This window comes from Williamsia sp. z71 (genome assembly GCF_059553375.1).
The window spans coordinates 115,110-172,112 of sequence record NZ_JCANWX010000002.1; the positions used below are offsets into that span (position 1 = coordinate 115,110).

Genomic DNA, 57,003 nt, shown 5'->3' on the forward strand with positions numbered 1-57,003 from the left:
GCCCTTGGCGGTACGCGTTGCGTAGGTGCGGGTGTCGGCGGTGCCGTGCAGGGCCAGGACCCGGGCGTCGTCGTTGATGTGCCGCCAGTCGGCGTGCTGCCACCAGGGGGCCAGGGCCAGGACCCCGGCGACCCGCTTGTCGGCCGCCAACTGTGCGGCGACGCGTCCGCCCATGGAATGTCCGATCACGATCGTCGGGACGTCGGGGTGTGCGTCGAGGAGCTCGGAGAGTGCGACCTGGGCGTAGGGCATCGGACTGTTCTGTCCACCGTTCCAGCCGTAGACCCGGTACCGGGCCTGTCGCACGACCACGCCGGGCAGTGCGGCGAGTGACAACGTGAACGGGTACATCCGCAACGCAGCCGGCTGGGTGCGGCTGAAGGGTTTGTACGACAGATCGGTCCCGCCGGGGAGCACCAGTACCGAAGCGGACGGGGTACCACCGCGCCGGATCAGCACGAGCTGGGTGCGGGCGCGCCCGAGAGTCGATCGTTGATGTACGCCAACGCGAACGGCACGCCGGCTGCGATGGTGGACCCGTGGTCGCCGGGCACGATGAGTGTCTGTACCCGGGTGCCCTGACCGCACCACTTCGCGGCGGTGGCCAGCACACGCGAGGTGGGCGTGAGCTGGTCGTCGGCGCCTTGATAGAGCAGCACCGGAATCCTCGGTGCCTCGGGCGAGACCTCCAGGCTGTTTCGATTCAGGGCGGCGGTACCGGCCGGATCATCGGACAGGCGGCCGCCGGTCACGACGTCGGAGATCCGCAGGCCGGCGCCGGCGTCGATGATCGGCTGCGTGCAGGCGTTGCGGATCTGATTGGCCAACGCCACACCCCGTCCGTTCAGTTGTCGTGACAGGGGCAGTGCGGTCGGGTACTCGCGTTCCAGGCCGACCGATGCGGCGAATCCCAGACCGAACAACGGGTTGGCCGTGACGCCGAGGGTCCGGGCGATGGCGCCGAGGTTGACCGGGGTTCCACCGGCGGAGAGTCCGACGAGATTCAACTCGGGGGCGTAGGTCGGCGCCAGGGTCGCGGCGAACCCGCTGGCCATCGCGCCGCCGGAGTATCCGGCCAGAACCGTGGGGGTCCTGCCGATGCGGAACCCGGCGTCGGACTGCACGGCACGGATGGAATCGAGCGTGATGGTGCCGCCGAGTCGGGCCGCACCGTACGCGCTGGTGGGGCCCAGGTGATCGGGCACATTCACCGCCACGCCTCGGGCCAGGGCCAACGCGATCAGCTGCTGTTCCTGCAGTCCACCGGCGAACAGCTGGTGCGACGGCGCGCACTGCAGGCCGAGGGAGTTGGTGAACGGCTGGTAGGAGAGCAGGTCGTGGCGGGCTCCGCCATCGGGGACGAACACCGTGGTCACCGCGGCGATGGGTTCACCGGCGGAATCGGTGGTCCGGAACTGGACCTTCCGGGCGGTGGATCCCGGGAAGGGGCTGGCCCTGTTCTGCACCTTGAGCACCTGTCCGTTGGCCGCGGAATCCAGGTTGGCGGGTGCGGCATAGAACGGGTCGCTGTCGGGGGCGGGCATGAAGGGTGCCGCGCCGGCCGGGGCCGCGGTGAAGCCGATGACCGCCGTCGTGGTGAGTGCAAGGGCGGCAAGGCCTCGCAGGAATCGCCTTCTCATCGGTTTCCGAACACGCACGATGCTCCCTCCGTCCCCCAACCGAGGTTTCGTCGGTCCCGGGTTCTTCGGAGCGCGACATTTCTACGCTGGAGTGTAGCCCGCTCGCTGCGCCGCGTAGGACGATCGGTGGCAGAATTCGGGGCGTCCAGTCGAAGTCGCCAGGACGCAGCGAACGGTTCGCCGGCCCGCTGCAGCACAACCGGAAGGAAAGACCAATGGCTCATCCGCGTGCGGGAACCGTGGCGTTGCCGGAAGATCTGATCGATGTCTCGGCGGTGACCGATGCGTACTATTCCGGCAAGCCCGATCCTGAAAACCCTTTGCAGCAGGTCGTTTTCGGTACTTCCGGCCATCGGGGATCGAGTTTGGACAACGCGTTCAACGAAGATCACATCGTGGCGACCACGCAGGCGATCGTCGAGTACCGCTCCGGCGCAGGCATCACCGGGCCGCTGTTCATCGGCCGTGACACCCACGCGCTTTCGTTGCCCGCCTGGCAGACCGCGATCGAGGTCCTGGTCGCTGCCGGGGTGCAGGTGCTGGTCGACAGTCGCGACGGGTTCACCCCGACGCCCGCGCTGAGCCACGCGATCCTGACCCACAACCGCGGGGGCGGCGGCCCGCAGGCCGACGGCATCGTCGTCACCCCGTCGCACAATCCGCCCCGCGACGGCGGTTTCAAATACAACCCACCCAACGGCGGTCCGGCGGACACCGACATCACGGGCGTGGTCGCGGCCCGCGCCAACGAACTGCTCCGCAGCGGATTGTCCGGCGTGAAGCGCATGCCCTTCGAGCGCGCCCGGGAATCCGAGTTCTGCGGGACCTACGACTATCTCGCCGCGTACGTCGACGACCTGGCCTCGGTGATCGACATGGCGGCCATCCGCACGGCGGGCGTCCGAATCGGGGCCGATCCGCTCGGGGGCGCCTCGGTCGACTATTGGGGCGAGATCGGTGAGCGCTACGGGCTGACGAACCTGACGGTGGTCAATCCCTCTGTGGATCCGGCCTTTTCGTTCATGACGCTCGACACCGACGGCAAGATCCGGATGGATTGCAGTTCGCCGAACGCGATGGCCTCACTGATCGGTGCACGGGATCAGTACGACATCGCCACGGGCAACGATGCCGACTCCGATCGGCACGGCATCGTGACCCCGGACGGTGGTCTGATGAATCCGAACCACTTCCTGGCCGTTGCCATCGACTACCTGTTCACCCACCGAAACGGATGGTCGCCGGGTGCGGCGGTCGGCAAGACCCTGGTGTCGTCGTCGATGATCGACCGCGTGGTCGCCGGTATCGGGCGGAACCTGATCGAGGTGCCGGTCGGATTCAAGTGGTTCGTGCCCGGACTCCTCGACGGCTCGGTCGGTTTCGGTGGCGAGGAAAGTGCCGGGGCCTCGTTCCTGCGCACCGACGGAACCGTCTGGACGACAGACAAGGATGGCATCATCCTGGCCCTGCTGGCGTCGGAGATCCTGGCGGTGACCGGGAAGACGCCGTCGCAGCGCTATGGGCAATTGGCGGAGCAGCATGGTGGGTCGCCGTCGTATGCGCGCATCGATGCTCCGGCCGATCGGCAGCAGAAGGCCACGCTGGCGAAACTGTCGGCCGATCAGGTCACCGCGACCGAACTCGCCGGTGAGCCGATCACCGCGATCCTGACCGAGGCGCCGGGCAACGGAGCGAAGATCGGTGGGCTGAAGGTGACCACGAAGAACGCGTGGTTCGCCGCACGGCCGTCGGGTACCGAAGACGTGTACAAGATCTACGCCGAATCGTTCAACGGGCCAGAGCATTTGGCGCAGGTCCAGGCGCAGGCCCAGGAACTCGTCGATGGTGTCCTGGGCTGAGCTGTTGCCCGCAGATCAACCGGATGCCGGGACGCCGATCAGGTAGCCGACGAGATAGGTTGCCGCGGCGGCGATCACGCCGAAGGCGAGCTGTCGCAGTGCGCCCTTCCACACCGGCCGATTGGTGAACTGTGCGGCGATACCGCCTGCGACGAGTAGTCCGACCGCGCCGACCGCGAGGGCGGCGGTCAGTGATTCGAAGCCGAGCAGATAGGTGAGCAGCGGGATCACCGCGCCGATCGCGAACATCACGAACGAGGAGACGGCCGCGACGATCGGCGAGGGCCGACCGGCCGGATCGATGCCGAGTTCCTGGGTCAGATGCAGGTTCAGGGCCCGATCGGGATCGCGGTGGACCTCGCCCGCGGCGGCGGTTGCGGTTTCCCGGGTCATCCCGAGGTCGACGAACTCCTCGATCAGTTCGTTCAGTTCGGCGTCGGGATGCCTGGCCAGTTCACGGCGTTCGACCGCGACCTCGGCATCGAGTTGTTCGTTCTGTGTGGTCACCGAGGTGTATTCACCCAAGGCCATCGAGAATGCGCCGGCCGCCAGACCCGAGACGCCGCTGAGGATGATGGTGTGACCGGAGGTGCCGGAGGCGCCGACACCGGCGACCAGACTGATATTGGTGACCAGACCGTCCATCGCGCCGAAGGTCGCAGCGCGTAGCCGCCCGCCTGCGACATTGGCATGGGTGTGACTCGCCTCGTCTCTCCCGGACCGGGGAGGATGCGGTGCCTCATTCGGATATTCGCGCGGCGACACTTCGCGATCGTACGCCCGGCCACCGGCGGATCTGCTCAGATTGTTCTCAGGCGTTGCTCGATATCCTGGTAGGCGACGCGCGTGTGTCGCGCGATGAATTCAGTCGGGTGTGAATCGGTTCGGTGAGGACAAAGTGAGCAACAAGAAGAAGCAGTCGGTACCCAAGGTGTCGGGCGGCAAATACCAGCCCCGCGCACAGTCGAGCACGACGACGTACATTCTTGCCGGGCTGGCTGTGGTGGTCATCGCGGCCGTCGTCATCGGCGGGATCATCTGGAACAGCAACAGTGACAACGGAACTGCGGACACCAATGCCCTGGCCTCCAGTGCCACCTTCACCGCGGGCGACGCCGCGGCACCGGTGACCATCGACATGTTCGAGGATTTCCAGTGCCCGGCCTGTCGCAACCTCGAGGAGGCGTCGGGTCCGGCGCTGACCGATGCGATCAACAGCGGTCAGCTGCAGGTCCGCTATCACCTGCTGAATTTCCTGGACAAGCGATCGGGTTCGGGTGATTACAGCTCTCGCGCGGCAGGTGCGATGAAGTGCGTGGCCGCCGGTGAGGACCAAAACGTCCAGTTGGCCTTCCATTCGAAGCTCTTCCAGGAGCAGCCCACCGAAGGTGACGTCGACCACAGCAATCAAGCGCTGGCCGCGTACGCGAAGGACGTCGGCGCCGGTGATGCGACGCAGCAGTGCATTGCGGAGGGGGCGCAGGTGGCCGCTGCGCAGGATTCGGCCAAGCAGTCACAGGAAGAGCTGTCCACCGCACTCGGCGGCCAGGTGGGTACGCCCAGCGTCCTGCGCGACGGCAAGCAGGTCACGGTCACCAGCGGGCCGGAATGGGTCGAGCAGCTCATCAGCTCCGACAACGGCTGATCGGTGGGCCCGGCCGGGTCCGCCGACTAGCGGATTTGGTCGCGCTCCCGCGGATGGTGTAATTTCGGTCAAGCAAGCCGAGCGGAGAAATCAACCGCAAAGCTTGCGAAAACCGAATACGGGGCTATGGCGCAGCTGGTAGCGCACCACACTGGCAGTGTGGGGGTCAGGGGTTCGAATCCCCTTAGCTCCACCCATCGACGAAATCCTCTCCGGTCTTGACCGGAGGGGATTTCTTCGTTTTCGGCGACGGTTCATCCAGGGATTGCCTGACGTTCCTCGACGGTTTCGCCGATGCGACCTCAATCCGGTCACCGATATGCCCGTGTCCCGGAATACGTACACGTTCTCCGAGGAGGACGGCAAGACCGTCGCCACATATATCAACACCTACGACAGCGCAGCAGACCTCCAGAAGATGCTCGACATGGGCTTCATCGAAGGTGCCACGGTGTCGATCGACCAGATCGACGAGCTCATGACGAGCTGAGGTCACAGATCGGAATTCAGCGCAGGGAAGCCTCTCGTACCCCGGAGCGAACGACCGGGCTCGGCCGGAGCGGCATCGATGTCCGGTCTCCTAGAGTGTCTGGCATGGCCGAGGATCATTCTGACGACGAGGTGCGGGTGGGCAACCCGGAACGTGAGCGGGCCATCGCTTTGCTCAACAGCGCGTTTTCGGACGGGTATCTGGAAATTGGCGAGTTCGAGGACCGCGCGGGAGCGGTGTATCGGGCGAGAACTCGAGGTGACCTTCGTGCGGTACTCGAGCACCTGCCGGTCGCCGGACATCTGTTCCTCGACTCGCCGTCCGTCGCCGCCGTGGTACCCGTCGAAAAGCCTGTGGTCCCGGCCGGCCCGGTGGTCCTTGGTGCGGATTGGGAGACGGTGCGACGCAAGGGCGTATGGGCAGTTCCGCCGAACATCCTCATCACCGGCTCGATGGGCACCATCGACCTCGACTTCACCAACGCGACATTTCCCGAACCGCTGGTCAACGTGCAGTTGCAGGTGTCCACGAGCACGGTCAAGATCCGGATCGGGCCCGATCAGGAGATCCGCTACTCAGCACTCACCAAGTCCGGCTGGTCGAGCCTGAAGGACAAAGGTGGCCCGCCGATCCGCCCGGGAGGATCGGTCATCAACGTCAGCGGCTCCATATCGGCGATGTCAGGCCTGACGATCAAACGGGCGACCTGACGGCTTTGGCGGCCGGCTCCTGGGGGTCAGGTGGTCAGCACAACCTTCAGCGCTTTCGTCTCCGCTGCCCGGCCGAACACGTCATAGGCCTCGAGAATGTCGGTCAGCGCAAAGGTGTGGGAGACAAACGGTGTGGCGTCGAGCTTCTTCGACGCGACCATTTTCAGCAGCGTGTCGGTGGTATTGGTGTTGACCAGCCCCATGGAGATGTCGATGTTCGAGATCCACAGGGAGTCGAGCGGGAGGTTCACCCCGGTGCCGTGTACGCCGACGTTCGCGACGGTTCCCGCCGGACGCACGATGTCGAGGCACATGGTGAAGGTGGCGGGGATGCCGACGGCTTCGATCGCGACGTCGACCCCGAGTCCGTCCGTGAGCGCCAAAACCTGTTCTTTCCAGTCCGAGTCGCCGGCCACCACCCCGTCGGTGGCCCCGAACTTCTTCGCCTCGGTGACACGATTCGCGTCCAGATCGATGGCGATGATCCGGGAGGGGCCGTAGAGGCCTGCGGTGAGCATCGCCGCCAGACCGACCGGTCCGGCACCGACCACTGCCACCACATCACCCGGCTTCACCCGGCCGTATTGCACCCCGATCTCGTGTCCGGTGGGCAAGATGTCCGAGAGCAACACACCTTCGGCGTCGCTGACCCCGTCGGGCAGCTTGTACACCGAGGTCTCCGCGAACGGCACCCGGACGTACTCCGCCTGGGTTCCGTCGATGAGATGCCCGAAGATCCAGCCGATACCGGGGGCGCCCTCGTCGGCCTGGCAATGCGAGTACACGCCCTTCTTGCAGAAGCTGCATCGTCCGCAGGCGCTGACGCACGAGAGGATGACCCGATCCCCGGCGGCCAGCGTGGTGACCGCGCCCCCGACCTCGGTGATGGTGCCCACGCCCTCATGGCCGAGGATGCGCCCCTCGACAACCGCTGGGACGTCGCCCTTGAGGATGTGCAGATCCGTGCCGCAGATCGTGGTCGTGTCGATCTTCACGATCACATCGGTCGGCTGTTTGATTGTCGGGTCGGGGACGTCGTCCCACGACTTCTTGCCGGGTCCGTGATACACGAGTGCCTTCATCGGTGCCTCCTATGCGGTATCCGGTCCTCCCGTTGAGGGCTGGACACTTCCCATTGTTCGTCGCCGAAGTGTCGTTCGAAAGAGTCTTAGGAACTCTGACCATCTCCGGGCGCGAACGTCTACGGTGCAGCCCCCGCCGCCGCAGGTGGGGAACGTGACCCACCCCACTTCCATGCACTAGAGTTGAGTTCAGTTCAATTAGTGCATCGGCTGGGGTCGGCATGACCGCAGCCCTCAGTCATGATCGAAAGAGAGACCATGAGCAGCGAGTTCACGCATCTCTTCTCGCCTTTTGCGATCGGTGGGGTGACCCTGAAGAACCGTCTCGTCGCGCTCCCGGCCGGGACGAGCATGGCGCAGGACGGCGTTCCCACCCACGGTGACACCGAGCATTTCGGGCGGCTCGCCGCCGGTGGCGTCGGTCTGATCATCGGTGGTGCGACGGTGGTGCACCCCACGACGACCCTGCGGTCGAGGAAACTCGTCGAGGCCTACATCGACGAGTTCGTACCCGCTGCCGCCGCCAAGGCGGACATCATCCACCGACACGGTGCGCGATTCATCGGCCAGTTGTGTCATCTCGGACGGGAGTTCATCGGCGGGGAGTCCGATTCGCCGCCGTCCGCACCGTCGGCGATCAAGACCGTGCGCGACGCCTATCCGCCCCACGAACTGACGGTGCCGGAGATCGAGAGCATCATCGAGGGCTGGCGGATCTCGACCGAGAACCTGGTGAAGGCCGGGGCCGATGGTGTCGAGGTCCACGCCGCACACGGCTATCTCCCGGCCCAGTTCATGTCACCGCTGACCAATCGGCGGACCGATGGCTTCGGTGGATCCTTCGAGAACCGGATGCGGTTCCCGCGGCTGGTGATCGAGGCGATGCGGTCGGTGGTCCCGGACGGTTTCGTGTTCGGGGTACGGCTCAGTGGGGAAGAGGAGATCCCCGGTGGCATGGACATCGACGACTGCGTGCGCATCGCGGAGAACCTTGCCGAACTCGGGGTCGACTACTTCAGCATCACCCACGGCACCCGTGGCAAGTACGTCAAGGACTCGACCAATCCGGATGCCGTTGCGGTGCCGTCGGCGTCGCGGGTCCGGGCGGCGACGGGGCTGCCGACGTTGGTCGGCCAACGGATCCGGGATGCGGCCACCGCCGACCACATCATCAAATCCGGTCACGCCGACATGGTCGGGATGGCCCGCGCGCTGATCGCCGATCCCGATCTGCCGGTGAAGTCGGAAACCGGACGGCTGACCGAGATTCGCGGCTGCCTCGGAATCAACCAGGACTGCCGGGCATTCGACCCGCATCTGCACTGTGCGGTCAACGCGGAGGTCGGACGCGGGCGGGACCCTCGGGTGGGCGTACCGGCGCCAAAGGTCAAGGAGGTCTACGTGATCGGCGGTGGACCAGCCGGCCTCGAGGCGGCCCGTGTCGCCGCCGGCCGCGGTCATCGGGTCACCGTCTTCGAGAAGGAGCCGGCCCTGGGTGGTTCGGCGCGTATCGCTGCCGCCTCGCCACATCGGGCGACCTTCATCGATGCCATCGACTACCTGCAACTCGAACTCAAGCGTCTGAAGGTCGACGTCAACCTGGCCGCCGGTATCGACGCGGGCGATCTCGAAGAGATCCGGGCGATGGCCGATCACGTGGTGGTGGCCACCGGTTCGCGGGCGGCTGCGCCACCGGTTGTGCTCGGTGACCGTCCGTCGGCCACGGTGGATGAGGTCCTGCTGGGCCAACTCCCGGACGTGCCGGGTAAACGTGCGGTGGTCTACGACGAGGGTGACGGTTTCTGGCCTGCCTACAGCGCCGCCGAGGCGTTGGTGCAGCAGGGCTGGCATGTCACGTTGGCCACGCCGTTGACCGGACTGGCCACGAGGGTTCCGGCGGAAAGTGCCGGACCGCTGTTGACCCGATTGGGTGCAGCCGGCGTCGAGTTCCGGATCGGCCACACGTTGGTGGTGCCCGAAAACGCCTCGGAATCAGTGCTTTTGCGGCCGTTGTTCGGCGCCGGTGACATCGAGACCGGTCCGGCGCTGACGGTGTGGCATCAGCCGCGGGTGGCGGAATCGGCGTTCGGGCTCGTACCGGGGGAGAGCATCAGCATCATCGGCGACTGTGTCACTCCACGGCGGCTGAGTCACGCCATCGCCGAGGGCTACCGGGTGGGCGCACAGATCTGACCTGCCCTGCCCTGACCTGCCCCACCCGCCGCCGACCGTGCCGAAATACCCGTTCACCGTGCCGAAAATGGCTATCCGCCAGCAACTTTGGCACGCTTGACGGCGTTATCGGCACGCTCGACGGAGGGGCGCGGTCGGGTGTCCGCGGCGTCAGCGGGTGTCAGAGGGTATTGGCGGACCAGGGGAGGTCGGAGGCGTTGAGGGTCACCCAGTTCGGGTGCTTGGCGCAACGATTGTCGCCGGAGGAGCGTCCGCGTAGGCGTCGCACTGCCCACGGCGCCAGATGGCTGCGAACAAAACGCATGTTCTCGATGATTCGGCGTTTGTCGGCATCTGTGGGTCGGTCGGGGACCGGGATCGTGTGGACGCCGAGTGCGCGAAGAACATGGGCGGCGACCCGTTGATGTCCGATCGGGTTCAGGTGCAGGCGATCGTCGGACCAATAGACCGCTCGGCGGATCTCGCTGTCGTGGAACATGTCCACGAACGTGATGTCTTCGGCATGAGCGAGGGCGGCGACCTCTGTGGTCAGGTATTCGCCGCGTCCGCGGATCGTCTCGCGCATGGGCAGTCCGTCGGACGGATCCGCGCCGGCGAGCAGCACGACCTCGATCCCGGCATCGCGGCACCGCCGCACCGCGGTACGGGTCAGTTCGATGAGGCCCGGCAGGTCGCTGCCCCGGCGCAACATGTCGTTGCCGCCGCCGTTGAACGTGAGCAGCGTCGGGAGCGGGTCCATCGACAGCGCGGCGTCGATCTGCTCGGTCGCGATCGGCGCGAGCAGGCGACCCCTGATCGCGAGGTTCGCATAGTCGATACTGCCGTGTTCGGCAGCAAGACCGGCCGCGACGAGGTCTGCCCACCCGCGGGTGTTCACGCCATCGGGTTCGTCGCCGACTCCCTCGGTGAAGCTGTCGCCGACTGCAACGTAACGCATTGTGCTCCTGTAACTCTCGACTTCGCCGGTGGTGGTGGCGTCACCGGATTGACATCTGTGTTCTGTGTACCGACCGCCGGTGGTCAGAACCAGCCCGGCTGGGCATCGAGCGTGGTGCGGTCGAGTGAGGCGACCAGCGATAGCTGCGCGGCGGTCTTGGGCAACTCGTAGCGGAAGAAATATTGGGCCGCAGCGCGTTTGCCGTCGTAGAAGTCGCCGGTCTTGGCGTCGACCGCCAATAGCTGTTCGAGCCACATCCAGGCGATCACGATGTGGCCGGCGGCCTCGAGGTAGGCAGTTGCGTTGGCCAGGGCGAGCGCGGGATCACCCGCGGACCAGACGGTGGTGGTCGTGGTGACCAACTGGTCCAGAGCGGTTCGCAGATCGGCCGCGTAGCCGGTGGCGGCACCGTTGTCGGCGGCACGGTCGATGGTGTCACCGATGGTCTCGGCTAGCTGCGTGAGCCCGGCTCCGCCCTGCATGATGACCTTGCGGCCCAGGAGGTCGAGTCCGTGGATTCCGTGTGCGCCTTCGTGGATCGGGTTCAGGCGGTTGTCGCGGTAGTACTGCTCGACGTCGAATTCCTTGGTGTACCCGTAGCCGCCGAGGACCTGGATCGCGAGGCTGTTCGCCTCCAGGCACCACTGGGACGGCCAGCTCTTTGCGATGGGGGTGAGGACATCGAGAAGGAGGCCGGCGCGATCCCGGTCGTCGCCGGCGCTGGTGGTCTGCTCGTCGACCAGTTTGCTGCAGTAGAGACCGAGGGCGAGAGCGCCTTCGACATAGGACTTCTGGGCCAGCAGCATCCGCTTGACGTCGGCGTGCTCGATGATCGGGACGGGCCGCGACGCCGGGTCCTTCTGATCGACGGGACGGCCCTGTGCCCGCACCTTGGCGTATTCGAGCGAGGCGAGATATCCGGCGTAGCCCAGAGAGGTGGCCAGAAACCCCACTCCGATCCGGGCCTCGTTCATCATGTGGAACATGTACGACAGGCCACGATGCTCTTCACCGACGAGGTAGCCCACCGCTCCGGATTCGGTTGTCGGGGAGTGTGTTCCGTCGCCGAAGTTCAGCAGGGTGTTCGTGGTCGCGCGGTTGCCCATCTTGTGGTTGAGTCCGACGAGTGCGACATCGTTGCGGGTGCCGTCGGCCAGATACTTGGGCACGACGAACAGCGAGATCCCCTTGACCCCGGGTCCACCGCCGGGTGCCTTCGCCAGCACCAGGTGGACGATGTTCTCGGATAGTTCGTGATCACCTGCCGAGATCCACATCTTGTTGCCGGTGATCCGATAGGTGCCGTCGGAGATCGGTTCGGCCTTGGTGGTGATATCGGCGAGCGACGAACCGGCCTGTGGTTCGGACAGGCACATCGTGCCGAAGTAGCGGCCCTCGACCATGGGCCGGACCCAGGTGTCGATCTGTTCCGGGGAGCCGTACTCGGCAAGGAGGTTGGCGTTGCCGACGGTGAGGAACGTGTAGGACGACATCGCCGCGTTGGCCGCCTGGAACCACGCCATCGCCGCCCTGTTGACCACGGTCGGCAGTTGCATGCCGCCCAGGGATTCGTCGAACGAGCCCGTCAGCAGTCCGGCTTTGACGAACTCGTCGATGCCGTCCCCGATGCCGTCCGGCAGCACCACCTTGCCGTCGTCCCCGACAAACGGTTCGTTCTGGTCGCCGATCTTGTTGACCGGGGCAAATCGCTTGGTGGCGAGGTCTTCGCTCAGTTCCAGGATTGCGTCGAAGGTCTCCCGAGAGTGCTCTGCGAACCGGTCGCGAGTCGTCAGCTTCTCGACGTCGAGCCACTCGTAGAGCAGGAACTCGAGGTCGCGACGGGAGAGTGGGGCTGCCATGGGACTCCTTCGAAACCAAGCGGTCGCTTATTTTCTAAGCGTTCGCTTATGATGCCCTCGGTGGTGCGATCGGGTCAACCGGCCTGCGATCGCCGGGAGCGAGGGGGGCGCCACGTGGCTGTGACGAAGGCAAGCGGTTCGGCCGCGGCGGAACGGATCCGTCAGGCGGCGATCGCGTCGTTCGCCGAACAGGGCTACGCCGGCACCTCGACCCGGGAGATCGCCAAACGCCTCGGCCTGAGCCCGGCCGCGATGTATCCCCACTTCGGGTCGAAAGAAGAACTGCTGTACGCAATTTCACTGGAAGGGCACCGAGGTGTACTGACGGCGCTGCGTGCGGTGGACGATCCCGGGCGCTCCGACAGCGATCGGCTCCGAGCTGTGGTGCGGGAGTTTGCGCGATGGCAGGCCGAGCACCACCAATTGGCGAAGGTCGTGCAGTACGAACTGCACGAACTGACCCGGGAGCACTACCGGACGATCACCGCGATCCGCCGCGACACCTCCGAGGTTCTCGCGGCGATCGTCGGTCGGGGTGTCGACTCAGGAGAGTTCACCGTGGCTCCAGCGGACGACGTGGTGCTCGCGTTGTCGTCGCTCTGTGTCGACGTCTGCCGGTGGTTCCCGACCCGGACCCATCGCGATCCGGTGGCCTTGGGTGAGACCTACGGCGAACTGGCCGTGCGGATGGTCCGTTAGGGGCGGGCCAGACGTGCCATGGTCCGCATCATCAGCTCTCGGTCCGACCGGGGACCGCCTGGGGTGTCGGCGCCATATCGCCCGATCTCGGCGGCAAGGTCCAGGGGGCGGGTCGGTGCCACGCCCGGCACGAGCTCCTCATCGAGTCGGGAATCAGGCACCAGCCAGGTGACCTCGAACTCGAGTCCGTCGGGGTCCCGGCCGTACAGGGCCTTCGTTGCCGCGTGATTCGACGCCCCGCTCAGCGCGCCCGCCGCCTGGAGCCGGTCGCGGGCCCGCGCGAGTTCACGCAGGGTCTCCACTTCCCAGGCGAGGTGGTAGAGGCCCACCGAACCGTCGGCGGCCCGTGGACCGGAGGCCTGGAACAGGCCGAGATCGTGGTCGTTGGCCGATCCGCTGCCACGGAGGAACGCGCCGCCGGGGAAGTCGATGGGCAGCCGTTCGAATCCGAGTACGTCGCAATAGAACTCTGCGCTCCGCTTGACGTCGGAAACGAACAACACCGCGTGGTTCAGGCTTCGGATCGACATTGGGATTCCTTCGGTCGGCTCGGGGTGGCGGGCGGACTCGACGCGCGCGGACGATGGGACTTCAGACTATGTTCGGTGCGCTGGGGCCGCGCACCGGCACCCTGAGGGTTGCAGCAACCAGAACGTCGCGTGAGACTATCAGCATCGGATTATGTTGTGCAGAACTACATTTCGTGGTCAGGGCCGAGTCGAGGACGTCGTGGACCGATCTCATGTCGTTGTCTGTAGCGTTCCGGAACCGTAGGATCAGGTTCGTGCCAGAAACCTCGTACGCGGCCTGCGGCGAGCTGAGTCTGGCCTACCAGGTGTTCGGCGACGGGCCCGTCGACCTGGTCTTTGTCGGGCCATTCGTCAGCCATATCGAGCTGTTCTGGACCCTGCCCGAGTTCAAGTCCTTCTTCGACCAGCTCGCCACGTTCTGTCGCATCCTCTTGTTCGACAAGGCAGGGGTCGGGCTGTCGGACCCGGTGGCGAAAGTTCGCACACTGGATGATCGGGTGACCGAGATCGAAGCCGTCATGGACGCCGCCGGCTTCGGAGAGGCTTCCCTCTTCGGAATGAGCGAGGGTGGCACGGCCTCGATCGTGTTCGCGGCGAAACGACCGGAGCGAACGCGAGCGTTGATCCTCTACGGCACCTACCCGTTCATGGCAACCGGTTGGGACGACATCGATCGGGATCCGGCCGAGGTGAGAAAACGCCTCGTATCCGATGCCGGTGAGGATTTGTCCGGCACCGGCGCGGATTACCTGCCGTCGACCGAGCAGATCGTCCGCCTTCAGGAGCTCGGACGCGCGACGCGTTCGGAGTGGGGCACCGGTGCGGCGGCCAGGTGCATGTTCCCGTCAACCCGGTCGATACGCCAGCTCGCAATGTTCGAGCGGATGAGCGCAAGCCCCGGAATGGTACGGGCTACAGCGGAATCGGTGTTTCGGATGGACATACGGACCGTCTTGCCGACGATTGACTCACCTACCTTGGTCATTCACGCTCGTGACGACTGCATGCCCATGCAATGCGGTCGCTACATCGCCGACCACATCCTCGGCGCGCAGTGGCTCGAGGTCGACGGCATCGACCACGCTCCCTGGGTCACCGGTCCCGACCAGATCTTGGCGGCGATCGAGGAGTTTCTCACCGGTGGCCATGCCGCGCCTGCCCAATCCCATCGCGCGTTGCGCACCGTGTTGTTCACCGACATGGTTGCCTCCACCCGACATGCGGCGGCGGCGGGCGACGAGAGATGGCGCGCGGTGCTGACGCGGTTTGGTGAGATGACTGCCGCCGTCACGGAACGGTCCAGCGGCACGTTGGTCAAGAGCACCGGTGATGGGCACCTCGTGACGTTCGACGGTCCAACTCAGGCCATCAGATGTGCCGAGGCGTTGCGTTCTGATTCCGAGACGCTGGGGATCGAGATCCGCGCCGGAATCCACACCGGGGAATGCGAACTACTCGACAACGACATCGGGGGACTCGCCGTACACATCGCGGCGCGGATCCTCGGCCATGCCGGCCCCGGGGACATCCTGGTCTCCGGTACCGTTCGTGACCTGGTCGTCGGCTCGGGCACCAGCTTTGAGTTGCGTGGCAGCGTCGAGTTGCGCGGTGTGCCCGGCAGGTGGCAACTCCTGGCGGTCGATCGGCACGATGCGCGGCCGGGTTCTGCCGAGGCCGCACTGGCGTCCACCTCAACCCCCGGTCCTCGCGCTGCGATGCGCCGAACGGACCTCGCCGTGGGGATGATGGCGCGGCGGACGCCGTGGATCCTTCGCGGGATGGCACGCCTGACCCCAACCACCCGCCGCACCTGAAGGCCGGCGAAGTCAGCGCGATCGCAAAAGGATTCGGAGATCGACACCTCGGCGGAACCGCCGAAGCGACCAGCCATGACCTGTTTGCGTGGTAAGTAACAACCTCGCGCTGACAGCGGTTCCGAAAGAGAGTCTGGCACTTCCATGCGACTGAAAGACAACACCTTCCTCGTCACGGGCGGGGCCTCCGGTCTCGGTGCTGCGACCGCTGCTGCGATCGTCGAAGGCGGTGGGCGAGTGGTGATCACGGATCTGGCGACATCTGAGGGAGCGGCAACCGCCGACGGGCTCGGCGACGCGGCGCTGTTCGTGCCCGCAGACATCACGGACGAGGTGTCGTTCACCGAGGCGCTCGACGCAGCCGAAGTCCATGGGCCGCTACGTGGGGCTGTGCACTGCGCAGGCCGCGGCGGAGACCGGATGCGGATTCTCGACCGGGACAAGAACCCGGCCTCGCTCGAGAGCTTCCGAAATGTCATCGAGGTCAACCTCGTCGGCACCTACAACGTGCTGCGGTTGGCAGCGTCCCGCATCGCGCGCAACGAACCGATCGACGGGGAGCGGGGCGCTATCGTGCTGACCGCATCGGTCGCGGCCTTCGATGGACAGATCGGGCAAACGTCGTATACCGCATCCAAAGCGGCGGTCCACGGTATGACGCTCGTGTCGGCACGTGACCTCGCCAGTGTGGGTATCCGGGTCAACACCATCGCCCCAGGCATCTTCGACACACCGATGCTTGCCCGCCTGCGCGACGACATCCGCGAAGGGCTTGCCGCGGATGTCCCGTTCCCCAAGCGTCTCGGCGACCCCGGAGACTATGCGGGGATGGCACTGACGTTGCTGCAGAACGGGTATGTCAACGGCGAGACGATCCGCCTCGACGGCGCGATTCGGATGGCGCCGCGCTGAGCTTTCACGGCGAACGACACTACCGATCGCATCTGGGTTCGTGATCACACCGGTACCTCGATGTGATCGTTGTTCCAGGGGTGGGGTCTGACCTGTTGCTTGTCGCGAACCCCCGGAAACCGGACTACGCGCACTGCTACGTTGTTAACCGATGATTTGCCAGAGAAAACAAAGACTGATTTTGGTTTGACCCCGACAAAGCTTTCGGACAACAACCACTTGAGGACGCGCTATGGCCATTTTTACCGATAACCCGCAGAGTCCCGCTCCACCTGGCGGTTCGGACACATCGACCAAATCGCAACAGAAGGTCACGGTGAACTGGCCGGTCTTCATCGGTTCCAGTGTCGGGATCATCGGGATCATCGTCTGGGCGCTGATCGACCAGGAGGGCGCCGACGACGTCATCGGCACCGCAGTGAGCTGGGTCGCCACCAACCTCGGCTGGTTCTACATCCTCCTGGTGACCGTTGTCCTCGCCTTCGTGGTGTGGGCGGCGTTGTCATCGGTGGGCCGGGTGAAACTCGGGCCCGACCACTCGAAGCCGGTCTACAACCTGTTCTCCTGGACGGCCATGTTGTTTGCCGCCGGAATCGGTATCGACCTCATGTTCTTCTCGGTCGCCGAACCGGTCACGCAGTATCTCGCGCCACCGGTCGGTGACGGTGAGACAACAGAAGCGGCTCGACAGGCGTTGACGTGGACGCTGTTTCACTACGGCATCATCGGCTGGGCGCTCTATGCGCTGATCGGTATGGCGCTGGGCTATTTCGCCTACCGGCACAATCTCCCGTTGAGTATCCGCTCGGCCCTGTACCCAATCTTCGGGAAGCGGGTCGAGGGTGGACTCGGCAACTTCGTCGACATCGCCGCCCTGCTCGGTGCGATCTTCGGATTGGCGACCAGCCTGGGAATCGGTGTGGCACAACTCAATGTCGGCCTCGACGAACTATTCGGAATCGAACGAGGCACGTGGGCGCAGGCCGGACTGATCGCGATCGCCGTCCTGATCGCCACGGTGTCAGCGGTTTCCGGCATCGACAAGGGTGTGCGCCGGTTGTCCGAGCTCAATGTGATCGTCGCAGTGGGCCTGATGCTCTTCATTCTGATCGCGGGTTCCACCGCATACCTGTTCGACGGGATCGTGCAGAACACCGGCGACTTCATCAGCCGGTTCCCCGGCATGACCCTCGACACGTTCGCCTACGACCGGCCCGATGAATGGCTGTCGTCCTGGACCCTCTTCTTCTGGGCCTGGTGGATTGCCTGGGCCCCGTTTGTCGGTTTGTTCCTGGCCCGGATCTCCCGTGGACGGACGATCCGGCAGTTCGTGCTCGGCACGTTGACCGTTCCGTTCCTGTTCATCCTGCTGTGGATCTCGGTCTTCGGAAACAGTGCGATCGAACTGGTCCGCGGGGGCAACACCGAATTCGGTGAGACGGCGGTGAACGTGCCCGAGGAGGCGTTCTACGGTCTGCTCGAGGAATATCCGGCCGCACCCTTCCTGATCGTCGTCGCCACGTTGACCGGGTTGCTGTTCTACGTCACCAGTGCAGATTCCGGGGCCCTGGTGATGTCGCACTTCAGTTCGCGGATGCCGGACAACGAGTCCGACGGACCGGCCTGGGTGCGGATCTTCTGGGCCGCGGCCACCGGCCTGCTGACCTTTGCGATGTTGTTGATCGGCGGCATCACCACGTTGCAGAACGCCACGATCATCATGGGCGTCCCGTTTGCCGTCGTGATCGTTTTCATCATGCTGGGGTTGTTCAAAGCGCTTCAGGTGGAACAACACTGGGTGGAGTCGGCGCGGTTGTCGATCCCCAAGGTGCTGTCCAGCCGGACCGCGGGCGGAACCGCGCTGCACTGGCGGCAGCGCATAGCGCGGTCGGTGCGATATCCCGATGCTGCCGCGACCGAGCGGTACGTCAGCACCGTGGTCGGCCCGGCGCTGCAAGAGGTCGCTGACGAATTGACCGCTGCCGGAAGGGAAGCGACGTTTGGCGAGCAGCTGGTCGAATCGTGCGGCATCCACGCCTACCACCTCGATGTCGCATATGAGGGGGAGCGGGGCTTCCACTATCAGGTCTATCCGACCGAACACCTGATCCCGCAATATGGACGGCTACCGAAGAGCCCGAGCAAGTTCTTCCGGCTCGAGGTGTTCACGGCCTCCGGCAGCAGCGGGTTCGACGTCTTCGGATTCTCCAAGGATCAACTCATCAGCAATGTGCTCGATCACTATGAACGTCACCTCGAGTTCCTGCATCGCTCCGTCGGCGGCGATTCGACCACGGTCGACGTCGCACCGGTCCTCGATTGGTCGACCGACTTCGAGTCGATCCCGGCCGATGTCGTAGACGACACAGACGGAACAGCAGGCACCACACCGACCACCAAAGAGGAGTCATGACCGCACAAACCCTGTTCATCAACGGTAAGTGGGAATCCGCGGTCGACGGGGGCACCCGCGACATCGAATGTCCCGCGACGCGCGAGCTGGTCGGGACGGTCAGTGACGCCGGGCCGGCAGATACCGAGCGGGCGATTGCGGCAGCCCGGCAGGCATACGACGACGGCCGGTGGTCGCTCGTGCCCGCACCCGAACGCGGCGCCTTCGTGCTGCGCGTGGCGGCGGCACTGCGGGAACGCAAATCAGAGTTCGCCCGGGCCGAATCCCTCGACACCGGCAAGCGCCTGGTCGAGTCCGAAATCGACATGGACGACATCGCAGCCTGTTTCGAGTACTTCGGTCGCGCGGCGGCGCAGGATGCCGGTCGGCTGGTCGATGCCGGCAGTAATGACGTGGTCAGTCGCATCCAGTACGAACCGGTGGGTGTCTGCGGGATGATCACGCCGTGGAACTACCCATTGCTGCAAGCAGCGTGGAAGATGGCACCTGCCCTGGCGGCCGGCTGCACGTTCATCCTCAAACCTGCTGAACTGACACCACATACCGCGATCTTGATGATGCGGGTTTTCGACGATCTGGGGCTTCCCGCCGGGGTGGCCAATCTGGTCACGGGCACCGGACCGCGGGCCGGAGCGGCCCTGTCGGAACATCCGGACGTAGACATGGTGTCGTTCACCGGAGGGCTGGTCACCGGGCGTCTGATCGGTGCCGCGGCGGCGGCGACGGTGAAGAAGGTTGCCCTCGAGTTGGGTGGCAAGAATCCGAATGTGATCTTCGCCGACGCCGATTTCGATGCCGCCGTCGACAACGCACTCAACGGCGGGTTTGTGCATTCCGGGCAGGTTTGCTCTGCCGGGGCCCGAATCATCGTGCAGGACAGTATCGCCGAGAAATTCACCGATGCACTGGTAGCCCGGGCGAAGCAGATCCGGCTCGGTGGACCGTTCGACGACTCGGCCGAGACCGGCCCGTTGATCTCGGCAGCGCATCGGGAGAAGGTCGACGCCTACATACGCAAGGGTGTCGCCGAGGGCGCGCGGTTGCGGTGCGGTGGTGAGTTCGGCACCGGCACATCGGGCGAATCCGATCTCGATGCCGGTTACTACTACCTGCCGACGGTGCTGGATCAAGTACAGCGGGGCATGTCGGTGGTGGCCGACGAGGCATTCGGTCCGGTGGTCACCGTGGAGACCTTCACCGACGAAGACGACGCCGTGGCAATCGCCAACGACACCGTCTACGGGCTGGCCGGTGCGGTCTGGACTCAGGACGCCGGTAAGGCCCAACGGGTGGCGAACCGGTTACGGCACGGCACGATCTGGATCAACGACTATCACCCGTATCTCCCACAGGCGGAGTGGGGTGGCTTCGGTCAATCAGGCGTTGGACGCGAGCTGGGGCCCACGGGCCTGAGCGAGTATCGCGAAGCCAAACATGTGTATCAGAACATCGCACCGGCCGTGACCGGCTGGTTCGAGGACACGAGCACGGAGAGCAGCAAATGAGCACCGAGCGGGCTTTCGACTATGTCGTCGTCGGTGGCGGTTCGGCCGGTTGCGCCGTGGCGGCGCGACTCTCGGAAGATCCGTCGATCAGTGTTGCGCTGATCGAGGCCGGCCCCGACGATCACGGCATTCCCGAAGTGCTGCAACTGGACCGGTGGATGGAGCTCCTCGAGTCCGGTTACGACTGGGACTACGTCGTCGAGCCGCAGGAGAACGGCAACTCGTTCCTGCGTCACGCTCGCGCTCGGGTGATGGGCGGATGCTCGTCGCACAACTCCTGTATCGCGTTCTGGCCGCCCGCCGAGGACATCGACGAGTGGGAGTCGAAATACGGTGCGACGGGCTGGAACAAGGAGACGGTCTGGCCGCTGATCAAGCGGCTCGAGACCAACGAAGACGCCGGCCCGCAGTATCCGCACCACGGTGACAGCGGACCGGTTCACCTGATGAACGTTCCGCCCGCCGATCCCTGCGGTGTGGCATTGCTCGAAGCCGCCGCCGAGGCCGGGATCCCGACCGAGAAGTTCAACACCGGATCCACGGTCGTCCACGGCGCCAACTTCTTTCAGATCAACCGCCGCGCCGACGGAACGCGTGCGTCGTCGTCGGTGTCCTACATTCATCCGATCACCGATCGGCCCAACTTCACACTGCTGACCGGGCTGCGCGCCAAGAAACTCGTCTTCGACGGAACCCGCTGTGTGGGTGTCGATGTGGTCGACAACCAGTTCGGCCGCACCAAGACGATCCGGGCGAACGCCGAAGTGGTGTTGTCCGCCGGGGCGGTGGATTCACCGAAGCTGTTGATGCTGTCGGGAATCGGTCCGGCAGATCACCTGCGGGAGTTCGACATCGAGGTCCTGGTCGATTCGCCGGGAGTCGGGTCGCATCTGCAGGATCACCCCGAAGGCGTGATCTCGTGGGAAGCGAAGCAGCCCATGCCCACCGAGTCGACGCAATGGTGGGAGATCGGGATCTTCGACACCGTCGACGATGGTCTCGATCGTCCCGACCTGATGATGCACTACGGATCCGTGCCCTTTGACATGCACACGGTTCGGCAGGGGTATCCGACGTCGGAAAACGTCTTTGTCCTCACCCCGAACGTCACCCATGCGCACTCGCGTGGGTTCATCCGGCTGCGGACCCGGGACTTCCGCGACAAGCCGCTGGTCGACCCCCGCTACTTCACAGACCCCGACGGTTACGACATGCGGATCATGATCGCCGGTATTCGGCGTGCTCGCGAGATCGTCGCGCAACCGGCGATGCAGTCGTGGGCGGGAACCGAACTGTTCCCCGGTGTCGACGTCCAGTCGGACGAGGACCTCGCCGACTACATCCGGCGCACGCACAACACCGTCTATCACCTGGCGGGTAGCGTCCGGATGGGCGCCGTCGACGACGTCGACTCGCCGCTCGATCCCGAACTCCGGGTCAAAGGTGTGCAGGGACTCCGGGTGGCGGACGCCTCTGTGTTCCCCGAACACACCACCGTGAACCCCAACATCACCGTGATGATGGTCGGTGAACGTTGTGCGGACCTGATCCGCGCCGCCCGCACTTAGCCCACACCTGCAAACGAGCCGGAATTACGAGGACGAGCCACAAACTTGTGGCTCGTCCTCGTAATTCCGGCTCGTTTGCGCCAGGGCGCCCTCGATCAGGTCGAGGACTGGTGCTCGGAGCACTGCGGGTTCGTGCACACCGGATCTGATTTGGTCTTGTGGATATCGCCCCCGAACGTGCGGAATTCATGCACCTCGACCTCCATGTGTTGGCCGCACACGGGGCAGTTGTGGACGACCTGCTTCCTATACGTCTTGGTAGCCATACCCCACCGTAAAACTGTGACCCCCATCACGTCCAGTGTTGCGGTGTAGCGCTGCGAACCCGGTACCGAAAAGCGATGCCCGGCGACTTGCGACCAGGCGGGCCGCGCGGGGTCGCGATGGGTTTGTGACGGCTGCGGTGTGGGTACCGAAAAGTACATGGCACATGAACTCGACGGACAGCAGATCGCGTTTCTCGTGGCGCCGGAAGGTGTCGAACAGGTGGAGTTGACCCAGCCTTGGGAGGCGGTCCGCAGCGCCGGCGGCACTCCGCACCTGGTGTCGACGGAACCGGGCAAGATCCAGGCCTACAACCATCTCGACAAGGCCGACACCTTTGCGGTGGATGCCGTCGTCTCAGAGGTCCCCTCAGCCGACTTCGATGCGTTGGTGCTGCCGGGTGGCGTCGCCAACCCGGACTACCTGCGTACCGACTCCGATGCGGTTCAGTTCATCGCGTCGTTCTTCACCGAGGGCAAGCCGGTGGCAGCGATCTGCCACGCGCCCTGGACGCTGGTGGAGGCCGACGTCGTCGGCGGGCGGACCCTGACCTCGTACCCGAGCGTGCGCACAGATATCGCCAACGCCGGTGGCCAGTGGGTCGATGACGAGGTCGTGGTCTGCACGAAGGGACCCAACGTGCTGATCACCAGCCGCAACCCCGACGACCTTCCGGCGTTCGACGACGCGCTGGTGCGTGAGTTCGCGGCCGCCAAGTCCTGATCCCGGGCCGGCCTCGGCCCGATCTGCCGACGGTGTGTGTAAGGGTGGGCAGTCATGACGACAGCCCGGCGCCTCGGCGCGCATCTGGCCCGCTTCGGTTTGGCCCGTCCGCATTCACTCGGCGGCGCTCTCGGTTCGCCCGCGCCGATTCGTGGTCGCAAAATGATGATCACCGGAGCGTCGTCGGGCGTCGGTGAGGCGGCCGCGCTGGCTCTGGGCAGCCAGGGCGCCGAACTCATCCTGGTCGCTCGCGGTGCGGACGGCTTGAACGCGGTGCGGGACCGCGTTGTCGCCGGAGGCGGTGTTGCGCACTGTCATCCCGCGGATCTGGCCGACGAAGCGGACGTCCGCCGGCTCGTCGACGAGGTGCTCGCAGAACACGGCACACCAGATGTCCTGATCAACAACGCCGGCCGCTCCATCCGGCGTACCGCCATCGACTCGGTCGACCGGTTACACGACTATCGCCGCACCATGGCGGTCAACTACTTCGGGCCGGTGGGTTTGATGCTCGGGTTCCTGCCGGGTATGAAAACCCGTGGTGGCGGGCACATCATCAACATCTCGACGTGGGGCGTGCCGGCCGGATCGATGCCGAAGTTCTCGGCGTACGCCGGATCGAAAGCCGCGCTGAGCATCGTCGGCCGGAGCATCGGAACAGAACTGTCGGCCGACGGAATCGTGGTGAGCACGATCTATTTCCCGCTCATCCGGACACCGATGATCGCACCCACCGCCGAATACGACGGGCTGCCCGCACTGTCGGCGGACGAGGCGGCATCGTGGATCACCCATGCGGGCCGGCATCGTCCCGCGGAGGTGATGCCGCGGTATGCACGGGTTTTGCAGCGGGTGTCGGCGATCCGCGCCGCCGGAACCGATAGGTTGCTGAGTCGGGGCCTGACGTGAGGACATTGTGCCCTGATCGGCCGGTCCGACTGTTCCGGGCCGAGTTCGCCAGGCATGCTTGAACGATGACTGCACACCCGATGTTCCCGCTGGGAATGGCCTTGCTGCCCGGCGAGAAGCTGAGCCTGCAGGTCTTCGAGCACCGATACCGCCAGATGGTGGCCGACTGTACGGCCATCGACGGGACGAACAGCTTTGGTGTCGTGCTGATCTCGCGCGGCAGTGAGGTCGGCGGTGGCGAAGAACGCGTCGATGTCGGGACACTTGCGCAGATCGAAGAATGCATCGCTCGACCCGATGGGCGTTACCACCTGACGTGCGTGGGCACCGATCGCTTCCGGGTCAAGTCGTGGCTGCCCGACAACCCGTATCCGATGGCCGACATCACGATGTGGCCGAGCACCGACCCCATCGCGTACCCGGCAGATCTTGCGCCACTTCGGGAAAGACTCAACGGCCTGTCGTCGGTGTTGTCCCGGGTGCGCGGAATCGTCGTCGAAGACCGGCTGGTCGAACCGCTCGACAGCGACGGACCGGTCGACGCCAAGGTCTATGACACCGCGGTCAGGCTCGGTCTGGGGCCTGCGGACCGACTGAAGGTCCTGTCGGCGCCGGGCACCGCGGAGCGGATCATCGAGTTGTGTCAGGCCATCGACGACCTGATCGCGGTCATCGAATTCTCCGGCCTGCCAGATGATTAGTCACCGCAAACGGCGATAGGGGACAGCGACGTGGGTGTGGCGACTGGCGCGGTATTCGTGTGGATCGGCATGGTGTCCGCGATCTCGTTCATCGAGGCACCACTGAAGTTTCGGGCGCCGGAGGTGACGCTGCGTATCGGGCTCGGTATCGGACGACTTGTGTTCCGAGCGTTGAACATGGCCGAAGTGGTCTTGGCCGTGGCCGTGGTGGCCGGGCTGATCATCGGATCACCGACATCGGCTGCCGTGGTCGCCGCCGCGGTCGCCATCGGAGCGCTGATCATCCAGGTCGCCGCGGTCCGTCCGGCGTTGACCCGACGCTCGGACCGCGTGCTGGCGGGTGACGAGAGCGGCGCGGGTTCACGGGCGCACCTGGTCTACATCGGTTTCGAGGTGATCAAGTTCGTCGCACTGATCATCTGCGGTGCGCTGCTGCTGACCTGAGTCGGATCAGTTCGACGACGCCCCTGCCGCGATCAGCAGGATCACGAACAGGGCGATGCCGATCGCCCACAGCGCCACGGCGACCCAGCCGATGATCCGTCCGGCCTGGGCCATCCCGAGCCCGTCCTGGGTACCGCCCGACGCGTTGATTTCGTCGATTGCCTTGTTGCCGAAGATGATCGCCGGAATCGCGCCGAGCCCGCAGATCACAAAGGCGGCGATACCGCAGACGAGCGCAATGATGGCGTTGGAGTTCGTCTCCCGGTTCACCGGATAGCCGTAGCCGCCCGCCGCCGGGTAGCCGGGCTGCTGGTAGCCGGGCTGTTGATAGCCGTAACCGGGTTGTTCGTAGGGCTGCGTGTATCCGGGCTGCGGGTATCCCGGCGCCTGGTAGCCGGGTTGTTGGTAGCCGGGTTGCTGGTAGCCGGGTTGCTGGTAGCCGGGCTGCTGGTATTCCTCGCCCGGGGTCGGCGTGCCGCCGCCCTGGGCGTCGGGGTTGTCGTCGCGTTTGCGGAGCGGATCGTTGTTCGGGTCGTACGGCGGGGGATAGGTCATGACCTTCACCTTTCACGGACGTCAACTTCGCCTCCGGCCGAGGCCGCATGTGATTGCGATGAAGTCTATCGCCGTTCCTGGTTCAGCCGGTCGGGACGGCAGCCGGCTGAGCTGGGGCCGGGATCTCGGTCAGTGCCGCCGGTGCCGGGTCGGCGGCCGAGATCGCCCGATACGCCCCGTCCCGCACGGCAAAACCATTGTCTGACCTGGTATTTACGCAGTACAGGCCGGTGGGTGTGGCCAGGCACTGGAAGTTGCGGATCGAGATCGCCGAGCCGGACAACAACGGTTCGCTGCTGACCCAGACCCAGGGGGTGTCGGTGCAGGTGCCCTGCGTCGACGTCTCGGTGAGGACGACGTAGCCGCCCTGCCAGGTGCATCCCGCCGGCGTCGGGCCCGGTTCGGGCCGGGCGTCCCCGCCGGTCACATCACACGCCAGGGTGGCGGTGTCGCGCTCCACGGTGGAGCAGTGCACGCCACCGTCCGCGGTGCTGAAGTGGAATTGCGAGGTGTCCTGCATCGGTCCGCCCGCGGCGGGGGCCGCCTCGTGGAAATCGGTGTTGTCCACCCGTGGTGCGAGGCCGATCACCCCGCCGATCGTCTGCGCGTCTGATCGGGGGGTCGCGATGGTCGTCAAACCGCTGCTGGTGGTGGTTGTGGACGTCGGCCGCTCGGTGGACAACGTGTCGGTGGGTGGTAATTCCTTGGTGGTCGGCCCGTCCTCGGGAAAACACCCCCCGAGGGTGACGATCGCCGCGGCGCACGCCAGCACCATCCCGATCGCTGATTTCCCCATGTCCGTACCCTTACCTGTGTGTCGACACCCAAGATTGTGCTTTTTTATGTCTTCACGCCGATCGCCGACCCCGAGGCAATACGGCTTTGGCAGCACACATTATGCGAAGCGGTCGGGGTCACGGGCCGGATCATCATCTCCGAGCACGGGATCAACAGCACGGTCGGCGGCGACATCGCCGCGGTCAAACGCTATGTTCGCGGCACGCGGGCCTATCCGGCGTTCAAGAATGCCGACATCAAGTGGTCCGACGGACTCGGCGACGACTTTCCTCGGCTGAGCGTGAAGGTGCGCCCCGAGATCGTCACCTTCGGTGCCCCCGGTGAACTGCAGGTCGACGAATCCGGAGTGGTCGGTGGCGGCACCCACCTGAGCCCCGAGGGTGTGCACGACCTGGTCGCCGAGCGGGGTGGCGACGTGGTCTTCTTCGACGGCCGCAACCATCTCGAGGCCCAGATCGGCCGGTTCCGCGATGCCGTCGTACCGCCGACCGAAACGACCCGCGACTTCATCGACCTGATCGAGCGCGGCGAATACGACCACCTCAAGGACAAACCGGTGGTCACCTACTGCACCGGCGGGGTGCGCTGCGAAGTGTTGTCGGTGCTGATGCGCAATCGCGGTTTCAACGAGGTGTATCAACTCGACGGCGGCATCGTCCGATATGGCGAGAAGTTCGGCGACGACGGTCTCTGGGACGGCTCGCTGTACGTGTTCGACAAACGGATGAGCCTGGATTTCTCCGACCACGCGAAGGTCATCGGCGCCTGCACCCGCTGTGGCGCCCAGACCAAGAACGTCGCGAACTACCCGGATCCGGGAGGTCGCGAACTGGTGGTGGTCTGCCGGCAGTGTCAGGCCGGCGCGGAGGTATGAGCGGGGGCGTGAAGCGGATACCGGTTCTGCTCGTCGCCGGATTTCTCGGCGCCGGCAAGACGACACTCCTCAACAACCTGCTGCGTACCCGTTCGGGGTTGCGAATCGGTGTGGTGGTCAACGACTTCGGGTCCGTGAACATCGATGCGATGCTGGTGGCCGGTCAGGTCGACGGAGCTGTTTCGCTGGGCAATGGCTGCATGTGCTGCACGATCGACGATGACGGACTCGATGCCACATTCGAGGTGTTGACGGCGCCGAAGGCGGGACTGGACCTGATCGTCGTCGAGGCCAGTGGCCTTGCGGAGCCGCGCAACCTGATCCGAATGGTCGTGGGCAGCACCAATTCTCGTGTTGAATACGGGGGTCTGGTGTATCTGGTGGACACCGCGAATCACGCCGGCACCCGTGCCCGGCATGCCCGGATCGATCAGCATCTGGCACTGGCCGACCTGATCGTGCTCAACAAGGTCGATCTCGCCGGCCCCGAAGTGATCGCGGTAGCACGCGAGGTGGCCCGTAGCTGCAATCCGACCGCCCCGATCATCGAGACACGCGACTCCGCAGTCGATGTGGTGTTGCTGACCGGTATGGAACCGCGCCAGGTATCCGACGACGGTCCGCGCCAGCTGGGTCTGGACGAGCTGCTGATCGAGGACGACGCTCATTGCGGCCATCTCCATCATGACTATCAGGCCGTCACCTTCACCGAGCCGGGCCCGATGGACCCGCGGGCGTTGGCGGCGTTCCTGGAACAACCACCGGCCGGAGTGTTCCGGATCAAGGGTTTCGTGCACTTCGATGTCGTGGGCCATCGCCGCAAATACCTCGTCCACACCGTCGGCAACTACGTCAGCGTGCACGCGCAGAAGTGGGAGCCGGGGGAGTCGCGGCGCACCGAACTGGTCATCATCGGCGCGGGCATCGATGAGGCACAAACGCTTTCGGGGCTCGGTGGATGCCGTGCCGCAGGCGATGTCGACGAGCAGTCGATGCTCGGCATCACCCGCTACCAGCGCTAGGCCCGGGCGCGGCAGGGTACCTGCCGATTGCGCGGCCGGTGGGCCCGCTGACCGAACGATTGCGCATCGCCTCGGTCACGACCCGGCATCGGTTTCCGGCGTATCCATCACCCATTTCCCAAAAGTCTCAAGGACTGGTTCACTGTTACGGAAGTGAAATTTGTGACTGGAGTTGCGGGGCTGTCGCCCGAGTCGAGTCCTGGCCGGACCCCCACCCGCAACCGAACGGTCCGAAGGTCGCGCCGGCCCTTTTCGGCGCACGCGAAAGGAACACCGTGACCATGAAGAACATGCGCGTCGCCGGGCTCACCACCTTGGCCCTCGCCGCTTCGCTGATCGCGATGCCTACGACGGCGTCAGCCGAGCCGACTCCTCCGCAAGGTGATTCGCTCGTCGGAAAGACGATCTTCATCGACCCCGGACATCAGGGTTCGTCGGCGGGGCAGGACCTGAACAAGCAGGTACCCGACGGCCGGGGCGGCACCAAGGCCTGCCAGACCACCGGCGCCACCAGCCCGAACGGCGTCGCCGAACACAAGGTCAACTGGGACATCTCCCAGCTCGTGAAGGCCGGCCTGGAAAGCCAGGGCGCCAAGGTGGTCCTGAGCCGACAGGACGACACCGGCTGGGGCGGGTGCATCGATGAGCGCATCAACGCCGCCAACGCCTCGAATGCCGACATGGCCGTCAATGTCCACGCCGACTCCACCTCGCCCGGAGTCGACGAGACCAAGAGTGGCTTCCACATCATCGTTCCGCAGCTCCCGCTTCCCGACGCGACGGTCCAGCAGGTGCAATCCGGCCCCGGGCTCAAGGCCGCCGGGCTGATGCGGGACGCGTTCAAGGATGCCGGGCTGGCCCCGGCGAACTACGCCGGTGCGCAGGACGGCCTGCAGACCAGGACGGACGTCGCCGCGGCCAACCTCACCAAGGTCCCGAACGTCTTCGTCGAGTTGGGCAATCTGTCCAATCCCGCCGATTCCGCGGCGCTGACCGGCCCCGATGGCCAGCTCAAGTACGCCATCGGCCTGATCGACGGAATGATCCGGTTCCTGTTGACCGGTGATGCAGCCACCGCGCCTGCCGCCCCGACCACTGCTGCGCCGACCACTGCTGCGCCGACCACTGCCGCCCCGGCCGCTCCCGCGCCGGGTGCCCCGGCACCGGCACCGGCCGCGCCCACGACTGCGGCCCCCACGACTGCGGCACCTGCCGCCACCACACCGGCCGCGCCGGCACCGACCACGGCGGCCCGGACCTCGGCAGCGCCGAGCACCCCGACCACGGCGCCCGCACCGAAGGCCGCGACGCCGACCGCCGCGGCGCCCAAGACCGCGGCGCCCAAGACCGCAGCGCCCAAGACTGCAACACCGACACGTACAGTCGCCCCCGGCATGGGACTGCCCAGCCAGCCGCTCGGTAGTGAGAACGGAACGACGGCACCGTCGACGTCGCCGGAGTCCGAAGGTATCGACCTGACCGGTCTGCAGTCGCTTCTACCGCTGATCAGCTCGCTGCTCGAAGCCGAGGATTCCGAGGGGATCGCAGGCTTGTTGGCCACGCAGGGCAATGATGTGGCATCCCAGGTCCTCGAGGCGATGCTCTCGGTCGTCTACGAGCTATTTGGCGGCAAACTACCTATCTGAGACCTCCCCTGACCCGTAGGGTTGAGGCATGAGTGTCAAAGATCTACTGGTGATGAAGCCTCCAGTGAAAGACCTGCGAGCCAAGCGGGTACTGATCACCGGTGCCGGCAGCGGGATCGGCAAGGCCACCGCGCTGGCATCGGCGAGGGCCGGCGCCGCACTGGTGCTCACCGACCTCAATGCGGACGGCCTCGACGAGACGGTGGCCCAGATCCGCAATACCGACGGCAAGGTCGTGTTCCACCGCGCCGGCGACGTCTCCGACTACGAGTGGGTCAAGCGGTTCGCCCAACAGGTCGACGCCGAGGTCGGTGTGATGGACGTCGTGATGAACATCGCGGGCGTATCGGCCTGGGGCACAGTGGAAAACCTCGAGCATCGGCACTGGAAGCAGATGGTCGACGTGAATCTGATGGGGCCCATCCACATCATCGAGTGTTTTGTGCCGCAGATCGTTCGGCGCGGCCGCGGGGGTCATCTGGTCAACGTGTCATCGGCGGCGGGCCTGTTGGCGCTGCCGTGGCACGCCGCCTACAGCGCCGGCAAGTTCGGGATCCGCGGCGTGTCCGAGGTACTTCGAATGGACTTGCGGCGGCACAAGATCGGCGTTTCGCTGGTCTGTCCGGGTGGCGTGGACACGCCGCTGGTCAACACCGTCGAGATCGCCGGGATCGACCGTGGCAACCCGGTGATCGCGAAGCAGATCGGACGCTTCCACAAGGTCGCGGTCACCCCGGAGAAGGCGGCAGAGGCCATTCTCAAGGGCGTTCGCAAGAACCGGTTCATGGTGTACACGTCGTTCGACATCCGGTTCGGGTATTGGGTGTCCCGGAAGTTCGCGTGGCCCTATGAGATCGTGATGCGGATCGCGAACAACCAGTTCGATCACATTGCGCGGGTCAGTGCGCGGAGCCTCGAAGCGTCTGCCGCAGCGTCGGACTCAGGTGCTAGCTCTTCCACCAGTCGTCAAAAGGGGTGACCGGAACGGTGCGCTTGTGCGCCGAGCGCAGGAACAGTGTTTCGATGCGTTCGGCGACCTGCGCGTCGACCTCCATGCCCTCGAGATAGTCGTCGATCTGGCTGTACGTCACGCCGAGGACTTCTTCGTCGGGCAGTGCCGGACGGTCGTCCTCGAGGTCGGCGGTCGGGACCTTGATCGTGACCGACTCCGGGGCGCCGAGATGTCGAAGGATCTGTGCGCCTTGACGTTTCGTGAGACCGGTCAACGGTGTGACATCGACTCCACCGTCGCCGTACTTGGTGAAGAACCCACTGACCGCCTCGGCGGCGTGGTCGGTTCCGACCACCAGCAGGTTTTCCTGCCCGGCAACGGCGTACTGCAGGATCATGCGTTCGCGCGCCTTGATGTTGCCGCGCACCAGGTCCCGGAGCGGCTCGCCGAGTGTCTGCACGACCACCTCGGCGGTGGCATCGGAGCCGGGCTTGACGTTGTAGACCTCTGAGCGGTCGGGGTCGATGAACTTGAGTGCGATCTGGGCGTCTTCTTCGTCGGCCTGCTCGCCGTAGGGGAGCCGCACCGCTACGAACGTCGCGTTGCCGCCCTCGGCACGGACGGATTCGGCCGCGAGCTGGCAGAGCCGCCCGGTCAGGCAGGAGTCCTGTCCGCCGCTGATGCCCAGCACAAAACCGTTGGTGCCGGTGCTCAGGAGGTACTGCTTGAGGAAGTCCACCCGCCGGTCCACCTCCTGCTGGGGATCGATGGTCGCGGAGACGTCGAGTTCGGCGATGATTCGCTCTTGCAGGCTGGCCATGCACAAATGGTAGTGGGACCGGTGCGGTTCCGGCACGCTGGAGCGGTGACCGCACGCGAATTCCGTAAACACCGATCCCATGCGCCTCGCGACTTCTTCGCCGCCGAGGCAGCGGGCCTGCGATGGCTTGCCGATGCCGGGGCCCAGGTGCCCGAGGTGCTCGATGTCGGAGTCGACCACATCACCTTGCGTCGGTTGACCACCGCGGCCCCGACTCGGCGACATGCTCAGGAGTTCGGTGCGGTGCTGGCCCGGGTGCACGGATGTGGTGCCGATCGGTTCGGTAGCCCGCCCGCCGGGTTCACCGGTCAGGTGTTCATCGGGAACCGGCCGATGCCCTCGGTTCCGACCGCCCGCTGGGGTGAGTTCTACGCCCGGCAGCGCGTTCTCGCCTTTGTCGATGATGCGGTGGCTGCCGGAAACCTCGACGGGGCGGACGAAACGGCCACCCGCGAGGCCTGCGAGCTCATCGCGTCCGGGGCGTTCGACGACGGGCAGCCGCCGGCCCGCATCCACGGTGACCTGTGGAACGGCAACGTGATGTGGACCCCCGAGGGCGTGGTGCTGATCGATCCCGCCGCCCATGGCGGGCACCGGGAGACAGATCTGGCGATGCTCGCGTTGTTCGGCTGCCCCGCTCTCGATGCGATCATCGCGGGCTATGAAGAGGTATACCAACTCGTCGACGGATGGCCAGAGCGCATCGCGTTGCACCAGCTGCATCCGCTGGCGGTACATGCGGTGGGACATGGTCCGGGCTATGGGGTCGAGCTCGGCCGGGCCGCGCGGCAGACGCTCGCACTGGCCCGATGACCTGAGAGGTCCCAGGCCTTGGCCACGCGTCAGCGCAGGTCGCGGTCGCGGATCCGCGGCGGCGGTGCGTAGATGATCTGCTCCGGGGCGCGGTAGGCCCGGGCTCCGGCCGGTGGCGGGGGCTGTCGATCGTCGTAGGGTGCCGCGCGACGCGTACGGGGTTCGGGGATCTCCGGTGCCGCACGCCGGCGCCGCGGTGGCGGAACACCGAGGTCGTCGCCCCGTTCGGGCATCCGGGGTTCGGATGCGAGTGGGCGCGGATCGGTGGTGCGGACGGGAGGTCGGTGAGGCTGGTTCACGCGCGGTCGGGGTACTGCCGGGGGTACCGATCCGTCGCCGTCGAGCACTGCGGGGCGGGGTTGTGGCCGGGGCGCTTTCGTGGCGCCGGCGCGGGACTTGTCGGCCCGGGGGTTGTCGCTGCGGGCCTTGTCGGTCGCCGTCTTTCCCGAGGCCTTCCGGGCTTGGTCTGCCGATCGTGGTGCCGCCTTGGCTGCGGTCTTCTTCGGCGACCTCGACGCGGAGGTCTTGCGGTCGCCGGTCTTGACGATCTTCCCGGCGTTCTTGGGATGGGTCAGCCAGACTCGTGCGGCGGCGATCGCCAACACGATGAAGAACGTCCATCCCATCAACGGGAACAGTTTCGCGACCGGCAACGCCACATTGAAGACGAGCTTCTTCAGGCCGGACTCGGAGGCCGACACCAGGAAGTAGAGCGTGATGACTGCCACACCGAACAAGACCAGTGGTGGCTGTGCCACCGCGGTGAACAGTGCGCGGCGGCGCACGGCGAGCACTGCCGCGATGCAGCCGATCATGTAGAGCGCCTTGAATGTGAAGCCGAGGGTCTCGTCGTCGCCTGCGACCACGATCACTGCTCCGACCGAGGTCAGGCCGACTGCCAGCAGCACAGCGCCCCACCATGGCACACCGGGTGCGGTGGGTAGTGCGGATTGCTCATCGAGGGGAACCCCCGAACGCGAGCGTGGCCCAGAAATCACATACCGACCGTACCGGTAAACCCTGAGAAATCCGGTACCGAACGCGTGTGACACTTCGGGTCAGTTCACCGCCGGTTGCGTCGGGCCGGGACGCGAGGCCCCGGCTGCCCGGCCGGCCGCGGGGGCCGAAACCTCGGTGATCTTCAGCTTGGGTGAGCTGCTCAGGCGGCACGCGGAGGCGGTGATCCGGGTGACGCTCGCGCCGCTGCGGACGTGGGTCGATCGGGAGGCCGACTCCCGGCTGATGATCCGTTGCACACTGCCGGTGGTGGAGTTGATCGCCAGGGCGCCGCAACTTCCCCGGGGCACTGCGGGCGTGACCCGCGCTTCCGGGGCAGCGGTGATGTCCGATCCGGCGTCGATGATGTGTGGTGCGGCCGGGCGGGCGGCCGACAGGCCCTGGTTGTAGGAGGTGCCCGATCGGCTGACCAGGACGGCGTCGTGGCCATCTCGCAGGGTGTCGCCGGAGGTGAACGCAAACACCGCGACCGCGGCCATCGTGAGGAGCCATCCTCCGACCACAACGTTGCCCGTGCAGGTGCTGGCGGTGACATCGGACCGACGATCGTGGCTGACAGACATGTGAACGACTCCAGGGGTGAAGGGCAACTGGGATCAGGTTGTCCTGCGATGCTTGGAGGGGGCTTGAAATTCACTAGGAAAATCGGGTCGGCGCATCCAAATTGCTCAGTCGAGCGGCTTGAGGACGACGAATTCCGCAACGGAACGGGTCAACTGAGGCCGATTCCGGTACGCCGGGGCTGGGCGTCGATGGCCACCGGTGGTTCGAGTTCGTCGAGGTCGGAGAACGCGTCGAGGTCGGAGAGTTTGCGGGCGGTGACCGTGACCCGCGAATCGATGGTGCCGATGGCGCTGTTGTACGACTCCACTGCTTTGGTCAGTGATCCGCCGAGCTTGTCCATGTGCCGGGTCACCATGCCGATCCGCTGGTAGAGCTCTTTGCCGAGTTGATGGATCTGTTGGGCATCGCGGGTCAGCGCCTCGTGCCGCCAGCCGAGAGCAATCGTCCGCAGGAGCGCCACCAGGCTGGTGGGGGTGGCGATCACCACGTTGTTGGTGAAGCCGTAGTCGATCAGGTCGGGATCGGAGCGGCAGGCCATCTCGAGGATCGCCTCACCCGGGATGAAGAGCACCACGAACTCCGGTGAGGACTGCAGGGCTTCCCAGTACGCCTTGGACGAGAGTTGCTGGATATGGGTACGCAGCGCTTTGGCGTGTGCGCGGTAGGCCTGTGTGCGGAAGGCGGGATCACTGCTCTCGGCCGCTTCGAGATACGCCGAGAGGGGGACCTTCGCATCGATCACCACGTCGCGCCCACCCGCGAGATGCACCACCAGATCCGGCCGCACCTTCGACGAGTCCGAGGTGGTGCCGCTGACCTGTGTGGTGAAGTCGCAGTGGCGCTGCAACCCGGCCGCCTCGATCACCCGCTCGAGGTGGAGTTCGCCCCACCGTCCGCGGGCCTGTGGTGAGCGCATCGCGCCGGCCAGTTGCTGCGCTTGGTGTCCGAGGTGCTCGGACGTCTCCCGCATGCCGCTGACCTGCTCGGACAGCCCCGCGTAGGCGGCGATCCGGTTGCGTTCGGTACGCCGCAGTTCCCCGGCCAGCGAATCGAGCGTCTCGCGCAGCGGGCCGACGATGTGGGAGACCTGCTGCCCGATGGCCCCTGATTGCCGGCGCGCGGCGTCTTCGCTGGCCGCCGACAGTGACCGGACCAGCAGGTCGTGGTTGGCGTGCGCGGCATCGGCCTCGGCGCGGGCGCGCGCCACCTCCGTCCCGGACTTGTTCGCGTGGACCAGCCATCCCAAGGCGAACCCGACTGCCAGTCCGACGGTCAGCAGTACGACTGCGGTGATACTCATGGTGTTGATGGTGCATCAGAGGTCTGACACATCCGGTTGCGAGTGGTTCGGGACTGCAGATGTGGACAGGTTTTGGACGGATCTACGCGGCCGACGCCGTCACAACCGAGGACTTCGGGCGCGTGGTTCCTCGTGTGCCAACAGCCAGGACTTGATCGGCAGTCCGTAGCGGAAACCGCCGAGCGACCGGTCGGTGCGCAGCACGCGGTGACAGGGTACGAACAGCGCTGCCGCGTTCCGCGCGCAGGCACTGGCGGCGCCTCGGATCGCGGCCGGACGACCGCTGCGGGCGGCGTATTCGGTGTAACTGACCGGCGATCCGGCCGGGATCGTTCGCAGTACGTCCCAGGCGTGCTCGAGGAACTCGCCCGAGCGCTGTCGGACGGGGATGGTGTCGATGGCGGTCAGATCGCCCTGATGGTATCGCTCGGCGGCAGCGGTCACCGCGCCCAGATCAGGCTTGTGGACAAGCGTCAGTGGGCGAATCGACTTGTGTACCAAGGCATTGAGGTAGTCGGCGTCGTCAGACCATCCGGACGCCAGGACCTCGGCGTCGTCGTTGACGATCATCGTGAACGGGCCGGTGGGGGTCAGGATGGTGGACCAGGCTGCGGTGCTCATGAGACCTGCTTTCGTGATGGATCGGGTGCCGGACCGCCGGTGGGGGCAGACCCGAAGGATGGGGAGATGCGAGCGATGGCGTTGTGCCACAGATGCATCGACACATAAGAACGCCAGGGTGACCAGTGCCGGGTGTGGTCGAGACCGATACCTAGTTCGGCGGCCGACCGGCGGACCACCAGATCGGTGTGCAAGAGGATGTCGGGATCGTTCAGCAGGCGCATGATGACGTAGTCGGCTGTCCAGGAGCCGATCCCGCGTTGCGCCAGTAACTGCATGCGCACGTCCGCGGCGGGCATCCCGGCGTGCATCACCAGGGCACCGTCGGCGATCTCGCGGGCCACGCCGCTCACGGCGGCGGTCCGTGCGGCGGGCCCGGTCAAGACCTCCCGGCCATGTTCGGCGATCGCAGAGGCGGTCGGGAACAGATGGGTGATGTCGCCGAGGGGATTCTCGAGGGGTTCGCCGAGGGCGGCCACGAGCTTCCCCGTATGGGTACGCGCGGCGGGCAACGAGATCTGCTGTCCGATCATGGTGCGAACCAACAGCTCTGTGGGATCGGTACTTCCGGGTACCCGGATGCCGCGCATGCGCTCGATCAGCGGGATCAGCGAGAGGTCGGTGCAGAGTGCCTCGTTGGCCGCGGCCACGTCGGCATCCAGATCGAGGAGTTGGCGGATCCGGTGGACCGCGACCCCGAGATCCCGCATGTCGTGCAGATGGATATCGGCCCGGACGTGGTCGGGGTTGATCTGCAATGCGACCACAGCGGGCCCGTGGGGCAGGGCCATCGATCGCCGGTAGAACTCACCGTCCCAGCTCTCGATGCCCGGGACCGCGTGCGCGGTCAGGAACCAGTGCAACCAGGGAGGTGAGAAAGGCTGCCGGACAGCAAGCCTGAGGGTCACCGCGGCGCCGGTGGCGCCTGCCTGCCGGGGAGCGCCCTTGGCTCGCAACTGGGTCGGCGTCTGGGCGAAAACCTCTCGGACGGTGTCGTTGAACTGGCGGATGCTGGCGAATCCGGCGGCGAAGGCGATGTCTGACATCGACATGGTCGTGCACTGGATCAGCATCCGCGCGGTCGTCGCGCGGTAGGCGCGTGCCAACGCGAGCGGCCCGGCGCCGATCTGTTCACCCAGCACCCGATTGAGCTGACGCGGCGAATAACCCAGATGGTCGGCCAGGCCGGTCACCCCGCTGCGGTCGACCAGGCCGTCCTCGATGAGGCGCATCGCGCGGGAGGCCAGATCCGAATTGACATTCCAGCGCGGCGACCCGGGTACCGCGTCGGGAAGGCAACGACGGCAGGCCCGGTAACCCTGTTGCTGAGCGACGGCCGCAGTCAGCACAAACGAGACGTTCGTCGGCTTGGGTGTGATGGCCGGACATGAGGGACGGCAGTAGATGCCGGTGGTCCGGACGGCGACGAAGAACTGGCCGTCGAATCGTGCGTCCCTGGCCTGGAGCGCACGAAAACACGCATCGAAATCGAGGTGCCTCGGATTCGTCGCGGTGTTGATGGGCATGAGACCACTGTCCCAGCCTTCGCGGCGCGAGACTAGCGGAAATCAGACGCCACGATGCGGGCGTGTGGAGCTGGGCGGCAACCACAAAACACCCTGTGGCCCAGGTCACACGAGGGCCAGATCCGAGTCTGGGACTTACGTTCCGGATTTGGACTCTTTCCGCAGGAAAACGGGGACAAATCAGGTATCAGCGTGCCAGGGTGGTCACATGTACGTAACACGATGGGGACGCAAAGAAGCGCCGTTGTCGCAATTCCCCGGTTGGGGCGTGGAGATCATGATGGGTCTCTACGGCGAACAGTCGGTGCGGTCGGCGATCGAAGCGGAAAAGGGTCTGTCGACACTGCCGGCGGCCACCGGCGAGATGTCCGATCAGGCCGAGGATCCGAGCGCGCGGACGCGCGATGACGCCGGCGTCGGCGGCAGGCTTCGCTGGCTGCAACGTCGCCGCGACTGAGGCAACTACCCGAACTTGATCGCGCCGCGTGTCGCACCCCGGCCTCCACGATCTCAAGGTTTGGCGGACAACTTGATTCGGCCGCGGCAGGTCGCCGTGCCGTTCGGGTCGGCGACATGTGACCATTTCAGTCATGGCGACAACACCGGCGGGGGATTCAGCCGCAAAGGGGCCCGGAAACGGGCAAGCTCGGGGCTCCGAGAATGGGAAAGACGTGGTGTCCGGTGCGCCGGATGCGACGAAGAAGAATCGCGGCAAGATCATCGGGGACGGTGGCCATTGGCTGGCCAAACACAGCCTCCGTCTGATCCTGATCGCCGGCGGCGCCTGGGTGCTGGCCTGGATCATCGGCGAGGCCTGGGTCGTCTTGTTGCCGACGGTGCTGGCGATCATCGTCTGCACGGTCCTGTGGCCACCGGTTCGCTGGCTCCGGAAGAGGGGCGTCGGCCCGGCGACATCTTCGCTGCTGGTGTTGTTACTGGCCATCGGGGTGGTGGCAGGCGTCATCAGCGCGATCGCACCCTCGATCGTCGATCAGTCCGGTGATCTCGCGTCGCAGGCCATCGACGGCGTCGAGGAGATCGAGGAATGGTTGCAGGGCCCGCCGTTCCGGGTCAGTGACGAGCAGTTGAACACGGCGGTCGACGCGATCACCGACCGGATCCAACAGTCCAGCACCACGATCGCCTCGGGCGTCTTCACCGGTGTCACCACCGCGACGTCCGTGCTCATCACGTTGTTCACGGTCCTGTTCCTGACGTTCTTCTTCCTCAAGGACGGACCGAAGTTCCTGCCGTGGTTGCGCCGGACCAGTGGCGCACCGGCGTCCGAGCACCTTGCCGAGGTGCTCTCCCGGATCTGGTCGACCCTGGGTGGCTTCATCCGGACCCAGGCGCTGGTGAGCTTGATCGATGCCGTGCTGATCGGCGCGGGTCTGGTGATCCTCGGCGTGCCCTTGGCGTACGCCCTGGCGATCATCACGTTCTTCGGTGGCTTCATCCCGATCGTCGGCGCCTTCGTCGCCGGTGCCCTCGCGGTGCTGGTGGCGCTGGTCGGCAACGGACCTTGGACCGCGCTGATCGTGCTGGGCATCATCGTGGCGGTGCAGCAGCTCGAGGGCAATGTGCTCCAGCCGTGGTTGCAGTCGAAGTCGATGAACCTGCACGCGGCCATCGTGTTGTTGTCCGTGACGGCAGGTGGCACGCTGTTCGGCATCATCGGCGCGTTCCTGGCGGTCCCGGTGGCTGCTGTGGTGGCCGTCGTGTTGCGGTACGTGAACGAACAGATCGGGATCCGGGCGGGCGAAACGGTGGTCGCCAACGGCAAAGACGCCAAGCTGGTGCTTCCCGACGACAACAACGGCGAGATCGAACCCGAGGGGCGCTAGCGGCGTCGACCAGCGGTCCCTGATCGGGCCGCTGGTCGTACGGCCCGCGGGTGACTTGCGGCGGCAAACTAGACTGGCTGCTCGTGAGCCTTACCCTCGGAATCGTCGGATTGCCCAACGTCGGCAAATCCACCCTGTTCAATGCGCTGACCAACAACGATGTGCTGGCCGCGAACTACCCGTTCGCCACCATCGAGCCCAACGTCGGTGTGGTTGAGCTGCCCGATTCGCGGCTGAACCGTCTGGCCGAGATCTTCTCGAGCGAGAAGATCCTGCCTGCGACGGTGTCGTTCGTCGACATCGCCGGCATCGTCAAGGGTGCCTCCGAGGGTGAAGGGATGGGCAACCAGTTCCTGGCCAACATTCGTGAGGCCGACGCCATCTGTCAGGTGGTCCGGGTGTTCTCCGACGACGACGTGGTGCACGTCGACGGTCGCGTCGACCCGGTTTCCGACATCGAGGTGATCGAGACCGAGCTCATTCTCGCCGACATGCAGACGCTGGAGAAGGCGCTGCCGCGGCTCGAGAAGGAGTCTCGGAAGAACAAGGAGCTCGTCGAGGTCCTCAACGCAGCTCAGGAAGCCCAGAAAGTCCTCAACGAGGGCAAGACGCTGTTCTCGCAGAAGGACAAGCTGGACTTCGCGAAGCTGCGTGAGCTGCACCTGATGACCACCAAGCCGTTCTTGTACGTGTTCAACGCCGACGAGTCCGTGCTGACCGATCCGGAGCGCATTGCGAAGCTCAAAGAGCTCGTGGCACCGGCAGATGCGGTGTTCCTCGACGCCAAGGTGGAGAGCGAACTGCTCGAACTCGACGCCGATGACGCCAAGGAACTGCTCGACTCGATCGGCCAGGACGAGCCCGGCCTGCATGCGCTGGCCCGCGCCGGATTCCACACCCTGGGTCTGCAGACCTACCTGACCGCCGGACCGAAAGAGTCCCGCGCCTGGACGATCCACAAGGGCGACACCGCACCTCAGGCCGCCGGTGTCATCCACACCGACTTCCAGAAGGGCTTCATCAAGGCCGAGATCGTCTCGTTCGACGACCTCGACGCCGCCGGCTCGATGGCAGCTGCCAAGGCTGCGGGCAAGGTGCGGATGGAAGGCAAGGACTACGTGATGGCGGACGGCGACGTGGTCGAGTTCCGCTTCAATGTTTGACATTGTTCCTCCGTGTCCGGCGTGTGCGAGTGAGTTCGCGTACGAGTCGGGCGCGTTGCTGGTCTGCTCGATGTGTGGTCACGAGTGGGCGCCCGGTGCGGGCGACGACGCCGAGTCCAGGCCCGTCGTCACCGATGCGGTGGGGAACGTTCTCGCCGATGGCGACACCGTGACCATCGTCAAGAGCCTGAAGGTCAAAGGTGCCGGTGGTGGGGTCGTCAAGATCGGCACCAAGGTGCGCGGCATCCGGCTGATCTCCGACGGTGTGGGCGATCACGACATCGACGCGAAGGTCCCGGACTTCGGTCAGATGCAGTTGAAGTCGAGTGTGGTGAAGAAGGTTCTCTGACGGGAGCTTTCCGTTACCGTGGCCCCATGAGTGACGATTGGCGGGAATCCCGGGTCGGTGAGGTGCGGTCGTTGATCAGGCAGGCCGAGCCGGACATCGTCGAAGAAGCGAAGTGGCGTAAGGCCGCCAATCCCGATGGCGTGCCGACGTTTTCGCTCGACGGTCTCATCTGCACACTCGAGACCTATAAAGACAAGATCAAGGTGACCTTTGCCAAAGGCGCCTCCCTGCCGGACCCGGCGAAGCTGTTCAACGCGAGTCTCGATGCGGGTGTCCGGCGTGCGATCGACATCGGTGAGGCGGATGCACTCGACGCCGACGCCTTCGTGGCGTTGGTCCGATCCGCCGTCGCCCTGAACCGGGGATAGCCAGAGGCGCGAGCGCGTTCTAGCGCTCCGGCACCGGTGCTTCGCTCAACGTCCGACGCGTGATGAACTGTCGTGGCTCTCCCGACAGCGGATCGGTGAATTCCAGTTCCCGCGCGAGTAATTGGAGCGGGAGGGCATGATCATCCGGCTCTTCGGTGAGTAGCTCCGGATACCAGGTGTCGCCGAGGATCCCGATGTCGAGTGCTGACAGATGCGCTCGCAACTGGTGTTTGCGGCCGGTGTGCGGACGCAGGATCGTGTGCAACACGCTACGTCCGGAGGCGCTGACGCCGTGGCCCCGCACCTCGACCACCGTCTCGGAATTGGCCTCGATGAGGTCGTCGACGCGCACTCGCAATTCGCCGCGCCGGGCCGCGATGTGGTTGCGGTAGACGACAGGGAAGGGGCGACCGGCAACTGTCGGTGCATCCGCGTTCCACCCCGGCGGCTGCGCCGACACGGCCTCGTAGACCTTGGTGACACGCCGCTTCTCGAAGAGCGACTGGTAGGCGCCGCGGGTGGCGGGTCGGGCCGAGAACATCAGCAGGCCGGCTGTCGCGCGGTCGAGGCGGTGGATTGGTGTCAGATCGGGATTGTCGAGGCGGGTCCGCAGCCGGACCAGCGCTGATTCCCGTAGATACCGGCCGCCCGGGGTGGTCGGGAGGAAATGCGGTTTGTCGATCACCACGAGATCGTCGTCGATGTGCAGGATCTCTTCGGCGAACGGGATCGGATCTTCAGCGGGTAGTTCGCGGTAGTACCAGACGAACGGGTCTACGCCGCCCAGAACGGTGCCACGACTGATCGGACTGCCGTCGGTACCCACGATCTCGCCGTCGTCGAACCGCCGATAGAGGACGTCTGCGTCCAGGTGATCGAACGTCGCGACCATGTACTCGGCGACCGTCGCCCACGGCCCGGACGTGGGGATACGTAGCCTCGTCGGTCCGACGCCGTCCTTGACGGGGAGCGGTGCGGGCATCGGCATGGGTGCCATCATCGCACCGACCTCCGCAGCAGGCCCGGGGACGTGGGTCTGCTGCGGTCGTCTGCGCTTGAAGAGATCACCTGGTGGGCAGGATGCCGGACTCCCGATAGCGGCTGACCTTGTCGGCAAAGCTCTCTACCGTGGAACGGAAGCCGAGGAACCCGGCCTGCTTGCTCTTGTTCATGTCTGTCAGGCACTCGATGTCGCGACCGAGGTCACTGTCTGTATGCCACCACGACGCGAGCCGTCCCACGTCCGGCTCGGCAAGACCGTACCGCTCCGCGATCTTGGCCCATACCTGCGGCGCGTCGCCCATTCTGTCGTCGAGCGGTCGCGGCGACTGTTCGAACCCGACGGGCTCCACCCCGAACATCTCGGCCACCTGAGGCCACAGCCAGCGCCACCGGAACACGTCGCCGTTGGCGATGTTGAAGGCCTCGTCCTTACCGTTGGGATCTGTTGCAGCCCAGAGCATCTGCTCACCCAGGAGGTCCGCGTCAGTCACATCGGTCAACCCGTCCCACTGCGTTTTCGAACCGGGGAACACGAACGGGGCCCCGGTTTCGCGGCAGATCTCGGCGTACACGGACAGGGTCAGCACCATGTTCATGGCGTTGCCAACGGCATAGCCGAAGACGGTGTGGGCCCGGTGCACGCTCCAACTGAAGCCGTATCGTTCAGCGGCTGCAAAGAGCTCGTCTTCCTGGGCGTAGTAGAAGTTCGGAGTGTCCAGCCGCGGCTCGTACTCGTGAAAAGGCGTGTCGGCCATGACGCCGGTTGCATAGTCGTCGAACGATCCGAGGTAGTGCTTGAGTCCGGTCAGGAGTGCAACGTGCCGTACCGAGCCCTTGTCTCCCAGCACACCCAGCACGTTGCGAACCGTGGCGCTGTTGACCTCGATGTTCTTTTCCTCGGAGTCCTGCTTCATCCACGCTGTGAGGAAGACGATGTCCGGTCTGACATCGGCCAGCGCCTCCGCCAGTGATCCGGGATCAAGGAGATCCGCGGCCACCGGAATGACACCATCCACCGGGTTACGCGATCCCCGCGCCAAACCGTAAGTTGTCCAGCCATTGTCAACGAGCTGAGCGCTGATGGTCTGCCCGGCGATTCCGGTTGCGCCTACGACGAGGGCAACACCGGGCGTGCTGTTAGAAGTCATTTGATCGATCCAATCCGAGATCTGCCGCCCACGAGGACCGACCCACTCGACGAACATTGAACTCGACGTTGTCGGATGCGGTTTTACGCGTCTGGCTCACTGCGGAACCCGTAGACGAGCATTTAAGGCGTGCTGGCTGAGAAGATCCCAACAGGTCCACTGTACATGCGAACGTGCCGGTGATCTGGCACACATGGCACACCGGTATTCGGAGCCACTTCTACTTCGCCGCAACAGATTTGGGGATAGTGCCGAAACCATCTCCAGAATTCGCTCCGGTCGCCCGCAGGTGTTCCTGGTGCAAACTGGAGCACCTGAACCCAAGCGGAGCGGATGGCCCCCGGAATGAACGCGGTCGAGAAAAGAATGTGCGGATGGTGTTGGGGGAGAGGGGGATTGGTTCTGCGCCGCGGCTCCCGGGGGAGCCGCGGCGCAGTGTCGGTCGCTCTAGGCGGTGACGGCCGTTTTCGGAGTGCTCGCGTCCTCGGTCTTGTCCCAGCGGTCGTCTCCGTCGTCGACCATGGACAACTCGTCGAAGGGATCCTTGCCGGCGAGAACATTGTTGACCTTGTCCATGTCGACAGTCTTCGTCCAGGAGCCGACGAGCATCGTTGCGACGGCATTGCCGGAGAAATTGGTGACCGCACGGGCCTCGGACATGAACCGGTCGATGCCGACGATCAGACCCACCCCGTCGAGGAGTTCGGGACGGTGGCTCTGCAGGCCACCGGCGAGGGTGGCCAGTCCGGCGCCACTGACCCCGGCTGCGCCCTTGGAGGCGACGATCATGAACACCAGCAGCGAGATCTGCTCACCGAGGGCGAGTGGGTCACCCATCGCTTCGGCGACGAACAGCGATGCCATCGTCAGGTAGATCGCGGTGCCGTCGAGGTTGAACGAGTATCCGGTCGGGACAACCACACCGACGGTGGTGCGCTGGACACCCAGATGTTCCATCTTGGCGATCAACCGCGGCAGGGCCGACTCGGACGACGAGGTGGCGAAGATCAACAGGTACTCGCGGGCCAGGTAACGCACCAGCTGGAAGATCGAGACGCCGGACACCAGGCGCAGCAGCAGACCGAGGATCACGAAGACGAAGATCGCGCAGGTCACGTAGAAGCCGAGCATCAGGGTCAGCAGTTCGGTGATGGCGCTCCAACCGGTCTGGCCGACCACATTGGCGATGGCACCGAATGCGCCGATCGGGGCGAGCCACAGGATCATGCCGAGAACCTTGAACACGACCTTCTGGATCAGCTCGATCGCCCGCAGGATCGGGTCACCGCTCTTGGTGGGGAGAGCCTGGATGGCGAAGCCGACCAGCAGAGCGATGAAGAGGGTCTGCAGGACGCTGCCCTCGGTCAGTGCCGACAGCATCGAGGTCGGGATGATCGACTGGAGGAAGTCCATCGTGCCGCCGGCTTCGTGGGCCTTGTCGGCGAGTTCTGCGCCGGTGCCCATCTTGGACGGATCGATCGTGAGCCCGCTGCCGGGGCTGAGCAGATTGCCCACCACGAGCCCGATGGCCAGCGCCACCGTCGACATCAGAAGGAAGTAGCCGAACGCCAGGCCGCCCACTTTGCCGACCGTTGCGGCCGCCCGCACCGAGCCGATGCCCAGGACGATGGTGCAGAAGATGACCGGGCTGATCATCATCTTGATCAGGCTCACGAACATGGTGCCCAGAACACCGAGGTCCTCGCCCACACCGGGAGCGACGAATCCGACGATGACACCGGCGAACACCGCGACGATCACCGCGATGTACAACCAATGTGTCCGGTCACGCCGCTTGGGAGCCGGTGGCTGCTCTTGTGTCGGACGGTCTTCTGTCGTTGTCATGATCGACTTCCTTTGTGAAGGAGTGAGGAACGGGGTCTGAAAGAATGGTGTTCGCCAAAGTGAGCGAGGTCACTATTAAGTTCATTTCGTTCAGGCGGAGAGGTCGATGACGAGATTGGTGCCACGCTCCCTGGCAGGTCAGGCCATTGTGTTGCAACTCGTTGTGGTCGCGGTGATCGTGCTCGCGGGGAGTGCACTGGCTTTCCTCGACGCCCGCCGTGACAGTGACTCGGCAGCGCGCCAGCAGGTCCTCGGTATCGCCAGTACCCTGGCGCAGTCGTCCTCGACGGCATCAGCCATCGAATCCGGTACCGCGGCGCAGATCCTGCAACCGGTGACCGAGCGCATTCGCGAGGACACCGGGATCGAGTTCATCACGATCATGGCGCCCGATCGGACCCGCTTCACCCACACCAACCCGGCCCTTATCGGCCAGGACTACCTGGGCACCATCGAACCGGCACTGGAAGGCCGAACCTTCACCGAGGTCTACACCGGGACCCTCGGGCCCTCCGTCAGGGCGGTGGCCCCGGTCCGTTCGTCATCGGGGGAAATCATCGGCCTGGTGTCGGCGGGTATCACCCAGCAAACCCTCGGGCAGCGCTGGCGGGACGAGCTTCCGCAGATCATCCTGGTCGCGCTCGCCGCATTGGGGGTGTCACTGATCGGGATCTGGGCGATCGGGCGACGGTTGCTCCGGCAGACCCACGGCCTCGGACCGACCGAACTCCAAGTGATGTACGAGCACCACGACGCGATCCTGCACTCGGTCTCGGAGGGACTGATCGTGCTCGACCGGCGTGGTGTCGCGTTGGTGAACGACGAGGCCCGGCGCCTGCTGGCACTACCGTCGGGCGAGATCGACACAGAGTCCCTGCCGCTGTTCCTGCGCTCCTACTCTCCCGGTGCGCGCGATGAGGTTCATGTCACCGGCGACCGGGTGCTCGTGGTGAACCGTTCTCACGTACCCGGTGAGCGGTCTCCCGACACCGAGGTCGTGACCATCCGGGACCGCACCGAGTTACAGGGTGCGCTGGGTGAACTCGACTCGATGAAGGTGTTTGCCGAATCGCTGCGCTCCCAGGCCCACGAATCCGCGAACCGATTGCACACCATCGTGACGCTCGTCGAGATGGGGCGCGGCGATGAGGCCGTGAAGTTCGCAACCACCGAGTTGGAACTGTCCCAACGTCTCGTCGACCGCCTGTCCGGAGCCGTCGGCGACCCTGCTCTCGCGGCGCTGTTGCTCGGCAAGAGCGCCCAGGCCGACGAACGTGGCATCGGCCTGACTGTCACCGACGACACCGAATTGTCCTCGAACACAGAGGAAGTGCCGCTGTCAGGCCTGGAACTGGTCACCGTCGTCGGAAATTTGATCGACAACGCTCTCGACGCGTGCGACCGCGAGGACCCGTGGGTGGAGGTCACGGTACGACTGGACGGGGACGACTTGCTGATCCAGGTCGCCGACAGCGGCCCCGGGATGGACCCTGCGGAGTTCTCCAGAGCGACGGCGCGCGGCTATTCGACGAAGGCCGGGAGTGAGCACGGGCGGCGTGGTCTGGGTCTGGCGCTGGTCGCCCAGGTCGTCGCTCGACACCACGGCAGACTCACCGCGGAGATGACATACGGTTCGGTGGTGACGGTGCGCATCGGCAAGGAGTCGCGATGATCAATGTGCTCATCGTCGAAGACGAACCATTGATCGCCGAGGCTCATAGCGCCTATCTAGGGAGAATCCCCGGCTTCACCGCGGCTGCGCAGGTCCATACAGCCCGGGAGGCAATGCAGGCTGCCGTCGCGGCATCGGCCAGTGGAGCCCCGATCGACCTGGTGCTGCTCGACATCGGCTTGCCCGACGCCACCGGTATCGATCTCGCGTCTGCGTTGTCGGGCCTGCGCCCAGCGCCCGACATCATCGCGATCACGTCGGAACGCGACCTGGAGATCGTGCGCGCCGCGGTCGCCAATGGGGCGCTGGCATATCTGCTGAAGCCGTTCACCTTCGCGGCGTTTCGCGATCGACTCGAGCGCTACCGGCGGTACCGCGAGGCTCTCCCTGCCGGTACCGACGCCGCCAGCCAAGCCGAGGTGGACCGGGCCTTCGCCGAATTGCGCACGGGCCCAGACCGGTCCGCCGCGCGGAAGGGCGCTGCGCCGGGTACCACCGACCAGATTGCAAAAGTTGTCCGCGACACCGTCGGCGGCATCACTGCCTCCGACGCGGCCAAGAGTGTGGGGGTATCGCGGGTGACGGCATGGCGTTACCTCGAGAGGCTGGCTGAAGAAGGAACGTTGGTGCGCCACACCGATTATGGCAACGCCGGGCGGCCGAAGATCCGGTATCAGTGGCGTCGTTGATCCGGTGATCTGAACTGGCGGTAGTTCGAGTTGCTTCGTAAACTATCTAAATGCGTTGGTGATCAGCGGGTTTCACCGACCATTTCCTTGCGAACATGCGTTCGAGCCGGTACGGTGGAGTCAATCGGCCACACGCCCCACGTATCTGACGCCTTCCCCGCAGACACACTCCGGTCGACGTTCCCGGTTCGTGTTCCCGCTGGAAGGTGCTGTGCCATGCGAATACTCGAGATGGTCGACGATATCGTTGACCTGCTGATACCCGATGACGCGGACGCGGTGTTGGGGGTGGTGAAAGATCTGATCACGCTGCGCAACACTGCTGAGCATCAGTTGGCGGTGTGTGCGGCGGTGATCGACGAGTCGGGTATTGCCCGCAAGGCGGGGTCGACGACGTCAAAGTTGTTGCAGGCCAATGGTGCGGCGCCGGCATCCGCACATCGGTGGCTGCGGATCGGGTCTGGCTTGGCCGGCCTGGATCGTACGGCCGGATATTCGCGCGACGGGTTCTTGTCATCCGAACACGTGGACGCGGTGGTCAAGGGTGTGGCGCATGTGGTCGGGCGGTCCGAGGATCCGGTCACCGCCGAGCAGAAGATCGGGTTCGAGCGGAAACTGTTGAACCACGCCATCTCCCGGGGCGCCACCGGCAGAGATCAGCGCCGCCGCCCGAGCGCTGGGCAACGAGATCGCCAAAGACACCGGTGGGCCGCCGCCGGCCGAAGACCGGTCGCTGAACAGTCTCGAATACAAAGTTCGTGAGGGCCGCTGTGTCGGCACGTTCGATGTGGATGCTGTCATCGGAGAAAAGTTGCACTCGGCGTTGGACCGGTGGTCCCGGGCCCGTTCCGAACCCGATGGCTCGGATGATCCGCGTTCCCCGACCCAACGTCGCGCGGATGCGCTGCATCAACTGTTGGACTGCGGCGGTGGTGGGCAAACGTTGGTGTCAGCGCCTCGCACCGAGGTGATGGTCACCGTTCCTGCCGATCATCCCGAGGCCGCCACCCTGCCGTGGATGGGTCCGGTGACTGAGGCGACCGCCGCAATGTTGGCGTGTGATTCGGCGATCACCCCGATCATTCTCGATGGGCAGGAGGTGCCGGTTGATCTGAGTCCGCCGAAACGGTTGTTCACCGGTCTGGTCCGCAAAGCCATCATCATCCGCGACGTCTGCTGTGTGAAATGTGGTGGTCATGCCAGCTGGTCGGACTGTCACCACATCGTGCACTTCGTGGACGGCGGTGCGACCACTCTGGAGAACGGGTGCCTGCTCTGCCGGACCTGCCATATGGCCGTTCACAACACCGGCTGGGACGTGATCATGGGCTCCGACGGGCACCCGTGGATGATCCCGCCCGCTGACATCGACCCCCAGCGAAGACCCCTACCGGCCTACAACCGACGCACCCTGACCCTCGCCGCCTGACTCAACCGACTCTCCACTCCAGCGCACCCGAGATCTTTCGGGACCGCGCATGCATCCTTTACAACTCCATAGTGTGAAAGCACGGTGCTACCGTCCAGACAACTGGGCGGTAGCACCGGTGGCCCATGGCATAGTCCGTGCATGCAGTCTTCTCTGGCCCGCCGCATCAACCTTCGATGTGCCGGGGTTGTTGTCGCGCTCATGACAGTCGTCGGCACGGCCACCGCCATCGCCTCGCCGGTCGCCGGCGCCGGGCCCGCGGGATGTGTCCCATTCGGGACTGCGCAGCTGCCACCGGGGGCTCCGTCCACGGGGGATCGCACCGGGCTGGACACCTTTGCCACGTACCGCGGCGCGAATGCACCTGCTCGTGTCGATCTGCGCACTGAACGCACCCAGTTCAACCACTACTGGGAGTTCGTCCTCGTCGACGGGGAGCTGCTCACCCGGCCGCGGGAGGGCGGTGCGCCCTGGCGGATCGTCCGATTGCCGTCGTGCCTGAACGGCGCGATCACCGCCATCTCACTCGACGACGACGAACTCGTCGGGATTGATCGTGCCGGGTGGATCTACACCATGGACAACGTCACCCAGTCACCGTTGTCGTGGAACTGGACGTCGGGGTGGGGCGCGTTGCTGTGGCTGGGGCCCGGTCGTACGCTGCCCGACACACGCACCGGCGGGTGGGCGCTCAGTGTCACCTCGCCGACCGCGAACGGCGAGTACGCAGACATCGCCGGCCGCGTGCATCCCAGTGGTCAGGCCAAGATGACGATGATCCCGGCGCTCACCGGCGACGGCAGCCGCATCACCTACGCCGACCCGTGGCTGCCCAACGACAACAGCTACGAGATCGGTGGCCCGCTGGGTGGGCGCTTCCGATCGGTGTCGCTGTCGGCGGCGGCGTCCACCACCTTCGTGATGAACCGTTATGGCGACATGTACACCCGGACTTTCGATTTCGACTCATCCGGGTCGGACTCGGTGTTCTTTCGCTACAGCTGGGAGCCGCAGACCGGTAAACCGAGTGCGACGGACCTCAACCAGGAGACCTGGGATCGTTCGACGGCGGCGGTGCAGTTACCCGCGCCGGACTGGACGCGCCAGCCGAAAATTCCGGGTGAGATCGCCTCCAGCATCACGGTGATCTCCACCGGACCGGGGGTCGAGAAGCGCGAGCTGCGGGTCGAAGGCCGCGACGATGGTCGTACCGGCTTCTGGCGTAAGGACATCCACGCCCCGGCTTGGACGTTCGTGCCCACGGATTCGCCGCTGCAGGGCGGCATGGTGGAGAACTCTGCGACCGATCGCTCCGCCGAGACACTGGCTCCGCCCAAACCGTGGAACCTGTCGGCATCACTGCCGTCGCGGGACGCCGCGGTCGATGGTCAGACACTCATCGACATCGGGCTGCCCTACAGCGTGGTCGACCCGCGGCTGCTCGAGGCGGTGGGATTACACGCCGGACCGTCCGGGTACCGGTTGGAGGTCGCGAACTTCGATCCCGCGGCGACCACTCGCGACGCCGTTGTGATCACCGGGGCGGGCAGCCGGATACCGGTGCAGTTGCACACCGCGGACGGCATGCGGATGACGCCGGGACACGTGGGCCTGACGTCGACGCCGCGCCATCTCATCGGTGCGGTCGAAATCCCGCAGGTGGCATATCTGCAGCGCACCGATGATCCGGAGTTGGCACAGTTCGTGAACTCGTGGATGCGCGGCAAGTCGATCGCGCCGATCACCTTGAGTGCGACAACCTCTGATCTGGTGATTCGCTGACGACCTCCGCGGGTGGCGGCTGCCGGACCGTGCTGATGGCGAGCGAGATGATCGTCGCCGCGACCAGCGCGAATATGGCTGTTGCCAGGACGATTTCGAAGACTTCGGCGCTCATGATTGACAGTGTGCAACCGGCGGGATGGCCACACCATTGGCTGAAACGACAATCTTCGAAAAGATCCGGCCACCGCCTTGCCGCCCGTTGATTTGGTTCCGGTGAAGCTGATTCGATTCCGCTGCGCGCAGATCAATCTGGTGCATTCGGGGCAAACGGTCTGTCCCGCATGGCTTCTGATCAGTACATACCGGACGTGAGATCGGGTGGGGCGGGTTTCTCTGATAAGGGTTCCCGGCGCTCCCGCGGGTCGTAGGGTTGTTTCACGGAGTCTGGGTGGTGGCAAAGGCCGCTGCCGACGGCGCCGGGTGACACCCGCGGTCGGGCAATCAGGGAGGACTCATCCCCATGGCCATTCAAGACGACATCAAGATCGATCCGGCGCTGCAGGATTTGTACAAGGACATCCATGGTCATCCAGAACTCGGATTCCAGGAGCATCGCACCGCAAAGATCGTGGCAGATCGGCTCACTGCCTTGGGCTTCGAGGTCACTACCGGTGTGGGTGGGACCGGAGTCGTCGGAGTGCTGAAGAACGGGTCCGGCCCGGTGGCCCTGCTGCGGGCCGACATGGACGCGTTGCCGGTCAGAGAAGACACCGGACTGGATTACGCGAGCACCGTGACCGCCACCGACCAGAACGGCAAGACCGTTCCGGTCGCGCATGCATGTGGGCACGATCTGCACACGACCTGCCTGCTCGGCGCGGCGCAGGTCCTGTCCACCGGAACCGACACCTGGCGCGGTACTTTGCTACTGGTCTTCCAGCCGGCCGAAGAACTCGGTGCCGGCGCGCAGGCCATGATCGACGACGGGATCTTCGGCCGCTTTCCAAAGCCCGATGTGGTACTCGGCCAGCATGTCTCGCCGCTGCCGGCCGGAAAGATCGCCGGCCACGCCGGGGCGTCGTACGCCGGGTCGGATTCGCTCCGTGTCCATCTCGTCGGCAAAGGCGCCCATGGGTCGATGCCGGAGGCGTCCGTCGATCCCGTGGTCCTTGCCGCCGCAACGGTGCTGCGGTTGCAGACCATCATCTCCAGGGAGATCCCGAGTACTGCCACCGCAGTCCTGACCGTCGGATCCATTCACTCCGGCGATGCCGCGAACGTCATCCCCGGCGACGCCGAACTGCAATTGAACATCCGGTCATACACCCCGCAGGTGCGACAGCGCGTTCTCGACAGTGTTGACCGCATCGTCAAAGGTGAGGCGGCCGCCGCCGGTGCTCCGCAGGAACCGACGATCACGGAGATCGAACGATTCCCCGTCGTCACCAACGACGCCGAAGCGCTGGGTAAGACCCTCGACGTCTTCGCCGGCTGGCTGGGAGAAAGCAACATTCTCGACCCGGGTGCGGGTGCGGGCAGCGAGGATGTGGGGATCTTCGCCACCAGTTCGGGTGCGCCGCTGTCCTATTGGCTGCTCGGGGGCGCCGATCCGTCGTTGTTCACGACGGGCGACATGACAGACCCCGCGTTGCTGAAAGTGCCGTCCAACCACTCGCCGCACTACGCTCCGGTCATCGAACCCACGATGTCGATCGGCATCAAGGCACTGGTTGTGGCAGCCCGGACCTGGATGCCCGCCGGGGCATAGGCGCAAAGAGGTGAAATCGTTTTCCCGCATATGCGCAGCGGGTTCCTGCGAGACTCGAAAGGTCAATCCCGGGTCGACGAGGACAGGACCGGATCATGACCGAAGCCAAGAGTGCGGACACCGGTGCGCCCGCGGGTGAACTAGAGAAGCGGAAGATCTACGCGATCTTCGGCGGACTGATGTTGGCGATGCTCTTGGCCGCTCTCGATCAGACCATCGTGTCGACGGCCCTGCCGACGATCGTCGGTGACCTCGGTGGTGCCGAGCACATCACCTGGGTGGTCACCGCTTACATGCTCGCCACCACGGTGACGACACCGCTGTGGGGCAAGCTCGGAGATCTCCTCGGCCGTAAGCCACTCTTCATCCTCTGTGTGGTGATCTTCCTGGTCGGTTCGGCACTGTGTGGCCTCGCCGGTTCCATGTGGCAGTTGATCGGTTTCCGGGCATTGCAGGGCGTCGGAGGTGGCGGCCTGATCGTGCTGGCGCAGGCGATCATCGGTGATGTGGTGTCCGCGCGTGAGCGCGGCCGCTATCAGGGTATGTTCGGCGCGGTTTTCGGATTGGCCAGCGTCGCCGGACCGTTGCTCGGTGGCTACTTCGTCGACAGTCTCAGCTGGCGGTGGGTCTTCTACGTCAACCTGCCGATCGGGGCGATCGCGTTGGTGGCGGTCTTCTTCGTGCTGCCGAACACGTCGGCGCAGGCCAAGCCGAAGATCGACTACATCGGGGTGTTCCTGCTCGCGTGTGCCGCGACCTCCATCGTGCTGGTGACCAGTTTCGGCGACACCTGGGGTTGGTCGTCGGTGCGGGTGCTGGGCCTGAGCGCTTTCGGAGTGGTCTGTGTTGTCGCGTTCGTTTTTGTCGAACAGCGCGCGGAAGAGCCCGTGATCCCGTTGCGGCTGTTGACAAACCGGGTGTTCGCAGTGGCCTCGTCGGTCAGCTTCGTGGTCGGATTTGCGATGTTCGGTGCCATCACCTTCATGCCGTTGTTCCTGCAGAACGTTCGCGGGGAATCACCGACCGAGTCGGGCCTGAACATGATCCCGATGATGGTCGGAATGTTGATCACCTCGATCGGCAGTGGCCAGCTCATCAGCAGGACGGGGCGCTACAAGCTGTACCCGATCCTCGGCACCGCGATCTTCACGGTCGGTCTGTACCTGCTGTCCATGATGGACCGTTCGACATCGGACGTCGCGATCGCGCTGTCCCTGTTCGTTCTGGGCACCGGCCTGGGCATGGTGATGCAGGTCTTGATCCTCGCCGTGCAGAACGGGGTGGAGTTCCGGGACCTCGGAACCGGGACCAGCGGCGCGACCTTCTTCCGCACGATCGGCTCAGCGGTCGGTGTGGCTGTATTCGGTGCGGTCTTCAATGCTCGATTGAGTTCGGAGCTCTCCGGGACCTCGCCGCCCGCCGGTGCCCTGGGTCGATGTTCGCCCGATGTTCTGGAGGCGTCGCCGGCCACGGTGCGCACCTGTCCGTCGGGTGTCGAGGAGTGGTTCTTGAACAACTACGCCGACACGTTCGGGGTGGTGTTCCTCGTTGCCGTTCCGATCGGTGCCCTGGCCTTTGCGCTCTCGTGGCTGCTGCCCGAGGTACCACTGCGTGAGGTCACCAAGATGCCCGACGTCGGAACGTCATTCGGCATGGCCGGTGGGAGGTCGTCGCTGGAGGAGTTGCGCCTTCAGATCTGGCGCACCCTGGCCCGCGAAGACAAGCTCAGAGCCTGGGAGCTGGTGGTCGACACCGCGGACAGCCCGTTGTCGCGTGGGGAGGCGTGGATGGTCAGCAGGGTCGCCGAGGAGGGCACCCGCGAGCTCCGGTCGATGTCCGAGGCCTCGCACACCCCGCTGCCCAAGGTCGAGGAGACCGCGCGGCAGCTCGAGGCACGGGGGCTCATCACCGTCAGCCACGGGATGGCACTGATCACCCCGGAGGGTGTGAAGGAGGCCCAGCGGCTGTTGGACGCACAGCGACAACGCCTTACCGAGTTCGTCGCCAACTATCCGGGTGGCGACGACGCCGATGTCCAGGAGTTGCTCGATGCGATCGCGCGGCGCCTACATGCCGAGGCGCCGCAGCCCGCTTGAGCCTCGCCTTCAGGCGAGTGCGGGGTTCGTCCCGCCGGGGTTCGGAGGCAGGGCCGGTCCGTCTTTCACCACGGTGATCGTCCCCATTTCCGCAGGCGCCTCGATGGTCGGTCCGGCAAAGCCGAACATGCCGTAGACGCCGCCGGGGGACTCCCCGGGCACCGTATAGGAGACGACCTTTTCGATCGTCTGTCCGGCCGGGACGTCGATGGTCTCGGCGCCGAGAATCGTTGTGGCGGTGCTGCCGTCCGGCATCAGGACGTCGACCCAGACCTGCCCGGTGTAGGCATGGTCGGCCGGGGCGGTGATCATCAGCTTGGCGTTGACCGGACCACCGGCCTCGGGGAGTGTGGTGGGGGTTTCCGGTGTGAGTGTCACGCGGACAGGGAGTTCGACGTCGGGCGACGCCGGCCCGGTGGAGTTGGGTGAACCGTCGCCGAGCTCGGGCCATCCGTTCGCCCACACGAGGCGGTCGATCATCGCCTCCCGACGCTGAGCGCCACCGGGCAGTTCGAGGTCCGAGCGCGGAACTGCGTGGTAGACCATCCAGTCGGTGCCGCCATCGTCGGTGACCACGGTGTTGTGTCCGGGGCCGGCCCACTCCTGGTTGCCCGCCAGCACCAGGGCGCCGCCGCCGGCGTTGAGGTCGTCACCCTTGCGATCGAGGAATGGTCCCGTCAGTGCCCGGGAGCGTCCGGCCAGCACCCGGTACGCCGTGTCGGGCCCGTTACAGCAATTGCCCGCCGAGACGAAGAGGTAGTAGTAGCCGTCGCGCAGGACGATCTCGGGACCTTCGAAGCGCTCGTCGGCGACCTTGACGGGCGGGCCCGCCGGTGCGGTCCCGTCGGCGCTGAGCGGAACCCCGTAGACCCCGTGGAAGTTACCGACGAACAGTGTCTTCGATGTTCCGTCATCCCACAGGAACGGGTCGATGGTGCCCTTGATCCCGACATCGTTCGCACAGAACACGGGACGCCCGAGATCGGCCCACGGTCCGATCGGGGATGTCGAGGTCGCCATCCCGATACACGGATTGCTCACGTCGTACAGCGAGTAGTACAGGGTGTAGGTGCCGGCCGATTTGTGGATCGACGGGGCCCAGCCCAGATTGCCTGCCGGATGCCACTCGGGGGCAGTGGGGAAGACATCGCCGACGTATGCCCAGTCGACGAGGTCGAACGAGGTGAACATCGTCATGTTGCGTGCGCCCTGGCCGTCGCCCCAGTCGTCGGCGGTGGCATACATGTAGTAGCGCCCGTCATCGCCGCGGATCACGCTCGGATCCGCGGCCACCGGCCGGACGATCGATTGTGCGTCCGCCGGCGACACCGGCATCAACACCAGTGCGACAAGGGCCGCGATCGCAACGACCACGGCGTGCCGAGCGCGAATCGAGATACAGATGTGCCCGGGCTTGTGCATGGTGCTCCTCTTCAGTGCGCCGATGGCGCAGGTCCCGGCAAACATATAAGTCTTAACCTGGACTTGAGGGTTTGCGACGCCCGAAGAGGCCGGGCCGTGATCCAAACGTGCGAATTCCGAGATCTGTGTGTCTTTGGGTGACCCCCCTCGCCGAGCGGGTGACAAGATGGCACACTTTGGTAAAGAATGCATCGAATAGCTAATTCATCTGAGGGATCACCAACCGCCGGGGGATGGTCGCGAATGTTCGAAGGGGACGGCCCACAGGGCCTTGATGCGCTGCCGCGTATCGAGGACAGTGGCCGCGATGGTCGGCGACCGGAATCGGTAGACCTGACCGGGGGCGAACTGCGGACGAGAGCGCTGGTCTCGGTCATCCGCCGCCTGGCGTCGCCGGCGGCCGATCAGCTCGCGTTCCTCGAGCGTCTCGATGTCGGTGTCGACGAACTTCCCCTGCAATTCTCCGAGCTCACCACCTCGATGCCGTGGGGGCTCAGCGAGGCCTGTGGTCGCGATCTGGCGTCGCTCGATCGACTCCTCGCGGAGATCTCATCCCCGGAGAACTCCCACCTGGTGGCCTTCGATGCGCTCGAATCGGCGCCGGAGTGGGCGCGGGTCCGAGCCCTCGCCGAGAACTTCCTGGCCGATCTCGCGATTACCTCGACCGCAGACCGCTCCTGATCAGCTGATCCGGCGCAGGTCGATCGGCATGCCGTCGGTCGGATAGGGCAGTGAGAACCAGCTGAGTTGTGCGGTCCTGTCCGCGGGAACGGTCCAGCGGAAGTTCAGCAGGTAGTGGTGCAGCACCGACCGCACCTCCAGATCTGAGAAGACCTGTCCGAGGCACCGATGGGCGCCACCGCCGAACGGGTTCCAGGCGAACTTGTGCACTTTGTCCTCTTGGCGCTCGTCCGAAAAACGGTCGGGATCGAACCGCTCCGGGTTGCTCCACAGTTCGGGCAGGTGGTGGTTGTGATGCAGTCCGAGTGCGACCGGGGTGTCCTTCGGGATGTGCCGGCCCGCGATGGTGGTATCGGCGCGGGCTCGCCGCACGATCACCGGGACCGGGGTGATCAGC

The 57,003-nt window shown here is 65.3% G+C and carries 54 protein-coding genes and 1 tRNA gene (2 of these 55 running past the window's edge); 34 read left to right on the top strand and 21 right to left on the bottom strand.

Translation table 11 applies throughout. From position 1 onward, the window contains the following. Both AC51GR_RS04630 and AC51GR_RS04635 read right to left on the bottom strand, forming a co-directional pair. Window positions 1-459, bottom strand: the 5' portion of a protein-coding gene (locus AC51GR_RS04630; protein WP_496323442.1) for an alpha/beta fold hydrolase. It extends 129 nt beyond the left edge of the window; only the first 459 of its 588 coding nucleotides appear in the window; the start codon lies at window positions 457-459; its stop codon lies off the left edge, out of view. Next, complete coding sequence (locus AC51GR_RS04635; RefSeq protein ID WP_496323443.1) at window positions 453-1,640, bottom strand: lipase family protein; 1,188 nt, start codon at window positions 1,638-1,640, stop codon at window positions 453-455. Before AC51GR_RS04635 ends, AC51GR_RS04630 begins: the two co-directional genes overlap by 7 nt. Window positions 1,641-1,855: 215 nt before the next feature. Here AC51GR_RS04635 and pgm point away from each other — a divergent pair, with 215 nt between their 5' ends. After that, entirely contained in the window at window positions 1,856-3,499 is a 1,644-nt protein-coding gene (pgm, locus tag AC51GR_RS04640) for a phosphoglucomutase (alpha-D-glucose-1,6-bisphosphate-dependent) (RefSeq protein ID WP_496323444.1), read from the top strand. A gap of 15 nt (window positions 3,500-3,514) precedes the next feature. Here pgm and AC51GR_RS04645 read toward each other — a convergent pair whose 3' ends face one another. Next, window positions 3,515-4,264, bottom strand: coding sequence for a VIT1/CCC1 transporter family protein (locus AC51GR_RS04645; protein ID WP_496323445.1), 750 nt, complete (start codon window positions 4,262-4,264; stop codon window positions 3,515-3,517). 133 nt (window positions 4,265-4,397) lie between these two features. Here AC51GR_RS04645 and AC51GR_RS04650 point away from each other — a divergent pair, with 133 nt between their 5' ends. The 4 genes from AC51GR_RS04650 to AC51GR_RS04665 all read left to right on the top strand — a co-directional run bounded on the left by AC51GR_RS04650 (window position 4,398) and on the right by AC51GR_RS04665 (window position 6,344). Next, on the top strand, window positions 4,398-5,144 hold the full coding sequence (locus AC51GR_RS04650; protein ID WP_496323446.1) for a DsbA family protein: 747 nt from the start codon (window positions 4,398-4,400) through the stop codon (window positions 5,142-5,144). 120 nt (window positions 5,145-5,264) lie between these two features. Next, window positions 5,265-5,337: transfer RNA gene (locus AC51GR_RS04655), tRNA-Ala, on the top strand. 126 nt (window positions 5,338-5,463) lie between these two features. Continuing rightward, entirely contained in the window at window positions 5,464-5,634 is a 171-nt protein-coding gene (locus AC51GR_RS04660) for an SRPBCC family protein (RefSeq protein WP_496323447.1), read from the top strand. Window positions 5,635-5,738: 104 nt separating this feature from the next. Continuing rightward, window positions 5,739-6,344 (top strand): DUF1707 SHOCT-like domain-containing protein, encoded by a 606-nt coding sequence (locus tag AC51GR_RS04665; protein ID WP_496323448.1) that lies wholly within the window; start codon window positions 5,739-5,741, stop codon window positions 6,342-6,344. A 26-nt stretch (window positions 6,345-6,370) separates the two neighbouring features. Here AC51GR_RS04665 and AC51GR_RS04670 read toward each other — a convergent pair whose 3' ends face one another. Beyond that, window positions 6,371-7,426 (bottom strand): zinc-dependent alcohol dehydrogenase family protein, encoded by a 1,056-nt coding sequence (locus tag AC51GR_RS04670; protein WP_496323449.1) that lies wholly within the window; start codon window positions 7,424-7,426, stop codon window positions 6,371-6,373. Between the two features lie 258 nt (window positions 7,427-7,684). Between AC51GR_RS04670 and AC51GR_RS04675 the strand changes: the two genes are divergently transcribed. Beyond that, window positions 7,685-9,619, top strand: a complete 1,935-nt coding sequence (locus AC51GR_RS04675; protein ID WP_496323450.1) for an oxidoreductase — start codon at window positions 7,685-7,687, stop codon at window positions 9,617-9,619. A 160-nt stretch (window positions 9,620-9,779) separates the two neighbouring features. Here the strand turns inward: AC51GR_RS04675 and AC51GR_RS04680 are convergent, their stop codons facing one another. Both AC51GR_RS04680 and AC51GR_RS04685 read right to left on the bottom strand, forming a co-directional pair. Then, window positions 9,780-10,556 carry an SGNH/GDSL hydrolase family protein gene (locus AC51GR_RS04680; RefSeq protein WP_496323451.1) on the bottom strand — a complete coding sequence of 259 codons (777 nt, stop codon included), beginning with the start codon at window positions 10,554-10,556 and terminating at the stop codon, window positions 9,780-9,782. A gap of 83 nt (window positions 10,557-10,639) precedes the next feature. Continuing rightward, window positions 10,640-12,415, bottom strand: a complete 1,776-nt coding sequence (locus AC51GR_RS04685; RefSeq protein WP_496323452.1) for an acyl-CoA dehydrogenase — start codon at window positions 12,413-12,415, stop codon at window positions 10,640-10,642. A 114-nt stretch (window positions 12,416-12,529) separates the two neighbouring features. Between AC51GR_RS04685 and AC51GR_RS04690 the strand changes: the two genes are divergently transcribed. After that, window positions 12,530-13,114: a TetR/AcrR family transcriptional regulator gene (locus tag AC51GR_RS04690; RefSeq protein WP_496323453.1), complete on the top strand. Its 585-nt coding sequence runs from the start codon at window positions 12,530-12,532 to the stop codon at window positions 13,112-13,114. Here AC51GR_RS04690 and AC51GR_RS04695 read toward each other — a convergent pair. Continuing rightward, window positions 13,111-13,644, bottom strand: coding sequence for a VOC family protein (locus AC51GR_RS04695; RefSeq protein WP_496323454.1), 534 nt, complete (start codon window positions 13,642-13,644; stop codon window positions 13,111-13,113). The genes AC51GR_RS04690 and AC51GR_RS04695 overlap by 4 nt on opposite strands. Before the next feature lie 254 nt (window positions 13,645-13,898). Between AC51GR_RS04695 and AC51GR_RS04700 the strand changes: the two genes are divergently transcribed. The 9 genes from AC51GR_RS04700 (at window position 13,899) to AC51GR_RS04740 (ending at window position 24,897) form a co-directional block, all read left to right on the top strand. Continuing rightward, window positions 13,899-15,458, top strand: a complete 1,560-nt coding sequence (locus tag AC51GR_RS04700) for an adenylate/guanylate cyclase domain-containing protein (RefSeq protein WP_496323455.1) — start codon at window positions 13,899-13,901, stop codon at window positions 15,456-15,458. Window positions 15,459-15,602: 144 nt separating this feature from the next. Then, window positions 15,603-16,370, top strand: a complete 768-nt coding sequence (locus AC51GR_RS04705) for an SDR family NAD(P)-dependent oxidoreductase (protein ID WP_496323456.1) — start codon at window positions 15,603-15,605, stop codon at window positions 16,368-16,370. A 232-nt stretch (window positions 16,371-16,602) separates the two neighbouring features. Beyond that, on the top strand, window positions 16,603-18,783 hold the full coding sequence (gene betT, locus AC51GR_RS04710; RefSeq protein ID WP_496323457.1) for a choline BCCT transporter BetT: 2,181 nt from the start codon (window positions 16,603-16,605) through the stop codon (window positions 18,781-18,783). After that, window positions 18,780-20,288 (top strand): aldehyde dehydrogenase family protein, encoded by a 1,509-nt coding sequence (locus AC51GR_RS04715; RefSeq protein ID WP_496323458.1) that lies wholly within the window; start codon window positions 18,780-18,782, stop codon window positions 20,286-20,288. The genes betT and AC51GR_RS04715 overlap by 4 nt, the downstream gene beginning before the upstream one ends. After that, window positions 20,285-21,856: a GMC family oxidoreductase gene (locus AC51GR_RS04720; protein WP_496323459.1), complete on the top strand. Its 1,572-nt coding sequence runs from the start codon at window positions 20,285-20,287 to the stop codon at window positions 21,854-21,856. The genes AC51GR_RS04715 and AC51GR_RS04720 overlap by 4 nt, the downstream gene beginning before the upstream one ends. Before the next feature lie 423 nt (window positions 21,857-22,279). Then, window positions 22,280-22,843: a type 1 glutamine amidotransferase domain-containing protein gene (locus AC51GR_RS04725; protein ID WP_496323460.1), complete on the top strand. Its 564-nt coding sequence runs from the start codon at window positions 22,280-22,282 to the stop codon at window positions 22,841-22,843. 54 nt (window positions 22,844-22,897) lie between these two features. Continuing rightward, window positions 22,898-23,752: an SDR family NAD(P)-dependent oxidoreductase gene (locus tag AC51GR_RS04730; RefSeq protein WP_496323461.1), complete on the top strand. Its 855-nt coding sequence runs from the start codon at window positions 22,898-22,900 to the stop codon at window positions 23,750-23,752. Between the two features lie 65 nt (window positions 23,753-23,817). Continuing rightward, entirely contained in the window at window positions 23,818-24,453 is a 636-nt protein-coding gene (locus AC51GR_RS04735; protein WP_496323462.1) for an LON peptidase substrate-binding domain-containing protein, read from the top strand. Between the two features lie 69 nt (window positions 24,454-24,522). Next, window positions 24,523-24,897, top strand: coding sequence for a hypothetical protein (locus AC51GR_RS04740; RefSeq protein WP_496324084.1), 375 nt, complete (start codon window positions 24,523-24,525; stop codon window positions 24,895-24,897). Between the two features lie 6 nt (window positions 24,898-24,903). Here AC51GR_RS04740 and AC51GR_RS04745 read toward each other — a convergent pair whose 3' ends face one another. Further along, on the bottom strand, window positions 24,904-25,452 hold the full coding sequence (locus tag AC51GR_RS04745) for a DUF4190 domain-containing protein (protein ID WP_496323463.1): 549 nt from the start codon (window positions 25,450-25,452) through the stop codon (window positions 24,904-24,906). Window positions 25,453-25,534: 82 nt separating this feature from the next. Then, a complete protein-coding gene (locus AC51GR_RS04750) occupies window positions 25,535-26,248 on the bottom strand; it encodes a hypothetical protein (RefSeq protein WP_496323464.1) in 714 nt (237 codons plus the stop codon). Window positions 26,249-26,266: 18 nt separating this feature from the next. On the opposite strand from AC51GR_RS04750, the gene trhO reads away from it, so the two are divergent. The 4 genes from trhO (at window position 26,267) to AC51GR_RS04770 (ending at window position 30,771) form a co-directional block, all read left to right on the top strand. Next, a complete protein-coding gene (gene trhO, locus AC51GR_RS04755) occupies window positions 26,267-27,124 on the top strand; it encodes an oxygen-dependent tRNA uridine(34) hydroxylase TrhO (protein WP_496323465.1) in 858 nt (285 codons plus the stop codon). Window positions 27,125-27,132: 8 nt separating this feature from the next. Continuing rightward, a complete protein-coding gene (locus tag AC51GR_RS04760; RefSeq protein ID WP_496323466.1) occupies window positions 27,133-28,146 on the top strand; it encodes a CobW family GTP-binding protein in 1,014 nt (337 codons plus the stop codon). Window positions 28,147-28,427: 281 nt separating this feature from the next. Next, window positions 28,428-29,792, top strand: coding sequence for an N-acetylmuramoyl-L-alanine amidase family protein (locus tag AC51GR_RS04765; RefSeq protein ID WP_496324085.1), 1,365 nt, complete (start codon window positions 28,428-28,430; stop codon window positions 29,790-29,792). Window positions 29,793-29,820: 28 nt separating this feature from the next. Then, complete coding sequence (locus AC51GR_RS04770; RefSeq protein ID WP_496323467.1) at window positions 29,821-30,771, top strand: SDR family oxidoreductase; 951 nt, start codon at window positions 29,821-29,823, stop codon at window positions 30,769-30,771. On the opposite strand, the gene nadE is transcribed toward AC51GR_RS04770, so the two are convergent. Then, a complete protein-coding gene (gene nadE, locus AC51GR_RS04775; protein ID WP_496323468.1) occupies window positions 30,740-31,564 on the bottom strand; it encodes an NAD(+) synthase in 825 nt (274 codons plus the stop codon). The genes AC51GR_RS04770 and nadE overlap by 32 nt on opposite strands. A gap of 45 nt (window positions 31,565-31,609) precedes the next feature. On the opposite strand from nadE, the gene AC51GR_RS04780 reads away from it, so the two are divergent. After that, window positions 31,610-32,377 (top strand): fructosamine kinase family protein, encoded by a 768-nt coding sequence (locus tag AC51GR_RS04780; protein ID WP_496323469.1) that lies wholly within the window; start codon window positions 31,610-31,612, stop codon window positions 32,375-32,377. A 29-nt stretch (window positions 32,378-32,406) separates the two neighbouring features. Here the strand turns inward: AC51GR_RS04780 and AC51GR_RS04785 are convergent, their stop codons facing one another. The 5 genes from AC51GR_RS04785 to AC51GR_RS04805 all read right to left on the bottom strand — a co-directional run bounded on the left by AC51GR_RS04785 (window position 32,407) and on the right by AC51GR_RS04805 (window position 37,405). Further along, window positions 32,407-33,375: a DUF6542 domain-containing protein gene (locus AC51GR_RS04785; RefSeq protein ID WP_496323470.1), complete on the bottom strand. Its 969-nt coding sequence runs from the start codon at window positions 33,373-33,375 to the stop codon at window positions 32,407-32,409. Window positions 33,376-33,435: 60 nt separating this feature from the next. After that, entirely contained in the window at window positions 33,436-33,957 is a 522-nt protein-coding gene (locus tag AC51GR_RS04790; RefSeq protein ID WP_496323471.1) for a hypothetical protein, read from the bottom strand. 149 nt (window positions 33,958-34,106) lie between these two features. Next, on the bottom strand, window positions 34,107-35,258 hold the full coding sequence (locus tag AC51GR_RS04795) for a DNA recombination protein RmuC (protein WP_496323472.1): 1,152 nt from the start codon (window positions 35,256-35,258) through the stop codon (window positions 34,107-34,109). 99 nt (window positions 35,259-35,357) lie between these two features. Continuing rightward, entirely contained in the window at window positions 35,358-35,879 is a 522-nt protein-coding gene (locus AC51GR_RS04800) for a methylated-DNA--[protein]-cysteine S-methyltransferase (protein WP_496323473.1), read from the bottom strand. After that, the gene (locus AC51GR_RS04805) at window positions 35,876-37,405 is read right to left on the bottom strand and encodes a DNA-3-methyladenine glycosylase 2 family protein (RefSeq protein WP_496323474.1); all 1,530 of its coding nucleotides are present in this window, start codon (window positions 37,403-37,405) and stop codon (window positions 35,876-35,878) included. Before AC51GR_RS04805 ends, AC51GR_RS04800 begins: the two co-directional genes overlap by 4 nt. Window positions 37,406-37,613: 208 nt before the next feature. Between AC51GR_RS04805 and AC51GR_RS04810 the strand changes: the two genes are divergently transcribed. The 5 genes from AC51GR_RS04810 (at window position 37,614) to AC51GR_RS04830 (ending at window position 41,129) form a co-directional block, all read left to right on the top strand. Next, complete coding sequence (locus AC51GR_RS04810) at window positions 37,614-37,862, top strand: hypothetical protein (RefSeq protein WP_496323475.1); 249 nt, start codon at window positions 37,614-37,616, stop codon at window positions 37,860-37,862. Between the two features lie 133 nt (window positions 37,863-37,995). Next, entirely contained in the window at window positions 37,996-39,249 is a 1,254-nt protein-coding gene (locus AC51GR_RS04815; protein ID WP_496323476.1) for an AI-2E family transporter, read from the top strand. 83 nt (window positions 39,250-39,332) lie between these two features. Then, window positions 39,333-40,412: a redox-regulated ATPase YchF gene (gene ychF / locus AC51GR_RS04820; protein WP_496323477.1), complete on the top strand. Its 1,080-nt coding sequence runs from the start codon at window positions 39,333-39,335 to the stop codon at window positions 40,410-40,412. After that, window positions 40,405-40,761, top strand: a complete 357-nt coding sequence (locus AC51GR_RS04825; RefSeq protein WP_496323478.1) for a zinc ribbon domain-containing protein YjdM — start codon at window positions 40,405-40,407, stop codon at window positions 40,759-40,761. The genes ychF and AC51GR_RS04825 overlap by 8 nt, the downstream gene beginning before the upstream one ends. Before the next feature lie 26 nt (window positions 40,762-40,787). After that, window positions 40,788-41,129 (top strand): DUF1801 domain-containing protein, encoded by a 342-nt coding sequence (locus AC51GR_RS04830; RefSeq protein ID WP_496323479.1) that lies wholly within the window; start codon window positions 40,788-40,790, stop codon window positions 41,127-41,129. A 19-nt stretch (window positions 41,130-41,148) separates the two neighbouring features. Here the strand turns inward: AC51GR_RS04830 and AC51GR_RS04835 are convergent, their stop codons facing one another. The 3 genes from AC51GR_RS04835 to AC51GR_RS04845 form a co-directional block, all read right to left on the bottom strand. Further along, the gene (locus tag AC51GR_RS04835) at window positions 41,149-42,129 is read right to left on the bottom strand and encodes a pseudouridine synthase (RefSeq protein WP_496323480.1); all 981 of its coding nucleotides are present in this window, start codon (window positions 42,127-42,129) and stop codon (window positions 41,149-41,151) included. Between the two features lie 64 nt (window positions 42,130-42,193). Next, complete coding sequence (locus AC51GR_RS04840) at window positions 42,194-43,279, bottom strand: SDR family oxidoreductase (protein ID WP_496323481.1); 1,086 nt, start codon at window positions 43,277-43,279, stop codon at window positions 42,194-42,196. A gap of 447 nt (window positions 43,280-43,726) precedes the next feature. Next, on the bottom strand, window positions 43,727-45,124 hold the full coding sequence (locus AC51GR_RS04845; RefSeq protein ID WP_496323482.1) for a cation:dicarboxylate symporter family transporter: 1,398 nt from the start codon (window positions 45,122-45,124) through the stop codon (window positions 43,727-43,729). A 106-nt stretch (window positions 45,125-45,230) separates the two neighbouring features. On the opposite strand from AC51GR_RS04845, the gene AC51GR_RS04850 reads away from it, so the two are divergent. The 5 genes from AC51GR_RS04850 (at window position 45,231) to AC51GR_RS04870 (ending at window position 50,696) form a co-directional block, all read left to right on the top strand. Then, window positions 45,231-46,796: a sensor histidine kinase gene (locus AC51GR_RS04850; protein ID WP_496323483.1), complete on the top strand. Its 1,566-nt coding sequence runs from the start codon at window positions 45,231-45,233 to the stop codon at window positions 46,794-46,796. Beyond that, window positions 46,793-47,485, top strand: a complete 693-nt coding sequence (locus AC51GR_RS04855) for a response regulator (protein ID WP_496323484.1) — start codon at window positions 46,793-46,795, stop codon at window positions 47,483-47,485. Before AC51GR_RS04850 ends, AC51GR_RS04855 begins: the two co-directional genes overlap by 4 nt. Window positions 47,486-47,701: 216 nt before the next feature. Beyond that, window positions 47,702-48,247, top strand: a complete 546-nt coding sequence (locus AC51GR_RS04860) for a hypothetical protein (protein WP_496323485.1) — start codon at window positions 47,702-47,704, stop codon at window positions 48,245-48,247. Further along, window positions 48,219-48,914 (top strand): HNH endonuclease, encoded by a 696-nt coding sequence (locus AC51GR_RS04865; RefSeq protein WP_496324086.1) that lies wholly within the window; start codon window positions 48,219-48,221, stop codon window positions 48,912-48,914. The genes AC51GR_RS04860 and AC51GR_RS04865 overlap by 29 nt, the downstream gene beginning before the upstream one ends. A gap of 141 nt (window positions 48,915-49,055) precedes the next feature. Beyond that, a complete protein-coding gene (locus AC51GR_RS04870) occupies window positions 49,056-50,696 on the top strand; it encodes a hypothetical protein (protein WP_496323486.1) in 1,641 nt (546 codons plus the stop codon). On the opposite strand, the gene AC51GR_RS04875 is transcribed toward AC51GR_RS04870, so the two are convergent. Next, the gene (locus AC51GR_RS04875) at window positions 50,656-50,811 is read right to left on the bottom strand and encodes a hypothetical protein (RefSeq protein ID WP_496323487.1); all 156 of its coding nucleotides are present in this window, start codon (window positions 50,809-50,811) and stop codon (window positions 50,656-50,658) included. The genes AC51GR_RS04870 and AC51GR_RS04875 overlap by 41 nt on opposite strands. 348 nt (window positions 50,812-51,159) lie before the next feature. Between AC51GR_RS04875 and AC51GR_RS04880 the strand changes: the two genes are divergently transcribed. Both AC51GR_RS04880 and AC51GR_RS04885 read left to right on the top strand, forming a co-directional pair. Further along, the gene (locus tag AC51GR_RS04880; RefSeq protein ID WP_496323488.1) at window positions 51,160-52,407 is read left to right on the top strand and encodes an amidohydrolase; all 1,248 of its coding nucleotides are present in this window, start codon (window positions 51,160-51,162) and stop codon (window positions 52,405-52,407) included. A 95-nt stretch (window positions 52,408-52,502) separates the two neighbouring features. Beyond that, window positions 52,503-54,503, top strand: coding sequence for an MDR family MFS transporter (locus AC51GR_RS04885; protein WP_496323489.1), 2,001 nt, complete (start codon window positions 52,503-52,505; stop codon window positions 54,501-54,503). Window positions 54,504-54,512: 9 nt separating this feature from the next. On the opposite strand, the gene AC51GR_RS04890 is transcribed toward AC51GR_RS04885, so the two are convergent. Further along, complete coding sequence (locus AC51GR_RS04890) at window positions 54,513-55,925, bottom strand: family 43 glycosylhydrolase (RefSeq protein ID WP_496323490.1); 1,413 nt, start codon at window positions 55,923-55,925, stop codon at window positions 54,513-54,515. Between the two features lie 243 nt (window positions 55,926-56,168). Here AC51GR_RS04890 and AC51GR_RS04895 point away from each other — a divergent pair, with 243 nt between their 5' ends. Continuing rightward, window positions 56,169-56,606, top strand: coding sequence for a hypothetical protein (locus tag AC51GR_RS04895; protein ID WP_496323491.1), 438 nt, complete (start codon window positions 56,169-56,171; stop codon window positions 56,604-56,606). Here AC51GR_RS04895 and AC51GR_RS04900 read toward each other — a convergent pair whose 3' ends face one another. Continuing rightward, window positions 56,607-57,003, bottom strand: the 3' portion of a protein-coding gene (locus AC51GR_RS04900; RefSeq protein ID WP_496323492.1) for a cytochrome P450. The gene runs 950 nt beyond the window's last position; 397 of the gene's 1,347 nt are visible here — the last part of the coding sequence; the start codon falls outside the window, past its right edge; the stop codon is at window positions 56,607-56,609.

Coding starts and splice junctions, on each gene's coding strand:
- AC51GR_RS04845 (WP_496323482.1), bottom strand. CDS start 45,124: ATGACAACGACAGAAGACCGTCCGACACAAGAGCAGCCACCGGCTCCC.
- betT (WP_496323457.1), top strand. CDS start 16,603: ATGGCCATTTTTACCGATAACCCGCAGAGTCCCGCTCCACCTGGCGGT.
- AC51GR_RS04660 (WP_496323447.1), top strand. CDS start 5,464: ATGCCCGTGTCCCGGAATACGTACACGTTCTCCGAGGAGGACGGCAAG.
- nadE (WP_496323468.1), bottom strand. CDS start 31,564: ATGGCCAGCCTGCAAGAGCGAATCATCGCCGAACTCGACGTCTCCGCG.
- AC51GR_RS04720 (WP_496323459.1), top strand. CDS start 20,285: ATGAGCACCGAGCGGGCTTTCGACTATGTCGTCGTCGGTGGCGGTTCG.
- AC51GR_RS04680 (WP_496323451.1), bottom strand. CDS start 10,556: ATGCGTTACGTTGCAGTCGGCGACAGCTTCACCGAGGGAGTCGGCGAC.
- pgm (WP_496323444.1), top strand. CDS start 1,856: ATGGCTCATCCGCGTGCGGGAACCGTGGCGTTGCCGGAAGATCTGATC.
- AC51GR_RS04835 (WP_496323480.1), bottom strand. CDS start 42,129: ATGATGGCACCCATGCCGATGCCCGCACCGCTCCCCGTCAAGGACGGC.
- AC51GR_RS04750 (WP_496323464.1), bottom strand. CDS start 26,248: ATGGGGAAATCAGCGATCGGGATGGTGCTGGCGTGCGCCGCGGCGATC.
- AC51GR_RS04855 (WP_496323484.1), top strand. CDS start 46,793: ATGATCAATGTGCTCATCGTCGAAGACGAACCATTGATCGCCGAGGCT.
- AC51GR_RS04740 (WP_496324084.1), top strand. CDS start 24,523: ATGGTGTCCGCGATCTCGTTCATCGAGGCACCACTGAAGTTTCGGGCG.
- AC51GR_RS04670 (WP_496323449.1), bottom strand. CDS start 7,426: ATGAAGGCACTCGTGTATCACGGACCCGGCAAGAAGTCGTGGGACGAC.
- AC51GR_RS04635 (WP_496323443.1), bottom strand. CDS start 1,640: ATGAGAAGGCGATTCCTGCGAGGCCTTGCCGCCCTTGCACTCACCACG.
- AC51GR_RS04730 (WP_496323461.1), top strand. CDS start 22,898: ATGACGACAGCCCGGCGCCTCGGCGCGCATCTGGCCCGCTTCGGTTTG.
- AC51GR_RS04790 (WP_496323471.1), bottom strand. CDS start 33,957: ATGTCTGTCAGCCACGATCGTCGGTCCGATGTCACCGCCAGCACCTGC.
- AC51GR_RS04840 (WP_496323481.1), bottom strand. CDS start 43,279: ATGACTTCTAACAGCACGCCCGGTGTTGCCCTCGTCGTAGGCGCAACC.
- AC51GR_RS04805 (WP_496323474.1), bottom strand. CDS start 37,405: ATGCCCATCAACACCGCGACGAATCCGAGGCACCTCGATTTCGATGCG.
- AC51GR_RS04850 (WP_496323483.1), top strand. CDS start 45,231: ATGACGAGATTGGTGCCACGCTCCCTGGCAGGTCAGGCCATTGTGTTG.
- AC51GR_RS04885 (WP_496323489.1), top strand. CDS start 52,503: ATGACCGAAGCCAAGAGTGCGGACACCGGTGCGCCCGCGGGTGAACTA.
- AC51GR_RS04815 (WP_496323476.1), top strand. CDS start 37,996: ATGGCGACAACACCGGCGGGGGATTCAGCCGCAAAGGGGCCCGGAAAC.
- AC51GR_RS04770 (WP_496323467.1), top strand. CDS start 29,821: ATGAGTGTCAAAGATCTACTGGTGATGAAGCCTCCAGTGAAAGACCTG.
- AC51GR_RS04765 (WP_496324085.1), top strand. CDS start 28,428: ATGAAGAACATGCGCGTCGCCGGGCTCACCACCTTGGCCCTCGCCGCT.
- AC51GR_RS04830 (WP_496323479.1), top strand. CDS start 40,788: ATGAGTGACGATTGGCGGGAATCCCGGGTCGGTGAGGTGCGGTCGTTG.
- AC51GR_RS04880 (WP_496323488.1), top strand. CDS start 51,160: ATGGCCATTCAAGACGACATCAAGATCGATCCGGCGCTGCAGGATTTG.
- AC51GR_RS04810 (WP_496323475.1), top strand. CDS start 37,614: ATGTACGTAACACGATGGGGACGCAAAGAAGCGCCGTTGTCGCAATTC.
- AC51GR_RS04800 (WP_496323473.1), bottom strand. CDS start 35,879: ATGAGCACCGCAGCCTGGTCCACCATCCTGACCCCCACCGGCCCGTTC.
- AC51GR_RS04825 (WP_496323478.1), top strand. CDS start 40,405: ATGTTTGACATTGTTCCTCCGTGTCCGGCGTGTGCGAGTGAGTTCGCG.
- AC51GR_RS04870 (WP_496323486.1), top strand. CDS start 49,056: ATGCAGTCTTCTCTGGCCCGCCGCATCAACCTTCGATGTGCCGGGGTT.
- AC51GR_RS04890 (WP_496323490.1), bottom strand. CDS start 55,925: ATGCACAAGCCCGGGCACATCTGTATCTCGATTCGCGCTCGGCACGCC.
- AC51GR_RS04725 (WP_496323460.1), top strand. CDS start 22,280: ATGGCACATGAACTCGACGGACAGCAGATCGCGTTTCTCGTGGCGCCG.
- AC51GR_RS04665 (WP_496323448.1), top strand. CDS start 5,739: ATGGCCGAGGATCATTCTGACGACGAGGTGCGGGTGGGCAACCCGGAA.
- AC51GR_RS04695 (WP_496323454.1), bottom strand. CDS start 13,644: ATGTCGATCCGAAGCCTGAACCACGCGGTGTTGTTCGTTTCCGACGTC.
- AC51GR_RS04745 (WP_496323463.1), bottom strand. CDS start 25,452: ATGACCTATCCCCCGCCGTACGACCCGAACAACGATCCGCTCCGCAAA.
- AC51GR_RS04705 (WP_496323456.1), top strand. CDS start 15,603: ATGCGACTGAAAGACAACACCTTCCTCGTCACGGGCGGGGCCTCCGGT.
- AC51GR_RS04675 (WP_496323450.1), top strand. CDS start 7,685: ATGAGCAGCGAGTTCACGCATCTCTTCTCGCCTTTTGCGATCGGTGGG.
- AC51GR_RS04860 (WP_496323485.1), top strand. CDS start 47,702: ATGCGAATACTCGAGATGGTCGACGATATCGTTGACCTGCTGATACCC.
- AC51GR_RS04875 (WP_496323487.1), bottom strand. CDS start 50,811: ATGAGCGCCGAAGTCTTCGAAATCGTCCTGGCAACAGCCATATTCGCG.
- AC51GR_RS04895 (WP_496323491.1), top strand. CDS start 56,169: ATGTTCGAAGGGGACGGCCCACAGGGCCTTGATGCGCTGCCGCGTATC.
- AC51GR_RS04795 (WP_496323472.1), bottom strand. CDS start 35,258: ATGAGTATCACCGCAGTCGTACTGCTGACCGTCGGACTGGCAGTCGGG.
- AC51GR_RS04685 (WP_496323452.1), bottom strand. CDS start 12,415: ATGGCAGCCCCACTCTCCCGTCGCGACCTCGAGTTCCTGCTCTACGAG.
- AC51GR_RS04715 (WP_496323458.1), top strand. CDS start 18,780: ATGACCGCACAAACCCTGTTCATCAACGGTAAGTGGGAATCCGCGGTC.
- AC51GR_RS04735 (WP_496323462.1), top strand. CDS start 23,818: ATGACTGCACACCCGATGTTCCCGCTGGGAATGGCCTTGCTGCCCGGC.